The sequence below is a fragment of the Aromatoleum sp. genome (genome assembly GCF_032027225.1).
Lineage (GTDB): Bacteria > Pseudomonadota > Gammaproteobacteria > Burkholderiales > Rhodocyclaceae > Aromatoleum.
Window position 1 is genome coordinate 623,882 of record NZ_JAVSMM010000001.1, and the last position, 56,256, is coordinate 680,137.

Below are 56,256 nucleotides of genomic sequence, written 5' to 3' on the forward strand. Positions count from 1 at the left end.
CGATCAAACGGAATGCGCCGATAACTCTGTGTGTTTCGTCATCGGGCGCCGCCTGCGGCACGGGCTCATGGGAGCAAGGGTGGGTCGTGATTAGCGGCACGGATGTGCTGCACCGGCAGGAAGCCCTGCCGTCGGGGCTGAAGGTGATCGAAGGAACGGCAACGGCTCAGGTCGTCTTTCGGCCAACTGGCGTGGGTGCAACGTCCGCAAGCTTCAAGGTCTGCCGCGCCACACCAAGCGTCGGAAGCCAGGAACGGGTCGTGACGATCAACGCCAACGGGCGCACGGACATCGACAAGACAACGACCGGCGTCTGCTCCTGATGCTCGCCTCGCTCGATGACGGAGGGACCGGTCAGCACGTTGCTTGACGCACAACCCTCGGACGCCCCGTGGCGGCGATTACGACGCGCTTCGCCGCCCCACCCTCACACGCAGTGACGACCCCCATTTGCAACGCACCGGAACGCGTTCTCGTCTCGCCGGTTGGAACGTAGGAAACATAGTCCCGCACCGAGGTGCTCCCCGACATCCTTGACGCAGGTCCCTGACGCGCTGCAACGCTCAGAATCTGTTCGGAGTTGGTGCGCCGCCCGTCGCCATCTCGATCTTCAAAAACGATCCATCCGAACTGCCAGCCGATATTTTCCGCGCATCGGTCCTGGGTGACGCTGGAGCAAAGCGTCACGCGCCGGTTCCGTTTGATGGCCTCCGAGCGTGCGAAATGGAGCGTGCTCAGCAGCTCGTTCGTCATTGAGGTCAACCTCGTTTCGCGCATCCATCCTGCGAAACTCGGTACAGCGATGCCGGCAAGCATAGCAGCCACTGCCATCACCACGAGCGTTTCGGTCAAGGAAAATCCAGACGACCGGCACATGCCACCCCTGCGCACGCTCCGCGCCCCGCTGGCATCTGTATCCCACAACGCGTCAACTTGAAACCGCCGCATTTCTGCCATCCCCGAGAAGACGTCGCATAAATTCTATCGGAATATTTTAATTATTCCGACTTCATTTTTTAGCCGGCTCATGAGTACCCAGAAAAACATCGACGCGCAAACGGAATGATGTTGCCGTTGCCGTTGCACAGGATCGAATCAGTACAAGGGGGTCACGGAGCAGGCGCATCGGGTCGTGCGACTCCCCCACACTCCTTCCGCGCATCCGTAGCGTTCGCCGATCGTGGGCGCGGCCGCTGTGGATGGCCGGCCGATATCGAGTGACCGCATTAGCTGATGCGCAGAGCACTCGGTTCACGTCGGACCGCCCGCGGCATGGCGGGGATCATCCGAACGACCGGCGAATGCTAAAGCGAAGCTCCTGATCGTATGGCACGACGTCGCACAGGAATGGGTCGTGCCGGATGGGGTCGTGCCGGATGGGGTCGTGGCGGCGGGAGGAGCGCCTGTAGCAGCTTCGCAGCCAACTACGGACCACCCTTAGACTTCTTCAACGATAAGAAGCGAAAACGACGTCTACAGAAGCGTCGGGTTATCTTGGAGCCGCTCAAGCGATGATCGAAATATCAGCGGGGTGTGCTGCGGCCAAAAAATTCAGTCTCGAAAGTTGCCGAACTGCAGCGGAAAATCCGTCACTTCCGTCTTCACCAGAGCGATCGCGTCCTGCAGCACGTCCCGTTTCGCCCCGGAAACACGCACCGCATCGCCCTGGATTGACGCCTGGACCTTCAGTTTGCTGTCTTTCAGCAGCTTGACGATCTTCTTTGAAACGTCCTGCTCGACGCCGACGCGGACCTTCAGCTCCTGTTTGAGCTTGTTGCCGCCGATCTTTTGCGGGTCGCCGTGTTCCAGGCAGCGGACGTCGATCTTCTTCGCGGTCATTTCGGGCAGGAGGATCTGCCGCATCTGATCGAGCTGGAAGTCGCTATCGCCGAAGAGAGTGAGAAGTTTCTCGCTCTGTTCGACTCGGGCCTCGGTGCCCTTGAAGTCGTAGCGGCCGGTAATCTTTCGGTTCGCCACGTCCACCGCGTTCTTCAGCGATGGCATGTCGACTTCGGACATGATGTCGAAAGATGGCATGGCCACCCTCCTTCAGCCGAAATGGCAGATGTAGTGGTAGGGCTCGCCGGCGACCTCGATGTCGAAGCTGGAGTTGCCCGGTACGTTGAATGATTGGCCGGCGCCGTAGACCTTCCATTCGCTCTCGCCTTTCAGACGAACGCGGCAACTGCCGGCGACTCCTTCCATAATTTCGGGGGCGCCGGTGTTGAACGTCAGGGACGCCGGCAGAATCACGCCGACCGACTTCTTCGTGCCGTCGGCGAGCACGATACCGTGGCTCACGCACTTGCCGTCGAAGTAGACATTAGCCTTGGTCGTCACGGAGACGCCGTCGTATTTGTCGGTCAAGCTCATGCTCACGTAACCCTTATTCGATGCCCAGAAACTTCTGGATGAAGCTCTTCGAGATGAAGCCGACGAATCCGAGCCCGAGCGCGATGAACAGCCACACGGTGCCGTATCTGCCGGCTTTCGATTCCTTCGCGAGGTTGCCTATGATGAACAGCATGTAGAGGATCAGCGCGGTCAGCAGGATCTTGAGCGAGTAATCCTCGAACTCCGCGATCGTCAGCCCGAAGATGATCGGGTCGCTGTCCATCGATGGGTCTCCTTAGCCGCGTCTCGTCTTCGCGTTCGCCGCAATGCGCATGCGCAGCGCATTGAGGCGGATGAAGCCGTGTGCGTCCTTCTGGTTGTACGCGCCCTGGTCGTCCTCGAAGGTGGCGATCGTCGGATCGAACAGCGAGTCGGTCTTCGAGTCGCGGCCGGTGACGATGACGTTGCCCTTGTAGAGTTTCACGCGCACCCAGCCATTGACGGTCTGCTGCGTGTGGTCGATCAGTGCCTGCAGCGCGCGCCGCTCGGGGCTCCACCAGTAGCCGTTGTAAATCAGGCTCGCGTAGCGTGGCATCAGGTCGTCCTTGAGATGGGCGACTTCGCGGTCGAGCGTGACGGACTCGATCGCACGATGCGCGCGCAGCAGGATCGTGCCTCCGGGCGTTTCGTAGCAGCCACGGCTCTTCATGCCGACGTAGCGGTTCTCGACCAGATCGAGCCGGCCAATGCCGTGCTTGCCGCCGAGCGCGTTGAGCTTTGCGAGCAGTTCGTGCGCCTTCATGCGCGTACCGTTGATCGCGACGAGGTCGCCGCGCTCGAACTCGAGGTCGATGTATTCGGCTTCGTCAGGCGCCGCTTCCGGTGACACCGTCCAGCGCCACATGTCTTCCTCGGCCTCGGCCGCGGGATTCTCGAGGTGGCGCCCTTCGAACGAGATGTGCAGCAGGTTCGCGTCCATCGAATACGGCGAGCCGCCCTGCTTGTGCTTCATCTCGATCGGGATGCCGGCCTTCTCGGCGTACGCGAGGAGCTTTTCGCGCGACAGCAGGTCCCATTCGCGCCACGGGGCGATGACTTTCACGCCCGGCATCAGCGCGTAGTAGCCGAGTTCAAAGCGGACCTGGTCGTTGCCCTTGCCGGTGGCACCGTGGGAGACGGCGTCGGCGCCGGTGGCCTGCGCAATCTCGATCTGGCGCTTAGCGATCAGCGGGCGGGCGATCGACGTGCCGAGGAGGTATTCGCCTTCGTAAACGGTGTTGCAGCGGAACATCGGGAACACGAAGTCGCGGACGAACTCCTCGCGCAGATCGTCGATGAAGATGTTCTCGGGCTTGATGCCGAACTTCAGTGCCTTCTGCCGCGCGGGTTCGAGTTCCTCCCCCTGGCCGAGGTCGGCGGTGAAGGTCACCACCTCGCACTGATAGGTGTCCTGCAGCCACTTCAGGATCACCGAGGTGTCCAGGCCGCCCGAATAGGCGAGCACCGCTTTCTTCACGTCACTCATGATTTCCGCTCTTCCGATTTCCGCTCAACAGGCTGGCCGCAACGCGACCGGGTTCTCAACGTGCAGGCGTCAGTCTTCGACCTTGCCCAGCACGAGGTATTCCATCAGCGCTTTCTGCGCATGCAGGCGGTTCTCCGCCTCGTCCCAGACCACTGATTGCGGTCCGTCGATGACTTCCGCCGTGACTTCCTCGCCGCGATGTGCGGGCAGGCAGTGCATGAATACCGCATCGGCGCGCGCATTCGCCATCATTTCGGCATCGACGCACCAATCGGCGAAGTCCTTCATCCGCTCGTCGTTCTCGGCCTCGAAGCCCATCGAGGTCCACACGTCCGTCGTGACGAGATCGGCACCCTCGCACGCCTCCATCGGGTCCGCGAACTGCTCGAAGTTCCCGGTGCCGTAAAGGCCCGCACGCTCGGGTTCGACCTCGTAACCCGGGGGCGTCGACACGTGAACGTTGAAGTCGAGCAACTCCGCGGCCTGAAGCCAGGTGTTGCACATGTTGTTCGAGTCGCCGATCCAGGCGACCGTCTTGCCCTGGATCGAACCGCGATGCTCGATGAAGGTGTAGATGTCGGCCAGGATCTGGCACGGGTGGTATTCGTTCGTCAGGCCGTTGATGACCGGGACGCGAGAATGTGCGGCAAAACGCTCAATGATGTCCTGCTCGAAGGTGCGGATCATCACGAGGTCGCTCATGCGCGAGATCACTTGCGCCGCGTCCTCGACCGGCTCCCCGCGACCGAGCTGCGAATCGCGCGTATTCAGGTAGATCGCCGAGCCGCCGAGCTGCTGCATCCCCGCCTCGAACGACAAACGGGTGCGCGTGCTGGCCTTCTCGAAGATCATCACGAGCGAACGGTCGAACAGCGGGTGATACGGTTCGTAGCGCTTGAACTTGTCCTTGATCCAGCGCGTGCGGGCGAACACGTGCTCGTAGTCCTCCCGCGTGAAGTCCTTGAATTGCAGGTAATGGCGCGGTTGCGTCATCGGGCCGCCCTCACTGTTCGAGATGCCGTCGCACGAGCGGCGCGAGGCGCTCGACGAGCGTCTGCGCATCCTGCTCGGTGAAGACGAGCGCCGGCAACAGACGGATGACTCGCTCCGCGGTGACGTTGATCAGCAGGCCCGCCTCGAGCGCCTGCGAGACGAGCGCGCCGCACGGGCGGTCGAGTTCGATACCGATCATCAAACCCTGTCCGCGGATGTCCACGACACCGGAAACTCCGGAGAGCGCTTCGGCGATGCCGGTCCGGATCGCTTCGCCGACCCGCACGGCATTCGCCATCAGGCCGTTGTCCTCGATCGTCGAGAGCGTTTCGAGTCCGGCGGCGCATGCAAGCGGGTTGCCGCCGAAAGTCGAACCGTGGTTGCCGGGTCCGAACAGTCCGGCCGCGAGGCCGGTCGTGACGCATGCACCGATCGGGACACCCGAGCCGAGCCCTTTTGCCAGCGTCATCACGTCCGGCTTGGCGCCGGCATGCTGCCAGCCGAACCATTTGCCGGTACGACCCATGCCACATTGCACTTCGTCGCAGATCATCATCCAGCCGCGTTCGTCGCACACCTGCCGCAGTTCGCGCTGGAACGCCGCATCGGCGATGTTGATGCCGCCCTCGCCCTGCACCATCTCCAGCATCACGGCGACGACACTGTGATTGTGTTCGCCGACGGCGCGGATCGCATCGATGTTCTTGTACGGCACGCGCACGAAGCCGGAGACCAGCGGTTCGAAACCGGCCTGGGTCTTGCGGTTGCCTGTCGCCGAGAGCGTCGCCAGCGTGCGGCCATGGAATGCGTTTTCCATGACGATGATCGTCGGCTGCTCGATGCCCTTCTTGTGCCCGTAGAAGCGCGCGAGCTTGATCGCCGCTTCGTTGGCCTCGCAGCCGGAGTTGCAGAAAAACACTTCGTCCATGCCCGACAGGGCGGCGAGCCGATCGGACAGCTCTTCCTGGAGCGGGATGCGATAGAGGTTCGACGTATGCAGGACGCGCCCCGCCTGAGCGGCGATAGTGCGGACGAGACGCGGATGATTGTGCCCCAGCGTCGACACGGCGATGCCCGAGAGCGCGTCCAGATAACGATTCCCCGCCTCATCGAAGAGCCAGACGCCCTCGCCATGCGTGAACGCGACCGGCAACCTGGCGTAGGTGTTCATGAGATGCGGCATGGATGACCCCGATCAGGAGAACAGAAATGCACACGGCGGCAGGGCGCCGCCGTGTGAAGTCGAAGCGGGGATGTTAAGCGAAAGAGCCCGGATTGTATAGGCCGCGCGCCGCCGGGAAGCCGTCGCACGCGGCCGCACGAGCGCCTCGCGCCGTGACACCCCGACCGCACCGCAACTCAGTCTCGGGTTTCTTTCTGATAGAATCCGCCCCGTTTTCGCGGCGCAGCAGAATCGGGTAAAGCCGGAGCGCCGACTCCCCCAGCTGCCATGGCGTGACATATGAATCAAGCAAACAACAGCTTCGTCATCATCGGGGTCACAAAAGAAGGCAAGAAATTCCGCCCTAGCGACTGGGCCGATCGCTTGTGCGGCATCATGTCGGCGTTCGGGGCCGACAATCGCATGACGTACTCGCCTTACGTGCGCCCCGGCTGCACGCTCACAGGCGACAAAACGGTTCTGGTCGACGCCCACCTCTACGAGATCGAACCCCTCGCGTACAAATTCCTGATCAACTTCGCGAACGACAACAACCTGCAGATGGAGCCGATCGAGAGCGTATAACGCCGCCGCCAGCCTCCTTCCGAGCCGCACGCAGAAGCAAAAACGGCGACCCGAAGTCGCCGTTTTCGTATTGCTGCACGGATCGCGGAATCAGGCGGCCATCGCCTTGATCGCAGCCGACAGACGGCTCTTGTGACGCGCTGCCTTGTTCTTGTGGATGATCTTCTTGTCGGCGATGCTGTCGATCGTGCTCATCGAGCTGCGGAACACGGCTTGCGCAGCGGCCTTGTCGCCACCCACGACGGCCTTTTGCACAGCCTTGATCGCGGTACGCAGACGTGAACGCAGGCTGCCATTGTGAGCGCGGGCCACGACCGCCTGACGGGCGCGCTTGCGGGCTTGTGCCGAATTGGCCATAAATGTGTTCTTCCGTTGGTTGGTTCGTGAAAGCGCGCGAGTTTACCGCCCAACGACCTGAGGCGCAAGCCCGCAGAGCGGCGGATCTCGTCGTCGCCGGAAAATACATCGTCGTTTCAATCGAATGCCCTGCGTGTTCGGGCAGCCGCTATCATCTCGGCTTTTTCCGGACTTCCGCATGAATCTGTTGCGCGCGCTCGCGACCGTGAGCGGCATGACGCTGCTGTCACGCATTCTCGGCTTCGTCCGCGACTTCGTGATCGCCCGCGCGTTCGGCGCCGGCATCGCAACCGACGCTTTCTTCGTCGCGTTCCGGCTGCCGAACCTGCTGCGGCGGATGTTCGCCGAAGGCGCATTCTCGCAGGCCTTCGTGCCGATTCTCGCCGAATACAAGAACCGCCTGGGACCGGAGGATACGCACCGGCTCGTGAATCGGGTAGCCACCGCACTCGGGCTCGTGGTGACGGCAGTCACCGCGCTCGGGATTCTCGCCGCACCGCTCATCATCGCGGTCTCGGCGCCGGGCTTCGCTGCCGAGCCGGACAAGTTCGCACTGACGGTCGAGCTTACCCGCATCACCTTTCCGTACATCCTGTTCATGTCGCTGGTAGCGCTCGCCGGCGGCGTACTGAACACGTGGAGCCGTTTCGCGATTCCCGCCTTCACGCCGGTGCTGCTGAACCTCTCGTTCATCGCGATGGCGCTGTTCGCCGCACCCTATTTCGATCCGCCGGTGCTCGCGCTCGCCTGGGCGGTGTTCATCGGGGGCGTGCTGCAGCTTGCGTTTCAGCTGCGTCCGCTGTCGCGCATCGGCTTGCTGCCGCGATTCGATCTGAACCTGTCCGACTCCGGCGTGCGCCGTGTCGCGAAGCTGATGGCCCCTGCGATTCTCGGCGTGTCGGTCAGCCAGATCTCGCTGCTGATCAATACGATCTTCGCGTCCTTCCTCGAGAGCGGCAGCGTGTCGTGGCTGTACTACGCGGACCGGCTGATGGAGTTTCCTGCGGGGCTGCTCGGCGCGGCGCTCGGTACCATCCTGCTGCCGAGTCTGTCGAAGCTCCACGCGGACGAACAGCCGCAGGCGTTCTCGTCGCTGCTCGACTGGGGTCTGCGCCTGACGCTGTTGCTGACGCTTCCCGCCGCGCTCGCGCTCGCGCTGCTCGCAGTGCCGCTGATCTCGACGCTGTTCCAGCACGGGGCATTTACTGCGTCAGACGTGATGCAGACGCGGCTCGCGCTGATGGCGTACAGCGTCGGACTGACCGGGCTGATCCTCGTCAAGATCCTCGCGCCGGGTTTCTATGCGCGCCAGGACATCCGCACGCCGGTGAAGATCGCGATCCTTACGCTCGTCGCGACGCAACTGATGAATCTCGCATTCATCGTACCGCTGAAGCATGCCGGCCTCGCGCTGTCGATCGGACTCGCATCGCTGCTCAATGCCGGCCTGCTGTTCCGCGGCCTTCGTCGTCGCGGGGTTTATCAGCCGCAACCGGGATGGAGCCGATTCTCGCTGCGGGTCGCCGCGGCGCTGGTCGTTCTCGGTGTGGTGCTGTGGTTCGGGGCGGGCGCGGAAGCTTCATGGCTCGCACAGGAGGGCGCCGCGCGCGTACTGCGACTCGCCGTTCTCGTGAGCGCCGGGGGCGCCGCCTATCTTGCAACGCTGTTCGCGCTCGGTTTTAGGCTGCGCGACTTCAGGCGACGCGGTGCGGCATGAGAGCCCGCATGCAGTCCGGCCCGCCGCACGAATCGCGCACTACAATGGACCGAAGCTGTTCCGGCGTACCGTCCCGATGAGCCAAAGGAGTCCAACGGCATGAAACTCAACAGCCAGAGCTTCACCGACGGCGGACGCATCCCCGCCGAGTTCGCGTTCTGCGTTCCCGCTGCGGAAGGGCACGTCCGCTTCGGCAACAACCTGAATCCACAGCTCGAGTGGAGCAGCGTGCCGGCGGGGACACGCTCGTTCGCGCTGATCTGCCATGATCCCGACGTACCAAACAGCGGCGACGACGTGAATCAGGAAGGGAAAATCGTCCCGGCCACACTTGCCCGCGTCGATTTCTTCCACTGGGTGCTGACAGACCTGCCGGCCGATCTGCGCGAAATTCCCGCCGGAAGCTTTTCGAATGAAGTGATCCCGCGCGGGAAGCCGGGACCCGATGCGCCCCACGGAATGCACGGAATCAACGACTACACCGGATGGTTCGCGAGTGACGATGCGATGCGCGGCGACTATTACGGCTACGACGGACCATGCCCGCCGTGGAACGACGAACTGGTGCACCGCTATATCTTCACGCTCTACGCGCTCGACGTGGAGGGCTGCGTGCCGGAGGGTCGATTCGGCGGCACGGAGCTGCGCAACGCGATCGCAGGCCATATCCTCGCCGAAGCGAAGCTCGCCGGAACCTATACGCTGAACCCGGCCGCCACCGACTAGTCGTTTGGCGCTGCGCCTGCGGGGAGATTCAAGGCCGATAAGGCGGCAGCACGCGCGCCACCGCAGGAAGGACAAACCTGGGATAGTCGGGCAGGCCGCCCGAGAATGGCGGGGACAGCTCGCCTTCGATCAGGGGGCGGAGGTAGCGCCGCGCAGCTTCCGTGACGTGCAGCCCATCCGCGCGGATGAAGGACGCGGGCACCCGGCGTTCGAAGTTAGCGATCGCCGACGCATCGACCGGCTCGACTGTCCAGCGGTAAGGGACGTCGACGACCCGGCGGATCCCCGGCATTACCCGGTCCCGGCCGGCAATCGCGTACTCGACCGCCGCGTGGCCGACCGCCCGTGCCTGCGCGTAGTCGGTCGCCGAGACGAGATGACCGGCAGCACGCTGCAGATAGTCGGGAATCGCCCAGTGGTGCTTGTAGCCGAGCCGGCGACTGACCAGGCGCGCGACGCACTGACCCGCGCCGCCGAGCTGGATGTGCCCTTTCGCGTCCTTGCTCTGCTCCATCAGCAGCGTTCCGTCGGCACGACGGATCCCCTCGGAAACCGTGATCGCGCAATAACCGAGCCGCGCGACGGTCGCCTCGACCGCAGCGAGGAAGGGCGCCTCGTCGAACGGCACTTCGGGCATCAGGATGATGTGCGGCGGCTCGTCGTCTCCCCGGGATGCCAGCGCCGTGGCAGCCGCGATCCAGCCCGCGTTGCGCCCCATCACTTCGAGCACGAACGCGCGCCCGACCCGACTGGCCATCGACACGAGGTCGAGTCCGGCTTCGAGCATGGCAGCGGCGGCGTATTTCGCCGCCGAGCCGAAGCCCGGCGAGCAATCCGTACCCTCCAGGTCGTTGTCGACCGTCTTCGGCACGCCGATGCACACGAGCGGATAACCGCGCCTCCGCGCAGCGAGCGAGACTTTCACGACGGCATCCATCGACCCGTTGCCGCCGTTGTAGAGGAAATAGCCGATGCCATGCGCTGCGAAAACGTCGAACAGCCGGTCGTACTGCGCCGGGTTCGTGTCCGGTGCGTCGATATCGAAGCGACATGAACCGAACGTGCCGCCGGGCGTATGCGAGAGCCTCTCCAGGTCCATCGCCGACAGTGGCGCCGTGTCGACCAGGTCCTCCCCGAGAACGCCGACAATTCCGTGCCGGGCGGCCAGGACGCGACCGACCGCATCGGGACGGCGACGGGCCGCGTCGATGACGCTTGCCGCGGTCGCATTGATGACGGCCGTCACGCCGCCAGACTGTGCGTAAAGGAGATTCGCTTTCTTCATCGGACTCGCAAATGAAAACGCGGCGAGGGGCGTCTGCCGCTCGCCGCGTTCTGCGCGAAGAACACTGCTTACTTCAGCGCTTCGAAGGCGCGCGCGGTGATCTCGTCGACGGCGCCGAGACCGGAGATCTTGCGCACTTTCGGCGCACCCGCGGCGCCGGATTCGGCCCACTTCGTGTAGTAGGCGACGAGCGGCTTGGTCTGGGAATGATAGACCTCGAGACGCTTCTGGACGGTTTCCTCGCGGTCGTCGTCACGCTGGACCAGGTCTTCACCGGTCACGTCGTCCCTGCCCGCGACCTTCGGCGGGTTGTACTTGACGTGGTAGGTGCGGCCCGACGCGAGGTGCGCACGGCGGCCGCTCATGCGTTCGACGATCTCGCTGTCCGGGACGTCGATCTCGAGCACGAAGTCGATCGGCACGCCGGCATCCTTCATCGCGTCGGCTTGCGGAATGGTGCGCGGGAAGCCGTCGAACATGTAGCCGGCCTTGCAATCGTCTTCCTGGAGACGATCCTTCACCAGCCCGATGATGATGTCGTCCGACACGAGCCCGCCGGCGTCCATGACCTTCTTGGCTTCGATCCCGAGCGGCGTCCCCGCCTTCACGGCGGCACGCAGCATGTCGCCGGTGGAAATCTGCGGAATGCCGAACTTCTCCTTGATGAAGTTCGCCTGTGTGCCCTTGCCCGCCCCCGGGGGTCCCAACAGAATCAAACGCATGCTCCCTCCCTCTCATGCGGCCGTAGCGCCGCGTCGTTATGCAAAAAAAGACTTCGCAACTTACTCGACTCGCCCCAGCCGGTCAAACACGGCCCTCACCCGCTCGAGGTCCTCGTGCGTATCGACTCCTGCGGCGGGCGCGGCCGCGATTCGCAGCACGCGGATCGGGTAGCCGTGCCAAAGCGCACGCAGCTGTTCGAGCTCCTCCCACTGTTCGAGCGGCGAGATTTCGAGGCTCGCGTAGCGGCGCAGGAACGCAGCGCGGTACGCGTAGATTCCGACATGGCGCAGCGCCGGCAAGCCCGCCGGAAGCGGGTCCTGCGCCGTCGCGAACGCATCGCGAGCCCATGGCATCGGCGCGCGGGAGAAATACAGCGCGCGCTCGCGCGCGTCGCAGACGACTTTGACCACGTTCGGATTGAAGAACTCGGCGGCATCCTGCAGCGGATGGGCTGCGGTGGCAATTGCGGCAGCGGGGTCGTCGGCAAGCGCCTGGGCGACCGCCGCGATCAGCCCCGGCTCGATCAGCGGTTCGTCGCCCTGCACGTTGACGACGATGTCGTCCGCGCCCCAGCCGAGCACATCGACGACTTCGGCCAGCCGATCCGTACCGCTCGGATGGTCTGCCCGCGTCATCAGTGCGTCGCCCCCGGCCGCATTCACGGCATCGCGGACCGCCTCGTTGTCGGTCGCGACCCACACCGAGGCCGCGCCCGCGCTGCGGACACGTTCGAGCACCCTCACGATCATCGGCTTGCCGCCGATGTCGGCGAGCGGTTTGCCTGGCAGACGGGTCGATGCGAACCGGGCGGGGATGACGACGTGGAACGCGGGCATCGTCAGCGACGCAGCGCGTCGACCTCTTCGACGTCGAGTTGACGGGCCTCTTCTTCGAGCATCACGGGGATGCCGTCGCGGATCGGAAACGCCAGCCGGTCGGCCTTGCAGACGAGTTCCTGCTTCTCCCTGACGAAATCGAGAGGGCCCTTGCAGATCGGGCATACGAGGATTTCAAGCAGTCTGGCGTCCATGCGTCAGTTTCTCCAGGATTCGTTCGGCTGCGCCTGCGGCAATCCTTGCCGTCACCGGGAATTCCCAAGTGTCCGCTGGCGCGAAGGACGCGCATTTTACCGCATCCTTGCTGGTGATTATTTTGGCTTCGCCCGGCGCGAAGTCGAGATCGCCCGGGGCAAACCGGTGATGGTCCGGGAAGGGATGACCGACGACGTCGAGTCCCATCGCCGTCAGCTGGGCGAAGAAGCGCTCGGGCCGACCGATTCCGGCGACCGCGTGCACCCGCCGCCCACGAAACATTTCCACGCCTCGGCGCTCGCCTGCGTTGCGAACGGATACGAATTCAGCACCTTCGAGCCTCATCGCGAACACCGCCTGACGCGCGAGCCGCTCGGCAATGACATCCGATAGCGCCCCGTGCGCAAGAACAAGATCCACCGCATCCAGCCTGGTGACCGACTCGCGCAGCGGACCCGCCGGAAGGAGCCAGCGGTTGCCCAGTATCCGCTCGTCGACGACGGCGATTTCGAGGTCGCGATGAAGCCGGTAGTGCTGCAGGCCGTCGTCGGACACGATCACATTGCACTCGGGATGGGCGCGCAGCAGAGCGCGCGCCGCTTCGGGCCGATCGGCGCCGATCGCGACCGGGCAGCGCGCGAGCCGCGCGAGCAGCACCGGCTCGTCTCCGAACGATGCTGGATCGCCGTCTTCGGGCACGACTGCGACATCCTCGACGCTACCGCCATAACCCCGGCTGATGATTCCAGGCCGGAAGCCCGCTTCGCGGAGAATGCGGACCAGCCATTCGACCGCCGGCGTCTTGCCGCTTCCGCCAACGGCGATGTTGCCGACGACTATGACGGGAACGGGAACGCGCACCACCTGCAGCACTCCGGCACGGAACAGCCACCGGCGCAGGCCGGACAGCAGGGCGAACAAGCCGGCCAGCGGCAGCAGCGCGAACGCGACGGTCGACCGCGTCTGCCAGAACGCCGGGGCTTTCCGCGGCATCGTTCAGTGTGATTCGGGAATCGGCCCCCGCGCTGCGGCCGAGGTCATTGCTGCGGGGCCTGGACGGCGAAGGTAACGCGCGGCAGCCCCGCCCGCTGCGCAGCCTGCATCGTGTTGATGACGCTCTGGTGCTCGGCCTTCGCGTCTGCATTGATAACGACGACCGGGTCAGCCCCGGCGGCTGTCGCGCGGCCCAGCGCTTCCGCGATCGCCGCAACGTCCTTTCCACCAACCGGCTGGCGATTGACCAGAATGTCGCCGCTGGCGCTCACCGCGACGACGATTTCATTCGGCGCGGCGTCCGACGGCGCAGACTCCCCTGTCGGCAGGTTGATCTCGAGGCCGGAAACCTTGGAGAACGTCGTTGTCAGGACGAGGAAGATGATCAGGACCAACAGCACGTCGATCAACGGAATGAGGTTGATTTCCGGCTCTTCCTGGCGCCGACCACGCTGAAAATTCATCACTTCCTCAGCTGCGGCGATCGCCGTGGACGACTTCGACGAGCCTGATCGCCTGCTGCTCCATCTCGATGACGAAGCCATCGATCAGCGCACGGTAGTGACGCCAGAAGATCGTTGCCGGGATCGCGATGACGAGGCCCATTCCCGTCGTGTTCAACGCGATCGAAATACCCTGCGCGAGCTGCTGCGGATTGGTGCCGCTGGCGCTTTGCGACGCGAAGATGTCGATCATGCCGACGATCGTGCCGAATAGCCCCATCAGCGGGCTGATCGAAGCGATCGTGCCGAGGGTCGTCAGGAAGCGCTCGAGCTCGTGCGCGACCGCGCGGCCCGCCTCCTCGATCGCTTCCTTCATCACCTCGCGGGAGCTGTTGACGTTCCGCAAGCCGGCGCCGAGCACCTGACCAAGGGCGGAATGTGCCGAGACCCGGTTGATCATTTCCGGCGAGACACCCTTCTGGCGCAGGTCGGCCAGCACCTTTTCCAGCAATCCCGGCGGCACGATCTTCGCGCGACGCAGGCTTACCGAACGTTCGATGATCAACGCGACGGCGATCACCGAGGCCGCCAGCAGGGGCCAGATCGGCCAGCCTGTAGCCTGAATGAGGGCGAACACGCGAGAAAGCTCCCGGAGGAAAAGGCGGAACTCTAGCGTCCGGCGGGACGCAGGGCAAGTTCATGTTCCAGCTGGGTGCGCCGAAGAGCATGAATCCACAAAACCTGTGGATAACTGTGTGGATTCTTATCGCACAGCACCGGAAATCGCTGTCGGCTCAAGCCCTTCGACACTTCGCTGAAAAATTGTGCAACACAATAGTCATTTAAAAACAATGGATTAAAAATAGGTGCTTGAATCGAAAGGGATTTGAAACGGTCGCTTGACAACCAGGATTGCTTGTGGATTCCGCTACAATCCTGCCATGCAAACGATGCTCCCGCCCGGGTCCGACGGTTCGGGCTCATTCCACTTCGCTGACCGGATCCTCGGCGTCGGCGAACTCAACCGCCTCGCACGCGAAGCGCTCGAAGCACGCTTTCCACTGCTGTGGGTCGGCGGTGAGATCTCGAACCTGACCCGAGCGCCGTCCGGCCATCTGTACTTCACGCTAAAGGACGCGCAGGCGCAGGTACGCTGCACGATGTGGCGCAATCGCGCCCAACTGCTGCCATTCAGGCCCGAAAACGGCATGCGGGTGGAGGCGCGGGCGCTCGTCACACTGTACGAAGCGCGCGGCGATTTCCAGCTGGGGGTCGAAGCCTTACGTCAGGCCGGCGTCGGCAACCTGTTCGAGGCCTTCGTCCGGCTCAAGGACAGGCTCGCGGCCGAGGGGTTGTTCGCGCCCGCCGCAAAGCGCGCCCTTCCCCACTACCCGCACCGCATCGGCGTCGTGACGTCCCCGGCTGCGGCCGCATGGCACGACGTTCTCGCGGCGCTGCGGCGACGAGCGCCGCGGCTGGAAGTCGTGCTCTATCCCGCGCCGGTGCAGGGAAGCGGCGCCGGAAGCCGACTCGCCGACACCATTCGACTGGCGTCGACGCGCGCTAAGGGCGACGGCATCGAAGCGCTGCTGCTCGTGCGCGGAGGAGGAAGCATCGAAGACCTGTGGGCGTTCAACGACGAGTCGCTCGCCCGCGCACTGCGATCGTGCGCGATTCCGGTCGTCAGCGGGGTCGGCCACGAGACCGACTTCACGATCGCCGATTTTGCGGCCGATGTCCGCGCTGCGACGCCCACCGGCGCCGCTGAACTCGTCACCGCCGACCTGTACGAAGCGGCGCATCGTCTCGCGAAGCTGGAACGTGCGCTCGCAGGCGCGCTGCAGCACCGCCTTAACACCCTCGCACAACGACTGGACCGCGCCGCACTACGCCTCATTCACCCACGCGCCCGGATCGCAGCCGCGCACGAGCGGGCCGAGCGCTTGGGACAGCGCCTCACGGCAGCCGTCGAGCGACATGTCGAACGTATGCATAGCGCGATCCGCCTGCTCCAGTTCCAGCTCGACCGCCGTCGCCCGGACGTCGCACGCGAACGGGAGCGGTGCATGCGCGCGAGCAGCCGGCTCGCGCTCGCCGGTGAAACCCTCATCCGTGCCCGCGCGGACCGGCTTTCCTCCCTCGCAGCCCATCTCCAGCATCTTGCGCCGCAGGCCGTCCTTGCACGCGGTTACAGCATCACTCGCGACGCCGAAGGGCGTGTCCTGCGTTCGGCCACCGCAGTCGGGGCGGGCGCCGACATTTCCGTCGAACTCGCGATCGGTCAGCTACGTGCTACGGTGAACAGCGCCGATCACCGCGTCGAGACCTCGACACCTCGATGCGTTTCAGCTGAACCCGACAATCATCCGGGATTGCCACCCTGCGCAAAGCCCGACTAGAATCGTCGGGCTTTAATCCCAACAAACCTGATGACAGGAGAGACAAATGGAACATACCCTGCCCCAACTTCCCTACGCGAAGGACGCGCTGGCCCCGCACATTTCGGCTGAAACGCTGGAGTTCCACCATGGCAAGCATCATCAGGCCTATGTGACCAACCTGAACAACCTGATCAAGGGTACGGAGTTCGAGAACCTCGATCTCGAAGCCATCGTCAAGAAGGCGCCGGCCGGCGGCATCTACAACAACTCGGCCCAGGTCTGGAACCACACTTTCTTCTGGAACTGTCTGACGCCCAACGGCGGCGGCGAACCAACCGGCGCGCTCGCCGACGCGATCAAGTCGAAGTGGGGCTCGTTCGAGGACTTCAAGAAGGCATTCACGACGTCGGCCGTCGGCAACTTCGGTTCCGGCTGGACCTGGCTTGTGAAGAAGGCCGACGGCAGCGTCGATATCGTCAATATGGGTGCTGCCGGCACGCCGCTGACGACCGCCGACAAGGCGCTCCTCTGCATCGACGTGTGGGAGCACGCGTACTACATCGACTACCGCAACCGCCGTCCCGACTTCGTTGCCGCCTTCCTGAACAGCCTTGCCAACTGGGAGTTCGCCGCGCGCAATTACGCGTGATCGACCCTGCCCGCTGAACCAGCGACCTGCTGGCGAGCGGGCGCACCCCGTCGTGATGTTTTGCGGCCGGCCGTGCTCCGAACCCTGTCGGGCTTCGGAGCACGGCCGTTCCGTTTTGCGCCGCTGCCCGTCAATATGAAAAGCGGCCTTCGCTGAACAACTTTACGCACGCGTCGACTGCCCGCGGTTCGAAGTTGCAGCCACTGCCCCGCCTGATCTCGTCGAGCGCGACGTGGGCGCCCAGCGCCGCGCGGTGCGGATTTCCGCGCGTGCAGGACGCCCACCACCTGCTCGTCCGGCACCCTTAATTCGCTTGCGATCGCCCCGTCGAGACGACGGATAGGACGAGGCTGCGTTTGCGTCCGTTACGGCTTGAAACGCATCCACGCTCCGATTAATCATTCGTTCAGCTACCGCAGGCCAGAATCTCATCCGTGCCGATCGGGCATGACAAAAAATTCTGGAGTGCAGCCATGAAAATGCGTTATCCGCTGTTGGTCGTGTCGATTCTTTCGCTCAGCGCCTCCGCGTTCGCGGGGCCGGAGTGTACGAAAGCGCCGAAATCGGAATGGATGTCCGAGAGCGCGATGAAGCAGAGGATCGCGGACGAGGGCTATGTCGTCGAGAAGTTCAAGACGACGGACGGAAACTGCTACGAGATCTACGGCAAGGACAAGGACGGCAAGAAAGTCGAGATCTATTTCAACCCGATCGACGGCACCATCGTGAAGGAAAAGCGGGGCTGACCCCCCCGGGCAAGGAGGACATCGCCATGACGGCAGGCAAGGTAAGGGTATGGGATTTTCCGGTCAGGCTCTTCCACTGGAGTCTCGTGACGATGTTCGCCACTGCCTATCTCACCTCGGACGACGCGGAGGCGTTGCATCAGTGGGCGGGCTACATCGCACTCGGGCTTGTAGCCTTTCGCATCGTCTGGGGTTTCATCGGCACCCCGCACGCTCGTTTCGCGGATTTCGTGCCGCGGCCCGCGAGGCTCGCGAATTATCTCGGTCTGCTTGCGCGCGGCCGCGAACCGCGACACCTCGGGCACAACCCCGCAGCTGCCGTGATGATCGTGTTCCTGCTCGCGATGGTCGCGGTGATCGGCTCGACGGGCTGGCTGATGACCACGGACTGGGGTTGGGGAAATGAAACGATCGAAGCGCTGCATGCCGGGGCGGTGAAGCTGACGCTTGCCGCGATCGCGTTCCACGTGGTCGCCGCGGTGTTCGAAAGCATGCGCCATCGTGAGAATCTCGTCCTGTCGATGTTGACCGGGTACAAGCGGAGGTAGTAGACGTGCTCCACCGGCTGATATCCTCTCAGCCATCTCTCGGGGAGCTCGATCATGTCAAACTGGTTTTCGGATAACGCTTTGTCCATCGGCCGCACGCCGCTCGTCCGGCTCAATCGCGTCACCCAGGGCGCAGGAGCGACCGTCCTGGCGAAAATCGAGGGCCGCAATCCGGCGTACTCGGTGAAGTGCCGGATCGGCGCGGCAATGATCTGGGACGCCGAGAAGCGCGGCCTCCTCGGGCCGGGCAAGGAAATCGTCGAGCCGACGAGCGGCAACACCGGCATCGCGCTCGCGTTCGTCGCGGCGGCGCGCGGCATCCCGATCACGCTGACGATGCCCGAGACGATGAGCGTCGAGCGGCGCAAGCTGCTGGTCGCTTACGGCGCGAAGCTGGTATTGACCGAAGGTGCGAAGGGCATGAACGGCGCGATCGCGAAAGCCGAGGAGATCGCCGCGTCCGACCCGGGTCGTTATGTTCTGCTGCAGCAGTTCAAGAACCCGGCAAACCCGGCGATCCACGAATCGACGACCGGCCCCGAGATCTGGAACGACACCGACGGCAACGTCGACATTCTCGTGTCCGGCGTCGGCACCGGCGGCACCATTACCGGCGTTTCGCGCTACTTCAAGAAGACCCGCGGCAAACCGCTGCTGTCGGTCGCGGTCGAGCCCACCGCGAGCCCCGTGATGACCCAGACCCGCGCCGGCGAGCCGCTCAAGCCGGGCCCGCACAAAATCCAGGGGCTCGGCGCGGGTTTCATCCCGGAGGTGCTCGACATGTCGCTCGTCGACGCCGTCGAGACGGTCAGCAACGAGGACGCGATCGAGTACGCACGCCGCCTCTCGCGCGAAGAAGGCATTCTGTCGGGCATCTCGTCCGGCGCCGCTGTTGCCGCGGCGGTGCGGATCGCGCAACGCCCTGAAAACACGGGGAAGACGATCGTCGTGATCCTGCCCGACTCGGGCGAGCGCTACCTGAGCACGGTGCTGTTCGAAGGCATTTTCGACGCGTCGGGCGTCGCGATCTGACCGCTCCGCGTGCCGCCGGCTTCCCGGACGATCGTCACGACCGTGATCCGGCGCGCTCGGAATCATTGGCGCTCCGACCGGGCGCCCCCCGCTTGCCGAGCCGCGACTCGCGCGGCCAGCAGTGGGGGGCCCCGTCGGTACGTTCGACGACTCGACCATGCTTCCGATCCTCTACCGCGACGACACTCTGGTCGCGATCCACAAGCCGTCCGGGCTGCTCGTGCACCGTTCGATCATCGACGCGCACGAGGAGCGTTTTGCGGTGCAGATGCTTCGCGACCAGATCGGGCAGCAGGTGCACCCCGTGCACCGGCTCGACAAAGGCACTTCGGGCGTGCTGCTGTTCGCGCTCGATCGCGAGACCGCAGCCCTCGTAGGCCGGACATTCGAAAGGCAGGACGTGACGAAAACCTACGTCGCTGTCGTGCGCGGTCATCCCGCCGAGACGGGGGTGATCGATCACCCGCTGGTCAGGCAATTCGACAACCTGGAGCATCGTCCCGCACATGCGGAAACCGCGGCGCAATCCGCACTGACTCGCTTTCGTCGCCTCGCGGTCGCTGAACTGCCGCGTCGACCGCTATCCGACGAGCCGTTACGCGCTGCTCGAACTCGAACCCGAAACCGGACGACGGCACCAGTTGCGCCGGCACCTCAAACACGTGTCGCATCCGATCATCGGCGACGCGACCTACGGCAAGGGACGGCACAATCGCCTCTTCGCAAGACTCTTCGGTACACCTCGTCTGCTGCTCGCCTGCACCAGGCTGCGGCTCGCGCATCCGCACACCGGGAAAACGCTCGATCTGCGCGCGCCGCTCGCCGAGGACTTCGCCGCGGTCATCGAAGGCCTCGGCTGGTCCGCCGTCGCGTGCGGATGAGACCTCGCGTCTTTCGACCGCTTTCGATTGCGGGCACAATGAAAAGCCCAATCAACGACCGGTTCCGCCGATGAATCCCCTGCTTCAAGTCCGCGACCAGGGCCAGCAGATCTGGCTCGACAACCTTTCCCGAACGCTGCTGAACGAGGGCCACCTCGAACGCATGATCGCCGAGGACGGCGTGGCCGGTGTGACGACCAACCCGGCGATCTTCCACAAGGCAATCGCCGGCGGCCGCTATTACGAAGACGATCTGGCAGCGCTGAAGGCCCAACCGCTCGATGCCGAGACGCGTTACGAGAAGCTCGTCATCCCCGACGTCCAACGCGCCTGCGACCTGCTGCGGCCGACGCACGAACGCACGGCGGGCAAGGCCGGCTACGTCAGTCTCGAGGTCTCGCCCGCGCTCGCGCACGATGCCGCCGGCACCGTCGCAGCAGGACAACGGCTATCCGCCGCCGTCGCCCGCGACAACCTGCTGATCAAGGTCCCGGCCACCCCGGCCGGAATCGAGGCGATCGAAGCACTGATCGCGAACGGCGTCAGCGTCAACGTCACGCTGATGTTCTCGCTGGCGCATGTAGACGCCGTCGCGGAGGCCTACCTCCGCGGCCTCGCACGACTGCGGCACAACGGCGGCAATCCGGCGAGCGTGAAGTCGGTCGCGAGCCTCTTCCTCAGCCGCGTCGATACGCTGATCGACAAGCAGCTCGATGAGCGAGGAGGAGATGCGCTTGCGCTGCGCGGAAAATCCGCGGTCGCGATGGCGAAGCTCGCCTATCGGCGGTACGTCGAGCGCTTTCACGGCGCGGCCTTCGAGCCGCTCGCGGCGGCAGGAGCCCGACCGCAGCAGATGCTGTGGGCGAGCACCGGAACGAAGAACCCCGCCTACAGCGATCTGCTCTACGTCGAGCCGCTGATCGGGCCCGAAACCGTCAATACGCTCCCCGACGCGACGTTGGCGGCACTTCTCGATCACGGCAAAGTGAGCCGCACGCTCGATCGCGATGTCGATGCAGCCCGGGCGCAGTTCGACGCACTGGCCGCCCTCGGGATCGACATGGACGCTGCGGGCCGGCGCCTGCAGGAAGAAGGGCTCAAGCAGTTCGAGGACGCGTTCGCGGCCCTGCTGAAGCTCACCGCTTGATCGGTATCAGCCGACCCGTTCCGTCGGTCCGGTCCCGCTCGCGCACAGACCGGATCGACGGCGTCATGCCGCGGCGGGTTCCTTCGGAATCAGCGCAAGGCGCGGCATCCCCCGGTGATCGCCGGCACCGCCGAGCAGTTCCTTCATGTCGAGGATCAGGACAATCTGGCCGTTCGACAGCGTCGTCACTCCCGCGACGCCCCTCGGTCGGAAATCGTCGAGCGACTTGATCACCGCATCCTCGCGGCCGGCGAAGGTGTCCACCGCGAGGATGAACGACAGCTCGGCCACCTGCATCAGCACCCCGTATTGCGGCACGCGCTCGAGCGGCCAGCCGAGGAGCCCGACGAGCGGCAGGATCGGCAATACCTCGCCACGCACCACCATCGTCGCCCGACCTCCGACTTCCTGAACTTCGCGGATATCGATCGGCAGTATCTCCCGAACCATCGACAGCGGAACCGCGAACGGCTGGTCGCCGATGCGCACGAGCAGGACCGGCAGGATCGCGAGCGTCAGCGGCAGGCTGATCACGAACGTCGTGCCCTTGCCCATCTGCGACTGGATCTCGATACTGCCGTTGAGCTTCTGGATGTTCGTGCGTACGACGTCCATCCCCACGCCGCGCCCCGAGACGTCCGAGACCTGCGCCGCCAACGAAAAACCGGGCAGGAACACGAGATTGAAGCTCTGACGCTCGTCCATCGCATTGGACTCCTCGTCGGTGATGAGCCCCTTTTCGATCGCCTTCGCGCGCAGCCGCTCCGGGTTCATCCCCCGCCCGTCGTCGGCGACGAGGATGACGATGTGGTCGCCTTCCTGACGAGCCTCGAGCCGCACGACCGACTTTTCCGACTTGCCGGCCGCGATGCGGTCAGCGGCGTCCTCGACGCCGTGATCGACCGCATTGCGGATCAGGTGGATGATCGGATCGCCGAGGTCCTCGATCATCGTCTTGTCGATCTCGGTCTCCTCGCCCGCGAGCACGAGCTCGACGTCCTTTCCAAGGTTGCGCGCGAGGTCGCGGGCGATACGCGGGTACTTCTGGAACAGCCGGCCGATCGGCTGCATCCGCGTCTTCATCACGGCATTCTGCAGGTCCGAGACGAGCAGATCGAGCTGGCTCACCGCGAGGTCGAGCGAATGCAGTGTTTCGGTGTCGTTGCGCCCGCTGAGAATTTCACTGCGCAGCGCATTGAGGCGGTTCTTCGTCAGGCCGATTTCGCCCGACAGGTTCAGGACCTGATCGAGGCGGGTCGTGTCGACGCGGATCGAGTTGTCGCGCTGACGCTCGGATTCGCGGCGCCCGGTCGGAGCATTGACGCCGGGCTTGTCGCCGGCCCGGCGGCCCACCGCGGCCTTGATGACCTCCTCTGCCGCACGAGCCGGGGCGGCCACCGGCGCGCTGGGCGCCGGTTTCGCGACGACTTCGGTCACCGCGCTGTGCAGCAGCTCCCAATTCGGTCCGAGCGAGGTCGCCGCCGGCGCCGCCGTTGCGGCGCCGGGAGACGCGGGCGCTGCGGCAAACGGGACCACTTCCTGCGCATGGCCGGCACAGAGCTCTCCCGCAATCGCCTGCTTCAAGCGGGCGATCAGCGTGGCATCGGCGCCCGCCGGCTGGGTGGCGCGCTCGAGCACCGAAAACATCTCCCGCACGGTACCTGTCGCCTCGAGAATCACGTCCATGACGTCGGGCGTGACGTTGAGCTGGCCGTTTCGCAGGTTGTCGAAGAGGTTCTCGGTCAGGTGGCAAAGCGTGACCAGTTCGGTCGCATTGAGGAAGCCCGCGCCACCCTTGATCGTGTGAAAGCCGCGGAAGATCTCGTTCAGCAGGCCCCTGTCGTCGGGTGCGCGCTCGAGATCCACCAGCTTGTTGTCGACCCCCGACAGCAGATCTCCCGCTTCGATCAGGAAATCCTGAAGGAGGTCTTCCATTCCGGCGAAATCACTCATGACGTACTCGCTTTATTGTTCCTGATTGCCGGGCGCCCACGCCGCAGCTGCCGAGGCGCGGATGTTCAGAATCCGAGGCTTCCGAGCAGATCGTCGACCTGCTCCTGGGTGGTCACGACATCGTCTCGGCCCTCCGAGCTGATGACCGGGCCGTTCATCAGTCCGGTATGCCTGTCGCCGCGCATCTCCGGCGGGGTGACTTCGAGCAGGACTTCGAGCAGTTCTGTCTCCAACCTTTGCGCAAGGTCCACGACCTTCTTGATGACCTGGCCGGTGAGATCCTGGAAATCCTGCGCCATCATGATTTCCATCAACTGCGCGTTGGTCGCACGACTTCCCTGCACCACCTCGTCGAGGAATCCGTGCGTCTCGTTCGACAGCGCCTTGAACTCCTCGACGGAAAGCTGGTTCGCGTAGAGCTTGTCCCACCGCGCCTGCAACCCTTGCGCGTCGGACTGGATGCGGTTCTGAATCGGCTGCGCGATGTCGGTCGCGTTCAACACCCGGCTCGCGGCCTGTTCGGTCATCTGCGCGATATACGTCAGCCGCTGGCGCGCGTCCGGAATCGCCTGCACCGCGTCCTGCAGCAAATCGTCCGACCCGAGCGCGCGCAAGGTGTTGTGAACCTGGCGAGTCATCTGGCCGATTCGCGTGAAGACGGCTTCGCAACTATGTTCCGGCTGAGGGCTCTCTCCGTCGCCTTCCCGACTCGGGCGCGCCTCGACGTCGCGGGCAGTCTCGGCGCCGAAACCGGCGTCGAACTCCGCCGCAACGGCGTCGAACAGGGATTGCAGTTCATCGTCGTCGTCGCCCGCGCTTTCGGGCTTCGCGACGACTTTGGGTTCCGATTTCGCCGGACTGGCTGCGATGCTGTCGAACAGGGCCTGGAGTTCGTCCGAATCCCCTACCTCGTCGAGTTTCAGCTTTTTAGCCATCATCGGCCTCCCTCTACGTTTTCCATTGCCGCCACGTCAGGCAGCCGCCTTCTTGCCGATTTTTTCAAAGATCTTCTCGAGCTTTTCCGACATCGTCGCCGCGGTGAAGGGCTTGACGATGTAGCCGCTCGCGCCCGCCTGCGCCGCGGCGATGATGTTTTCCTTCTTCGCCTCGGCGGTGACCATCAGCACCGGAAGGTGGCGCAGGTGCGGCGTCTGCCGAATCGTCTGCAGCAGTGTCAGCCCGTCCATGTTCGGCATGTTCCAGTCGGTGACGACGAAGTCGAACTGCGCGCTGTTGAGCTTCTGCAGCGCGACCGCGCCGTCCTCTGCCTCGTCGACGTTCGTGAACCCGAGTTCCTTCAGCAGGTTGCGCACGATCCGGCGCATCGTCGAAAAATCGTCGACGACGAGAAATTTCATTTTGGGGTCGGACATGTCGTTCTCCGTATTCGTCTTGCGGTCCGGTCCGCGCCTAGTGACCCTTGTTCAGCAAGGGGCGCAAGGTCTCGGCCAGGGCGTCGGCGTCGAATTTTGCCACGTACGCATCGACGCCGACGCGCTTGCCCATCGCGCGGTTGGCCTCCGACGACAGCGAGGAATGCATCACCACCGGGATGCCGTCGAAGCGCGGGTCCGCCTTGATGTTGCGCGTCAGCACGTAGCCGTCCATCTCGGGCATCTCGGCGTCGACGAGGATCACGTCCACCTCGTCCGACACCGGGTTGCCGCACTGCCGGGCGTGGTTCGCGATCCCCTGCAGGCGCGTCCACGCCTCGAGGCCGTTCACCGCGTGCTTGTGCTTGACGCCGAGTTTCTCCAGCACTTCGGCGATCTTGCGCCGTGCGACCGCCGAGTCGTCGACGTAGAAGACGTCGTAGTTCTGCCCGTCGGGAACCGGGGCGATATTGCCGACGACCGCATCGCCGAAGGTCGTCGCGAGCACGCTCTCGACGTCGACGATCGAGACCAGCTTGCCGTCGGGTAGCTCGGTGATCGCGGAGATGTAGCTATTGCCGGACGCCGAAACGTTGTCCGGCGCGCGCACCTTGTCCCATTCGACACGGATGATGCGATCGACGGCCTCGACGAGGAATCCCAGGGTCCGCTTGCTGTATTCGGTGACCATCATCGAGCCGCCGAGCGGCTGCCCGGGACGCGAAAGACCGAGGATCTTCGCCAGCGAGAGCACCGGAATGACGTTGCCCCGCAGCGAGATGAGACCTTCGACGCCGACGGGCATGTTGGGCGCCCGCGTGATGAACGGCGCGGTCGACACTTCGCGGACCTTGAACACGTTGATGCCGAAGGTCTCGCTCGTCCCGAGCGAGAACAGCAGGATCTCCATGCAGTTGGAACCGGCGAGGCTGGTGCGGCCGTCCACGACGTTGAACAGCGCGTCTTCTTCGTGAATCAGGTTCGACATGCCGTACTCCATCACTGAGCTTCGGCCGGCGAAACCTGGCGGTCCAGCAGGCGGCGCAGCGTCGCGGCCAGACGCTGAGGTTCGAATTTCGGAACGTATTCATCGACGCCGACAGACTGTCCGAGCTGCTGGTTCGACATCCCCGACAGCGACGAATGCATGATCACGGGGATTCCGGCGAAGCGCGGATCGGACTTGACCGCGCGCGTCAGCATGTAGCCGTCCATTTCCGGCATTTCGACGTCGGTCAGCACGAGGCTCACCAAGTCGCTGACCTTGCGCCCGGTCGCCTGCGCGTGGTGCGCGGCCTTCTGCAACTCTTCCCACGCCATCCGGCCGTTAAGCGAACCGACGTAAGGCACGCCGAGCACATCGAGCGTGCGCTCGATCTGTTTGCGCGCGACCGACGAGTCGTCTGCGAAGTAGACGGTGTGCTGCGCGCCTTCGAGGGGCTCGATGCCCTTGAACAGGTGCTGGTCGTCCTGCGTCGTGGTCTCCGACAGCACCCTCTCGACGTCGAGCATCATCACGAGCTTCTTGTCGGCCAGTTCGGTCACCGCGGTGACGAGGCCGCCGAGATTCGCCGTCAGCATGTCCGGCGGCACCCGCATCTGCGCCCAGTCGAGCCGCAGGATCGTATCGACCGCCTCGACGAGAAAGCCCTGCGTGTGGCCGTTGTATTCGGTCACGATCATGATGTCGCGCCGACTGTCGAGGCCGACACCGACGTAACGCGCGAGATCGACGACCGGCACGAGCACGCCGCGCAGGCTCACCATCCCCTGGACGGAACCGGGCATTTCCGGGGCGGCGGTGATCTCGGGCGTACGCATGACTTCGCGCACCTTGAACACGTTGATGCCGAAGGTTTCGCGCCGCCCGGTGCGGGGGTCCACGCCCAGCGTGAACAGCAGGATTTCCAGCTTGTTTGTGCCGGCGAGCCGTGTTCGGGCGTCGATGCTCTTGAACAGTTCGGACATTTCAATCTCCGCGCGATGCGGGCTAGATGGAGGCACTCCGCCCCGGTTTGTCTTGGGATAACGTCAGCGGCGCCGATTTCTTGAGGCTTTCTGCTGCGCCTTTCTCCGTTCCCGCCAGGACCCATTTTCCCATCGCAGCACGTCGCGGGCCGCGGGTCGGGCGGACGCAATGCGACTGGATCGCGCACACCGTGGAGTGCGTCACGCCAGGAGCGAGCGGAAACGAAAGGGGCTTACGCAGGATGGACGGTGAGCTGGTGCAGAATCCGCGGCGCGATGTCCTTCAACGGCAGCACTTCCCTCACCGCACCGATTGCCGCGGCCTCCCTCGGCATGCCGTAGACCACGCACGAATCGTGGTCCTGCGCGATGGTCCACGCCCCCGCCTCGCGCATCGCGAGCAGGCCCTTTGCACCGTCCTTGCCCATACCGGTGAGCAGCACGCCGATCGCCGACGGCCCGACCTGAAGCGCCGCGGAGTGGAACAGCACGTCGACCGAAGGGCGGTGGCGATTGACCGGTTCCGCGCGCGACAGGCTGCAATGGAAGCCGCCGGCGCGCCGAACCGTGAGGTGGGAATGACCCGGTGCGAGATACACGTAACCCGACGACACGGGCTCGCCGTCCTCGGCCTCCTTGACCTTCAGCAGGCAGAGTCCGTCCAGCCGACGGGCGAACGAGCCAGTGAAAACCTCGGGCATATGCTGCACGACGAGAACCGGCGGCGCGGTCGGCGGCAGCGCGAGCAACACCTCCTTGATCGCCTCGGTCCCGCCGGTCGACGCGCCGATGAAGATCATGCGGGGCGCGAGCGCGCTACGAGACATCAAAGGCCCACTACGCAACATCGGCGTCGAGACGCTGATAGACGGTGCGGCCTACCGAGCGCAGCAAGTCGGCCGCGTGCAGGAAGCTCTCCGAATGTCCGGCGAAAAGCGCGCCGTCCTTGCGCAATAACGGGACGAAGCGCTTCAGGATCGCGTACTGCGTGGGTTTGTCGAAATAGATCATCACGTTACGGCAGAAAATCGCATCCAGCCCGCCTTGCACCGACCACACCGGATCCAGCAGGTTGATGCGTCGGAAGCTCAGCAGCCGCTGCAGTTCCGGACGCACCCGAAGTTCGCCGCGTTCCGCCCCAGGGACGAAATAGCGGCGCACGCGCTCGGGCGACATCCGCTCGAGCCGCTCCTCGCGATAGTGCCCGTGCTCTGCATGGGCAAGCACGTTCGTATCGATGTCGCTTGCAAGGATCTGCACCGGCGGAGTCAGTGAGTCGAACGCCTCGCACGCGGTGATGGCCAGCGAATACGGCTCCTCCCCGGTCGAAGCGGCGTTGCACCAGATCCGGATCGTGCGCTTTTCGGCGATGCGGCGGAGGCGGTCGGCGAGGATGTCGAAGTGATGGGCTTCGCGAAAAAAGGACGTGAGGTTCGTCGTCAACGAGTTGACGAAAGTTTCCCATTCGCCACGGTCGCGGTCGAGCCGATGGAGATACTCCGCGAAGGTCCGATCCCCGCACGCGCGCAGCCGCCGTGCAAGCCGGCTGTACACCATGTCCTGTTTCGCCGGCGACAGCACGATGCCGGCGTGGGCATGGATCAGCTTGCGGATGCGCTCGAAATCCGCGAGGGTGAATTCGAATTCGCGATCGCGCGACGAAACGCCCGAGAGCAGCGGGCGCACGGCATCGACGAGCGACGTCGGCGCCGGTCGGGCGGGCGACGAAGGCGGCTTTCCGAAGCGCGCGCGATCACCGATCGTCATGCCAGGTAACTCCTCGGGAGCGGCCGCCGGGGCGCGTCGAATTGCGGCCTTTCGGCCGCAGGCACGGGCTTCGACGGCGTCATGGCGGGAACTGCCCTTGCACCGCTGCCCCTTTCCCCGCCGCCGCGGCACCCGGCACCGGCTGCGCTTCGATGTTCATCCGCAGCGCTTCGTCATCCACCGGCACGCCTGCGCTGATGTCGACCGTCCCACCCTCGGCGCGCACGGCTTCCTCCTTGCGTCGATTCATCACGATGATGCTGATCCGGCGGTTCGTCGGGTCGAACAGGTTGTCAGTCTTGAACGGGACCGTCTCGGCGAGCCCGACGACGCGTACGACCTTTACCGGCGCGAGTCCCCCTGCGATGAGCTCCCGTCGCGACGCGTTCGCCCGGTTCGCCGACAGCTCCCAGTTCGAGAATCCGCGCTCGCCGCCGGCGTACTGCGCGGCGTCCGTGTGGCCGGAAAGAATCAGACGGTTCGGCACGTCGTTGAGCGCGCGCCCGATTGCCTGCAGCAGATCGCGGGTGTAGGGCAACAGGTTATCGCTCGCCGTGTTGAACATCGGGCGATTCTGCTCGTCGACGATCTGGATCCGCAGCCCTTCGAACGTGACGTCCATCAGGATCTGGTTTCTGAAGCTGCGCAGCTTCGGATCCGCCTCGATCAGCGCCTCGATCCGCCCTTTCAGTTCGACGAGGCGCGCCCGTTCGCGGATCGCTGCCATTCCGTCGTCTTCGCCGTCGACGCGATACTCCTCGCGCCCTTTCGCCGCGTCGAGGTTGATCGACCGGCGCGCATTCACGTCGCCGCGCTTCTTCTGCCCGAGCGAGCGCGACAGGTCCTCGCCGCCCCCCTTGATCACGCTCGAGCTGTCACCCGAGCCCGACCCGCCTTGAAGCGACACTTTGAGAGGGTTCAGGAATTGATCGGCAATGCCTTCGAGGTCGCCTTGCGCCGTCGACCCGAGCAGCCACATCAGCAGGAAAAATGCCATCATCGCCGTTATGAAGTCCGCATAGGCGATTTTCCAGGCGCCGCCGTGGCCGGCCGCGGCGACCTTGCGGATCCGCTTGACGACGATCGGCTGCTGCGTATCGTCGCTCATCGCTCAACGCTCGCAGCAAGGATCGGAATGTTCGAAGGCCCGCTCGTCACGGCGCGCTCAACCTTTCCGGCTCTTGATGTCCTGCTCAAGCTCCGCGAACGTGGGCCGCTCGGTCGAATACAGCGCCTTGCGGCCGAACTCGACCGCCACCTGCGGCGCATAGCCGTTCATGCTCGCGAGCAGCACGAGCTTGATGCATTCGAAGACCTTGCCGCTCTCGTCGGCACGCTGCTCGAGCTGGCTCGCGATCGGCTGGATGAATCCGTACGAAAGCAGGATCCCGAGGAAGGTGCCGACGAGCGCGCCGCCGATCATCTTGCCGAGCACAGCCGGCGGCTGACCGACCGAGCCCATGACGTTCACGACGCCCATGACCGCGACGACGATACCGAAGGCCGGCAGCGCGTCACCGAGCTTCGCGACGACGTGCGACGTCGAGTGCGCCTCCTCGTGATGCGTTTCGATCTCCTTGTCCATCAGACCTTCGATCTCGAAGGCGTTGAGGTTTCCGCCGACCATCATCCGCAGGTAGTCGGTGAGGAACTCGACCGCATGGCGATCCGCGGCGATCGCGGGATATTTCGTGAATATGGGGCTGGAGTCGGGGTTATCGACGTCGTTCTCGATCGACATCAAACCTTCCTTGCGCACCTTCGCGAGGATCTCGTACAAGAGCGCGAGAAGCTCCATGTACATCGTCTTCGTGTAGGGAGAACCCTTCAGGATCGAAGGGATTGCGCGCAAGGTCGCCTTGACGGCCTTCGGCCCATTGCTTGCCACCAATGCGCCGATCGCGAGGCCGATGATCGCGAGATATTCGAACGGCATCCACAGCGCCATCAGACTGCCGTGGACGGAATAAGTCCCGACCGAGGCCAGGAGAATGACTACGTAACCGATAAGCAGAAACACCGGGAGGCCCCTGTCGATTCATCCGCGCAGATACCGGCGCATCCCGCGAGGTTCAGGCATTTAACGTCCGCGGGCGGTGTAACTTGAGCCCGAAAAACGAAAGGGCCGCCTGCAGTCGCGGCGGCCCTTGAAGATCGCGATGGACGGCTCAGCCGGCGTCGGCCAGTGCCGCCTTCGTGGCGCGGCGGGTCTTTCCGGCGCGCGAAGGCATGTTGCACAGTCCGCAGACGAAATCGTGGGTCGGGTCGTACGCGTGGGCGACGAAATGGCCGCCGCAGCTCTTGCACGGCGCCAGCTGCAACAGGTCGGCGTCGAAGAAGCGGACCAGCGTCCAGGCGCGCGTCAGACTCAACACCGGCTCCATCGCCTCGGCTTCGATCTGGTCGAGGTAAAGATGGTAGGCCTTGAGGATCGCGTCGAGGCCCTTCAAGCCGGCACTGCTGCGGAAGAACTCGAAGAAACCCATGAACAGCGACGAGTGCACGTTCGGCTGCCAGGTGATGAACCAGTCGGTCGAAAACGGCAGCATCCCCTTCGGTGGCGACACCCCGCGGACTTCCTTGTAGATCTTCAGCAAACGTTCCCGGCTGAGCTTCGTCTCGGCTTCGAGCATCTGCATGCGGGCGCCGAGGCGAACCATTTCCGCTGCACGTTGAATGTCCTCGGCTTCCTCGATAACGCTTTTGTTCTTCACGTTCTTCTCCTCGGCTCGCGTCACTGGCGCGAAATTCGCGGGTTAGCGATCCAGTTCCTGAACCGGCTTTCCGGTCGCGAGAATTGCGGCATGCAAGCTCGATGACGTGGCGTCCCGCCCCTTTCCCGCAAGCAGGCCGGTGAGGAGCACGTCGTCGAAGCGGAACCTCGGCAGCAGCACCTGGCTGCTCGCCATCTTGACGAGCTTGGCGCTGGACAACCCGATGATCAGATCGGCAATGTCGTTACCGATCCCGAGGCGGAACATCGCGGTTTCGCGATCGTTGCGGAGCATCTGCTGCGCGAGCATCAGATAAGCCAGGTTCAATTCCTGGATTTCCGACTGAAAGTCCTGACGTTGCATTCTTACCCCGCTCGGGTGCCCCACGGGACAGTAGGGCTTAATTGTGACAAATTGCGACAAGCTTGCCAAGGCAGAGGGCCACTTGACGCATCGAAACCTGCGCCTCGTTCGTGTCAGGAACCGTCACGGCCGATCCTGACGTCGCGTGTCCAACGTTTCCATTCCCGGGAACCACACCCACTCCCGGGAACGTTCTTGTTCCACTTACGGGAAACAGCGTCATGCCGCGAAAGAAGGCTTGCTACCTGGCTTCCCCGTCGATTCGGAGCTGGCAGCTACCCGATCGACGACCCGCTCTACCATCCCCTACGCAACATCCGTGCCTCCATCGGCGAAACGCCTGCCGCGAGGTCTCCGGCGGTTTCCCCTCATGCCGCCGCCAAGCAGCTCGGGCTAGAATCAAGGGTCCCCCCAAAGCCTGCGACTCCGCCATGAAGTTTTGCTCGAATTGCGGCTCGACCGTCGAATTGCGCGTCCCCTCCGGCGACACGCTGCTCCGCCACACCTGCATCAACTGCGGGAGCATCCACTACCAGAACCCCAAGATCGTCGTAGGCGCGCTCCCGGAATGGGAAGACCGGATCCTGCTGTGCCGCCGCGCGATCGAACCGCGCCTCGGGTACTGGACCTTGCCTGCGGGCTTCATGGAGAACGCCGAAACAACCGCACAGGCGGCGGCGCGGGAGACGCTCGAGGAAGCCTGCGCGCGCATCGAGGTCGGGGAGATGTTCACGCTGATCAACGTCCCGCAGATCAGCCAGGTGCATATCGTCTATCGCGCGCGCCTGCTCGATCTGGATTTCCGGCCCGGCGAGGAGTCGCTCGACGTGGCGCTGTTTTCCGAGAATGACATCCCCTGGGACGACATCGCGTTCCGCACGATCAGCTTGTCATTGCGGCGTTTTTTTGAAGACCGCCGCCGCGGCGCGTTCCGCTTCCACGCCGAGGACCTCGGCTCCCCGCCTCCGGGTGCCGTCTGAACCACGGGCGAGATTGCCGATCAAAATCTTGTGCGCCGTCGGTAGGACAAGCGCCGCCGACCCGTTTTTCATTGAGGCGGGGCGAAGGCGCGGAAAGGGGCGGAACGACAGACAGGAGGTGACCGTGCTGATCGCTGGCGATGACATTGCAGTCGAACCGGAAAGACGACGAACGTCGCTGCACGTCAAAGCCGCAGCCGTCCATCACCCCTGGATCCTCACGTTGGACGTGCGCGGCCTGCCGCACCGCTGGATCAACTGGCAAGCCGCGTGTCATTACTACGCGCTCGACATGGTCGCGTGGTCGGTCGGCCGCAGCGACTTCCATTTCGTCGGCGGCATCTCGCGCGCGACCGGCGAGCGCTCCGAGATCACCGCGAACAGCATCATCGCGATCAAGGGACGCAACTACCGTCCAGACAGCCACAGCATCGTGCCGCCGCTGAACAACCGCGAACTGTTTCACCGCGATAAGTACATCTGCGCATACTGCGGCTACGGTTTTTCGGGTAACGTGCTGACCCGCGAACACATCGTGCCGGTCTCCCAGGGCGGCCGGGACGTGTGGATGAACGTCGTGACGGCATGCCGGCCGTGCAACCAGCGCAAGAGCGGGCGCACACCCGAGCAGGCGCGAATGCCGTTGCTGTATGCCCCGTACGTGCCGAACAAGGCCGAATACCTGATCCTTTGCAACCGCAACATCCTCGCTGACCAGATGGATTTTCTCGCGCGCCACCTGCCGCGCCAGAGCCGCCTCCACCTTCCCTGACCGCTCGTGACGACCACGCAACCGAATCCGGGCTCCGGCGCCCCGAGGCTCGCGCTGACGAACATCCGCAAGATCTACCCGACCACCGTCGCAAACGACGGCATCGACATGACCGTCGAGGCGGGGGAGATCCACGCGGTGCTCGGCGAGAACGGAGCCGGCAAGTCGACGCTGATGAAGATCATCTACGGCGCGACCCGCCCCACCGAAGGCGAAATGCGTTGGGAAGGCCGGCCGGTCGTCGTTGCGAACCCTGCTCATGCGCGCAGCCTCGGCATCGGCATGGTGTACCAGCATTTCTCGCTGTTCGAGACCCTGACCGTCGCCGAGAACATCGCGCTCGCGCTGCCCGGGCGCGTCGGGCTTGAGGAACTCGCTCAGCGCATCGAGGAGGTGTCCGAACGCTACGGCCTGCCCATCGAGGCGCGTCGCTACGTGCATGCGCTTTCGGTCGGCGAGCGCCAGCGTGTCGAGATCGTCCGCTGTCTGCTGCAGCAGCCGAAGCTCCTGATCATGGACGAGCCGACCTCGGTGCTCACGCCGCCGGCGGTCCGCAAGCTCTTCGAGACGCTGCGCCGACTGGCAGCGGAAGGCTGCTCGATCCTCTATATCAGCCACAAGCTCGACGAGATCCAGGAGCTGTGCCACACCGCGACCGTCCTGCGCGACGGCCGCGTCACCGGTCATTGCCGCCCCGCCGAGGAGACTCCGCAGTCGATGGCGCGGCTGATGATCGGCAAGGATCTGCCGGTCTGCGAACACGTGTCGGCGGGTGCGGACGGCAAGCTCCGTCTGCGCCTCGCGGGACTGTCGCACGAATCGTCGGACCCGTTCGGCATCGACCTGCGCGACGTCCACCTCGACGTGCATGCCGGCGAGATCGTCGGCATCGCTGGCGTGTCGGGCAACGGCCAGCAGGAACTGCTTCACGCGATCTCCGGCGAGGAGACGGTTGCGGAAAAGCATCCGGTGCAGATTTGCGGCATCGAGGCCGGGCGCCTGGACGCCGGACAGCGGCGCCGGTTGGGGCTCGCCTTTGTTCCGGAAAAGCGCCTCGGTCGCGGCGCGGTCCCGACGCTGCCGCTGTACGACAACGCGCTGCTGACCGCGGCCGCATCGCAGAAGCTCGTGCGCGCCCGCTTCGTCGACCGCGGCGCGGCGCGCCGGTTCGCCGCGCGCTGCATCGAGCAGTTCAAGGTCAGGTGCCGCGGAAGCGACGCACCGGCAAAATCGCTCTCCGGCGGCAATCTGCAGAAATTCATCGTCGGACGCGAGATCCTGCAAGAACCGCCGCTGCTCGCCTGCGCGCAGCCGACCTGGGGCGTGGACGTCGGCGCCGCGGCGCTGATTCGCCAGGCGATCATCGACCTGCGCAATCGCGGCAGCGCCGTCCTCGTGATCTCCGAGGAGCTCGACGAACTGTTCGAGATCTGCGACCGCATCGCGGTGATCGCGAAGGGGCGCTTGTCCCCCGCGAAGCCGGCGAGCGAGACCAGCGTCGAAGAGATCGGCGTGTGGATGAGCGGACTGTGGCCCGGCTCGGCGCTCGCGGAGGAACAGGCGGCGTCGTTGCGCGAAACCGAGGCGGCGCATGCGTGAGTTTCCGATTCGACTCGAGGCGCGCGCGGCCCCGTCGCGCGCGATGCTGCTGATGTCGCCGCTGCTCGCCCTCGTGCTGACGCTCGGCGCGGGCCTGGTGCTGTTTTCCGTGCTCGGCCGGGACCCGTTCGAAGCCTTCCGGCTGTTTTTCGTGAAGCCGGTGCAGGACCTCTACGGCGTCTCCGAGCTGCTGCTGAAGGCGACGCCGTTGATGCTGTGCGCGATCGGGCTCGCGGTCGGATTCCGCGCGAACGTCTGGAACATCGGCGCGGAAGGCCAGTTCATGCTCGGCGCCGTCGGCGCAACCGGCGTCGCACTGCATTTCCAGGATTCGGCCAGCGCGGCCGTGCTGCCGCTGATGGTCGTGTTCGGCGCTCTCGCCGGGGCGCTATGGGCGGCGATCCCGGCGTTCCTGAAGACACGTTTCAACGCGAACGAAATTCTGGTGTCGCTGATGCTGGTCTACGTCGCGCACCTCACGGTCTCGTGGCTCGTGTTCGGTCCGTGGCGCGACCCCGAAGGCTTCAACTTCCCGCAGACCGCGATGTTCGGCGAGGCCGCGCTGTTGCCGGTGCTCGTCGAGGGCATGCGGCTCAATACCGCGCTGCTGATCGCGCTCTCGGCCCTCGTCGCCGGATACCTCTTCATGCAGCGCAGTCACGCGGGCTTCAAGATGCGCGTCGCCGGGGAAGCGCCTGCGGCGGCGCGTTACGCCGGTTATTCGACGAGACGCGCGATCTGGATCGGACTGCTCGCCGGCGGCGCCGCCGCGGGCATCGCGGGAATGACCGAAGTCGCGGGGCCTATGGGACAGCTCACCGACAAGATAAATCTCGGCTACGGCTTCGCCGCGATCATCGTCGCCTTCGTCGGCCGGCTCGACCCGCTCGGCATTCTGTTCGCGAGCCTGCTGATGGCGCTGCTGTTCCTCGGCGGCGAGCAGGCGCAGCAATACCTCAACCTGCCGGGCTCGATCTCGATGGTGTTCCAGGGGATGCTGCTGTTCTTCCTGCTGGGGTCGGACGTGTTGATCCACTACCGGTTCCGTATCCGGCGTGCCGCGGCAGGGGGGGCTCACTGATGGACGGCGCGCTCGTCACTTCGATGCTGTTCGCGACGGTCGTCGCCGGCACGCCGCTGATCCTCGTTGCGCTCGGGCTGCTCATCAATGAGCGCGCCGGCGTGCTGAACCTCGGCGCCGAAGGGATGATGGCGATCGGCGCGGTCGCCGCCTTCGCGGTCACGCACCACAGCGGCAGCCCGTGGCTCGGCGTCGCGGCCGGCATCACCGCGGGGATCGCCGTTTCGCTGATCTTCGCCGTCCTCACGCTGACGCTCCAGGCGAATCAGGTTGCGTCGGGGCTCGCACTCGCGATCTTCGGCGTCGGCCTGTCGGCCTTCATCGGCAAACCCTACGAGTCGATCGCGCTGCAGGCAGTGCCGCCGATCCGCCTGCCGTTCATCGCCGACATCCCGGTGATCGGCGAGGCGCTCTACAACCAGCAAGTCCTCGTCTACGTGTCGTGGGCGCTGTTCTGGGCGGTCCTGTGGTTTCTCGCGAAGAGCCGGGCCGGCCTCGTGCTGCGCGCGGTCGGCGAGTCGCCGGCATCCGCCCGTGCGATCGGCTACCCGGTCGTCGCGATCCGCTATCTCGCGGTGCTGTTCGGTGGTGCGATGGCCGGGCTCGGCGGCGCGTTCGTCGCGGTGTTCTACACGCCGATGTGGGTCGAAGGGATGATCGCCGGACGTGGCTGGATCGCACTCGCGCTCGTCGTCTTCGCGACCTGGCGCCCGCTGCGCGTGATGGCCGGCGCCTATCTCTTCGGCGGCGTGATGATCCTACAGCTTTTCATCCAGGGCTCCGGCCTGCAGCTCGATCTCCCGTCGCAGCTCCTGTCCGCGCTGCCTTACCTCGCGACGATCGCGGTGCTGGTCGTGATTTCGCGCGACCCGAACGCGATCCGCCTCAATTCCCCGATGTCGCTCGGCAAGCCGTTCCGCCCCGACGCGTAACCTTTCCCCCGCTTCCAGAATCCGCAGCAAGGAGATACCGATGATCCATCGCCGCCAATTCATGCTTTCGACCGGCGCGCTCGCGCTCGGCGCCGCACTGCCGCTGGGCGCTTTCGCGCAGGAGGCGGCGAAGATCGGCTTCGTCTATGTCAGCCCGATCGGCGACGCCGGCTGGACCTACCAGCACGACCTCGGCCGCAGGGAGATGGAAAAGGCGCTCGGCAACAAGGTGCAGACGAAGTTCGTCGAGAGCGTTGCCGAAGGGCCCGACGCCGAACGCGTGATCCGCGAGTTCGCGACGAGCGGGCACAAGGTCGTGTTCGCGACGAGCTTCGGCTACATGAACTACGTCGAGCGCGTCGCTCGCCAGTTCCCGAACGTGGTCTTCCTGCATGCGACCGGCTACAAGTCGGGCAAGAACTTCGCGCCGTACAACGCGCGCTTCTATGAAGGACGCTATCTGAATGGCGTGATCGCCGGAAAGATGACGAAATCGAACGTGCTCGGCTACGTCGCGGCGTTCCCGATTCCTGAAGTGCTGCAGGGCATCAACGCGTTCGCGCTCGGCGCGCGCAGCGTGAACCCCAAGGCCGAGGTGCGCGTGATCTGGGTGAATGCGTGGTACGACCCGGGCAAGGAGCGCGAGGCGGCGATGACGCTGATCTCGCAGGGCGCGGACATGGTCACGCACCACACCGATTCGACCGCGACGATGCAGGCCGCCGAGGAGCGCGGCGTGCACGCCTTCGGTTACCACTCGGACATGTCGAAGTACGGCCCGAAGGCACAACTGACCGCGACGACGCACCACTGGGGCGACTTCTACACGAAGACGGTGCAGGAGGTGCTCGCCGGCACGTGGAAACCGACGCGGGTGTGGGGCGGTTTTGCTGAAGACATGGTGCGCCTTGCACCCTTGAGTTCGGCCGTACCCGCCGACGTGAAGGCGCTCGTTGGCAAGCTCGAAGGGCAGCTGAAGGCGCGCACCTTCCACCCCTTCACCGGGCCGATCGTCGATCAGTCCGGCAAGGAGCGCGTCGCGGCGGGCGTCACGATGGACGACGCGGCGCTCGGCAAGATGGATTTCTTCGTGCAGGGCGTCGCGTCGAAGCTGCCGAACGCGAAGTGATGTCACCGGGCCGCGGACCATCTGCCGCCGTGCCCCCGGCTGGAAGTGCAATACAGCGCAGCCCGTTCACACGGCTCGATGACCCCGTTGCGTCATGCGATCGCGGGTTGCGCGCGCTATCGCTGCGGCGTCTTGGCTACAATCCCCATCGTTTCCCTCGCGGACGACCCAGGGCTACGCAATGACCGTTTCTCCCGGCCCGCGCGTCGTGCGCGGCGCGCTCGTGCATTTTCTCGACGACCCGGCCGACGTCGGCGTCGCCGCTTGCGAGCACGTCGACGATGGCGTGCTGATCGTGCAGGACGGCCGGGTCGCCGAATACGGGCCGGCCGACGACTTGCTCGCGAAAGTGCCGGCCGGTACCGTCGTCGACGACCACCGCGGCAAGCTCGTGCTCCCCGGCTTCATCGACACGCACATCCATTACGCGCAGACCGACGTCATCGCGAGCTACGGGGAGCAGCTGCTCACGTGGCTCGAGAAATACACGTTTCCGGTCGAACGCCGGTTCGAGGACCCGGAGCACGCGAACGCGGTCGCCGAGTTCTTCTGCGACGAATTGCTGAAGAACGGCACGACGACCGCGCTCGCGTTCGCGACGGTGCATCCGGCATCGGTCGACGCGCTGTTCACGGCGGCCGCAAAACGCCGGATGCGGATGATTGCCGGCAAGGTGCTGATGGACCGCAATTGCCCGGACTTCCTCCGCGACACGGCAGCGACCGGCTATCGGGAGTCGAAGGCGCTGATCGAGCGCTGGCACGGTCGCGACCGCCTGCAGTACGCGATCACGCCGCGCTTCGCGCCGACCTCGACGCCCGAGCAGTTGCGGCTCGCCGGACGGTTGTTCGCCGAATATCCGGGGGTCTATTTGCAATCGCACGTCGCCGAAAATCCCGGCGAAGTCGCCTGGGTGAAGGCGCTGTTTCCCGGCGCCCGCAGCTATCTCGACGTCTACGAGCGCTACGGGCAGCTTGGCGAGCGCAGCGTCTACGCCCACTGCATCTGGCTCGATGACGAGGACCGGGCGCGGATGGCGGCAACCGGGGCGGCGATCAGCTTCTGCCCGACGTCGAACCTCTTCCTCGGCTCGGGCCTCTTCGACCTCGACCGCGCGCACGCGGCCGGGGTGCGTGTCGGTCTCGGCACCGACGTCGGCGGGGGCACGAGCTTTTCGATGCTCCAGACCCTCAACGAGGCATACAAGGTGCTGCAGCTCCAGGGCCAGCGTCTGTCGCCCGAGCGGGCGTTCTATCTCGCCACGCTGGGCGGCGCGCGCAGCCTCTACCTCGACGACCGCATCGGCAACTTCCGGGCCGGAAACGAGGCCGATTTCGTCGTCCTCGACCCGGGCGCAACCCCTCTCCTCGCGCGCCGCAGCGCTGCCGCCGCGACGATTGCCGAGCGATTGTTCGTGCTGATGCTGCTCGGTGACGACCGCGCGGTTGCCGCGACCTACGTGCTCGGGGAGCTTGCCTCGCAGCGCGACTGAGGCGACGCGACGCCGCCCTGTCGCACCCTGTGACAATTCACTTCCTCGCCCTGCGGAAACGCTGCGGCGAGATCGGGAACCGCCTGTCTATACTTTGATTCCCACGCGCGCGACGAGTCTTTATGGCGGACCAGTCCCAACTGTCTCTGGGTGATATCGTCGCCATCCTGCGTCGCCGCGCACTGCTGCTTGCGTGCGTCTTCGGGCTACTAGCCGTATCGTCCGTCGTCTTCGTCCTGCTCCTTCCCCGCATGTACGAGGCGTCGGGGACGATTCTCGTCGAGTCGCAGCGCGTTCCCGCCCAACTCGTCGAAGGCACCGCTACCCAGTTTGCCGACGAGCGGATCGCGATCATTCAGCAGCGCACCATGACCCGGGAATCGCTGCTGCGCATTGCGCAGAAACACGGATTGCACGACGGCCCCGCCGATTCATCAACGGAATTCGTCGACGGCATGCGAGGGCGAATCGGCGTCGAATTGATTGGAGCCGACCTGCACGGACCACGGCAGGGCACCGGAGCGCTCGCCTTCAAGCTCTCGTTCGAGGACCGGGACCCCCAAGTGGCCTACGACGTCGCGAAAGAGCTCGTGACGCTGTTTCTCGACGAGAACCTCAAGGCCCGCACCGAGCGTGCGAACGAAACGACGAAGTTTTTCGCTGTCGAGGCAGAGCGGCTCAAGGCGGAACTCGACGTGCTCGAAGACCGGGTCGCCGTTTACAAGCAGGAGCACGGCGACGCGCTTCCCGAGCACCTCGGCTTGCGGATGGGCCTGGTGCAACGCCTCGAAGCCGATCTGAAGGAAACCGAGCGCGAATACAAGACGAAACAGGACGAGCTGGCACTGCTCGGCATCGAGCTCGGCGCCGCAAGGACAGGGGTCAGCGTCCCGCAGGATGTCTCGCAACTCACGCCCGCGCAGGAGTTGCAGACGCTGCGCACCGAGCTGGAAGGCATGTCGCAGCGCTTTACGGACAATCATCCCGACGTACGCGACCTCAAGCGACGGATCGAAGCGCTCGAATCGCTGGTGGGCGTCGGCGACAAAAACGGGCGAAAGACGTCGAAGCCGGTGCCGAATTCGCCGGCGGATCTCGTTGCGGTGCGAATCGAAGCAAGGATCGCATCGGTGCAGGCGCGGCTCACTGCGCTGTCGAATGAGCGGGAGGCATTGCAGGAACGGCTGCACGAGGTCGAAGACCAGATTCTGCAGGGCCCACAAGTCGAGCGTGCGCTCGCGACCTTGATGCGCGATCACGGCAATGCGCGCGCGCGGTACGAAGAAGTGCGGGCAAGGCAGATGCAGGCGCAGATGGCCGAGAACCTTGAGGAGGGCAACAAGGCCGAGCGCTTCATTTTGCTGGAACCCCCGCTCCTCCCCGAAAGACCGACCAAGCCGAACCGCAAGAAGATTCTCGCGCAGGCCCTCTTCATCGCGCTCGCGTGCTCCGGCGGGCTCGTGATGCTGCTCGAGGCATTCGATGACCGCGTCCGCGGCCGCAAGGCGCTCACCGCGGTGCTGCACGAGCCTCCGCTGGTCGTCATTCCGTATCTCGCCACGAGCGCGGACATCGCTCGCCGCAGCCAGGCCATCAGAACCGGGGGCCTCGTGGCGATTGCGTTGATGCTCGGCGTACTGGTGGCCGCCCACTTTCTGTACAAACCGTTGAATCTGCTCGCCGCGGACGTCCTGACGAATATCCTTTAGGAGGAAGAGATGGGCCATGGACGGGATCCGATCGAGATCGTCAGCGCGGACAGCATCGCTGCCGGCGCCGCCCGCCATGCACAAGATAGGCGCCCGGCACGGCATTCGGACACCCCAGCCCTCGACCCCGAATCGGTCGCTGGCTGCGCCGAACCGGCGATGCTCGCGCAGCCGCGCGCAATCCGACTTGATCGGGAACATCTTCGGAAGCACCGCATCGTCGCCTTCGACAAGAACGACGCATCGACGGGCGTTTTCGATGTCCTCAGAACAAAAGTGTTGCGGCTGATGGAGGCCCGCGGGTGGCGTTCACTTGCGATCACCTCGCCGATACCGGGCGCAGGTAAAACCGTCGTCAGTATCAATCTGGCGATCAGCATCGCGCAGCGGGCGGAAAAATCGGTGCTGCTCGTCGACTTCGACTTCCGTCGGCCGAAGGTCGCTCCGATTCTGGGCATACCCGCCGGCATCTCACTCAACGAGCTGGTCGAGGGGAAAGCGAAAACGGCCGAAGCGCTCGTGAGCCCCGAGCTGCCCCGACTGCTCGTATTGCCTACGAACAGCCCCGTGCCGAATTCGTCGGAAGTACTTTGCTCACAGCGGATCACGCAGCTGGTCGAGAATCTGCACGAGTGTTATGCCGATCACTTGCTCGTTTTTGACCTGCCGCCGTTGCTCAACGTCGACGACGCCTTCGGCATCCTGCCGCAAATCGACTGCGTGCTGCTCGTCGTCGGGGATGGCATGTCGAGCCGCGCGGAAATCGAGGACTGCGCCCGACTGATTCCCGAGGCGAAACTGCTCGGCGTGGTGCTGAACAAGGCGGATGTTCCGATCACGGCGTATTACTGAGATCCCCGCGCTCAGGTGCTTCGCTTGGGCGCTGCTCGAAAAGCGTGGATGCCCGCCGCACGAGCCGCTATTTCAGTCCGCGTCTCGCGCAGCGGGCGTGCCCCGTTACTTGCAGTACGACTACCTCACCGGTTCCCATCGGACCGCAATATCCTCCCGCCCCGCGATCTCCGCAAGGATGTCCGCGACGTCTCCCGCCCTTCGCACAGCGGTCCTCTTGCGGGCAAGCCACGATGCCGGCGGCGCTTCATGTAATTTTCTCCTCAGAAGCTCCGCGTCGAAACGCGAAATCGTGATGCACGACGTGCAAATCGGCAGGTATCGCGCCCATTTGCGCTTGATGTACCGATAGCATTCGTAGAACTCGGGGGGAAGTGTCAGCAGCTGGTCGGTGTTATGGACACAGAAAGCCGGGATCGCAAAACTCGGCAACCCACGCGCTCTCGCGGCCAAACAGAGATCTGTCCCATATAGATGGAAATTCGGAAGGGAGGGATCGAATCGCAGGCCCGACGACTTTCGAACGATCAGAACGATTTCGTCCAGACTTTCGACGATCTCTGGGCAATCGATCGAGGTGCCGTGAATGTCGAGGCCATGCGTATATACCCGGCCCCGCCCGTCGGTATCCCCCTTCCTCGAGCCGTAGCAGCCGAGCACTCCCCAGTCGACGCCGTCCCGCCGCAGGTGGGCCAGGGCGCGGTCGAGTGCGCTGAACCAGCCCTGCGGCAGATAGACGTCTTGATGCACGAAGATCACGACGTCGTTCGAAGCCTCATCCAACGCGCTGTTGTGGGCGAGCGACGCAGATGCGAAGCCCCGCCTGGTCAGGATTTGCAGCTCAGGCCGGACCAAAATGTCGGGTGACCGGTAAAGGTTGTTTCGCAGGACCTCGTCGTTGTTGACCGCCACTGCGATCGTGAAACCGCAATCGCTCATTGCTCATACCCTCCGACCGACAGCGTTCGCCCCGACGCTCACCCCGCGGCTGCTTTCGTCCAGGCAGCGCTGGATGTTCGCGAGGATCTGCGGTCCTTGAACATCGACGACGTGATGAGCACGCACCGACTCCGCAGCGACTTCCGCCATCCGCTTGCGTCGCTCCGCGTCGTCGCGCAAAGCCTCGAGCTCGGCGGCGAAACGATGCACGTCCGCATACGGCACAGTCGCTCCGGCACCGTCCGCGACAAACTCGGGCCCACCGCCCGATTCCGCAAAACAAACCGTGGGCACGCCCAGCGCACCTGCCTCCAGCATCACGAGCGGAAAGGGATCCTCGCGAGAGGTCAGCGCGAACAGATCCATCGCGCAGTAGTAATCGACGACGTCTGCCGCGGTCGGGACGCGGCGGCATCTGCCTTCGAGATCGAGGCGATCGAGGTCGTGATCGAATTCGAGGGTTTCGCCCGCCGCCTCGTCTCCTCCCACCCAGAGAAATCGAATATTCGCGTGTCGCTCGGTGTCGATCATGCGCCGAGCGATCTGCAGAAAAAGATCGCTCCCCTTGCGCCATCCAAGGCTCCCGCACCCCCCCACCACGAACGCATCGTCGGGCCAGCCCAGCGCGAGCCGCACACGCTGTCGTCGGCGCTGCCATTCGGCAGGCGCCATCTCCATCGACGGGACGAAACCGTGGACGACGTCGATCTTCGTGATGGGCACCCGGAAGTCGCGCACGAGTGATTCCTTTACCGACCGCGAGACGGCAATGAGGCGTTCGGGAAGGCTCTGCAGCGCCCGGTCGTGCTGATCGCCGAGCGTGAGCCGCAACGCGTAGCGCAGTTCGTGGATATGCCACAGGACCGGAGCTCGATTCCGAAGGGCCGAAACGAGGGGCCACACCGCGCTCGTATTTGCGTAGATCAGGTCAAATCGCCGCGTGCCGAGTAAAGCAGCACAGTAAGCGGCAACGACGGAGCGGCTCGTACGCGCTCTATATTGCTGCGGCAGGGCCGAAACGAAAGCCGGGAAACTTCTGACGACGCGCGTGGGGGCGACGCTTCGGAATTCGCCGAGGAGCGGCCCGCGTCCGCACACCAGCACCTCGATCTCCCAATCGACGCGCGGCCTCAACCACCTGAGGAAACGAAGCAGGAGAATGGTCGCCCCATTGCGGGAAGCGGAGTGGCTCAGAAACAGAACGCGACGTTGACTCCTGGTCATTGCCACCCCTCCGATTAGGCGAGCACGACGGGTGCGATCGAGCGCGGTTCTACCGCAGAAAGAACCCGATCGATTGTCCGATCGACTTCGGCCTTCCGTCAGATTGACGAGGCCGGAAGCGGCGAACGAAAATCGACCTAACGCATGACCTCAGGTTTGCAGGACCGGCCGGGAAAGCCTTGGCCCGCTGCCCCTCCAGCGCCGCTCCACTCATGCGCCCCAATGTCCCACCCGGCGCCGTAACCTCGTGCGACGACGCCTGAAATGTCCTTGTCGATGCCCGGGCAGGCGCTGCATCTGACCGCGCGTGCCTTGTCGACCGTTGCGCTCGTACCCGTCGTCGGTCTGAAACAGTTCCCGACCTGGTATCCCGCAGCCTTTGCATCCGCATTCGACATTTGCAGGTTGTTGCGTGACGACCATCGGCGCGCCAGGCTGACATCCCACTCGCCGTGCGGGCCGATGTAATGGTTATTTCTCGTAACCAGCGTGCCGATCTGGTTCACACCATTGTGATTGGCAAGCGATCGAACCATCCCGATCTGCGAATCATCGGGCATCTGCAAGGTATTTTGATAAATAAACACCCTGCCGCACGGCCCCCCGCCGCTCTCCGGATCAACGGAAATAATTCCGCCGCCGCCGTTATAGGCGTTGAAAACGATGTTGTTGTATACAAACTGCGTTGTATACCCGTGGCTCGTATCGCCCCAGCACGGTTCCATGTAGATACCGGTGCCAGAAGCGACATCGTGTATCAGATTATTGTAGACGAATTGAAACGGCGAGATCGAGCTTTGCGCCGCAATATACATGAGATTTGTATGATGATTCGGATCGAAACTGGGTTTCGGATAGTTGATATTGTAAATATGGTTGTTATAGACCTCGCCTGCGAAGAGTATCGCGGTGGTCACGTCATGAATCGTCGAATTTCGCACGGTGCGAACATTCAGGACCGCGGTTCCGTTGTTCTTGATAGCCGAGTATTCTGAATTGGATATCGTGCATCCGTCGATCACAATACCGACGGGTATATTTCGCGTGTTTACTATTACGCCGCCATGGGCATCGTCGTTGCGAATGCTGTCATTGACCGTCCACTTATGCAGAAAGCAGTTGCGTATCATGATGTGGCGAGGAGTCCCGTAGATCGTGATGATCCCCACTCCCCATGCGCTATTGAAGACGAGATCGCGTCCTTCGATGCCGTCGAGAACGATGTGGCTACCCGTGCTGATAGCGATCATCTCACTCGCCTCGCCCTCCCCATCGAAGACTGGGCGCGACCAGGCCTCGCCATTGTGCCAAGCTTTGTCAATGCCGTAGTAATCCGGATTCCCATCCACCCCTCCAACCGGAATGGTCAGCGGGAACGCGTCGGCAGACCACACGACTCCGCCCTTGAAAATGAATCGATCACCCGGCGAATGAACATATTTCGATCCGCCGCGCCAACCGGCCATGAAGGGATGGTGCTTCCATGCGGTGACCGACGCCGCTCCGTCGTTGCTGTCGCTCCCGGCTTCGAAATCGATGTAGTACGTACGCGCGGCAGCAGCCACTTGTGTGACAAGGATCATCAGCACAACGCCGAAAATGGAGAAATACGCTCTCATCCTCTCCGCCTCCTATTTTCAGTCCCGCCGCACTCCCTTGGTCGGAGGGCCTCCGGGCCATCATGCGGCTTGCAGGGCAAGCATTGCACGCAATCTAGGGGGCACTAACGTGGCGGGCTCCCTGGCGGCTCGCGTCGACGAATATCAATGCACGCCGACATATCCGGATCGAGCCCTTTCCGACTCCCCTCAATGGTGCATCTCGCTCAGGGTCGGGCGGCGCATCTCCCACGCCGCGCTTACATTCTCCAACCGACCGACCGAGCTCACGAGACTCGATGTCGCTGCAAGCTGCATGCAAAGAATTAAATGCATCTTGTCGAAGTAAACGATGGCAAACCAGTTGACGAGATGCACGAACAGTGCGACACCGAGCCCCCACAGGATGCGCTCATCACCCAAATTTCCGGAACCTCTGGATCGCACCACCTGCATCGCGGCGCCGAGACGGCCGAATAACGTCGCCAGAAAGAATATGAACAGGATCATCGCCGGCAGGCCTGCCGCGATGCCGAACTCCAGGTAATAGTTGATGATGTCCGCGCCCCCCGTCACTACGACGTAAGGGAACCAGTCTTTCGTTTCGAGCACACTCATTCCCGCGAACCACCAGTCGCCCAGATGCTCGAAAGTCACCTGCATCAGATACGACCGGTGCCAGCCGTCACCGCCGAGCAACGCGCTGATCTTTGCCGGCAAGTACCAGATGGGGGCTTTCATGATCACCGCCAGGAACACGAGAGCGCTAACGAGCAGCCATCTTAGGAGTCGCATTTGCATGCGCAGCCTCCAGGCAAACCAACCGAGGATTGCCATCGCCGCGGCAGTTGCCGGTCCGCCGGAGTTCGACACGAAGACGATCATTGCGCAAGACGCCATACCGATCAGCACGGGAACATGGTTTCTGACGTCGAATGCGAACGCGATGTATAACGGCAACAGGATTGCCCCGAGCGTGCCGAAAATGGAAGGATGGGTAAAGCTTCCCGCTGCGCGGGGAATTCCGTCGCGCTCGAGTATTCGCCCCGGCACTCCCCCCAGGGACGCAAATACGTTACTCCCCGTCCATCGTTCAACCGCGGAAAGCGCCGCATACGGAAGGAGCAGGAGCGGCGCGCAGGTCAGAAGAAACTTCAGGTCACCGGTTTCCCGTATCAGGCCTCGAAAAGCGAAGTAAGCCAGAAACGTATCCACAAAGTAGCCGATTTCGGTCATCGGACTACCATTGGAATTCACGACGAAAACCACCGCTCGATAACCGAACACAAGGAGCAGCGTCTTGTCCAGACCATTCAGCTGCGACGAAGCGAATTCTCCGCGGGAGACGACTCGCAGGAATGTTGCCAACATGAGCAGTCTTGTGGCGTAAAGGTCTATGCCGAAAAAGTTGACGGTCTGCCCCATCGTCAAATAGAGGAGGCCGGCAAAAACTGCCACCAAGGCTCCTCGCCGGGAGGCGAAAGCGACCATCCACAAGAGCGGTGCGAGAATCGCGATACCGAGAGCGCTCATGACTCCTTACCGGTTCAACTGACGTGACTCGCTGGTTTTCTGAAATGGGCGATGAAGTCGAATGCGTCGATTTAGCCGCGGCTCCGAACCGTCGACTAAACTCCCTCCTGCTCGACGATCCTGTCGATGTGATCGAGGATCTCGCTCAGCACTCCACGATTGAGGCGTTGCGATCGCTCATTCGCTCTGTCACGTGGACGCACGACAAACCTGGTTTCAACGTCATGCATGTCTTCGATCAACACCAGCTTGCCCTCTTCATTCAAGCGTCGATCGACCGCGCCGAGTTTTCCGCGGAACACGCTGTAAACGGGGACACCCAGGGCGGCCGCTTCGCGGTTCATCGTGCCTCCACCGCTCACGGCGATGTCGGAGTACCAGAGAAGATTGAGGCCATCGACTGCTTCGGAGGGAATGACGACCTTTCCCTCGCTGAACCATTCGGGCCACTCTCGCCTGATCTGCGCCTCCTGATTTCGATTTCGCGGCAAGAGCACTGCCTTCGCTCCCGGTGTCGCGCATACCCGCTTCACGCACTCGGCAAAAAGCAGCTCCGCCTCGGGATTATGGTAGTGAGCCTCGTTCGCAGGCGGACGGACCGTGACGACGACTGACGCACCCTGGAGACCAAGTCGATCCCGGAGCGCCGCGTCCGGCGTGAATTCGGGGACGTATATGTCCTCCTTGATTCCCTGATAGCGGAGGATCCGATTTTCCCGAGTCGCATGCAGCCGAGTCCCCGACAATGCGGCGGGAACAATCTCCCAACGCGGTCGCACAAAAATCGGCATTTGCACATGCTCATAATCCGCCATCATTACCGACGGAATACGTAGTGCGTTGCAGAGCAGAATCTGCGACCGCGATCCGTGTGAAAGTCCGATGCCAGGTCTCTCCCGCCTGACGAACGGAAATAATTCGACGCTCCGCCACCCCAAGCCCCAAACCTTCATCACCGAATTCTTTCCGTAATGTTTTCCGATCTGGGTGTACTTCATGCCTGAACGGGTCGCCAGTTCGCACACCTGGAATGCGTTACGCGCCGTTAAAACGACAGCATGTCCTCGCCTATCCAGCTCCCTGACCAACGGCTTGAATAACGGGACGTGGGGTGTATTGTCGAGGTCGATCCAGATCTTTGCCATGTCGACACCATGAAATTGAGGCTATCTGCGCGAACACGCTCCGTGCACTTCCGGTCCACTGAGCGCTCCCCTTGAGGACCGATGCGGCAGCGTTTCAACAAGGGGCACGTCCGGCATCGAGATAACCGACAGGGTCATTCTGTCCATAACATCGTTATCATTCATGGCCGAGAGACTCCGGGCTCTACATCAGCGACTGCCTGTTCGACCTGTTGCCAGTATTGGGCCACCGCCGCAAGATCGATATCACGGAACCGGCTGAATTGATATCGTTCCGGTCGTCTGGCAATGAATTCCAGAAGGCTCTGAATGCTCCACTCGTTGAAACGCGAGAACAGCTTCGAGTGTCCGATAAGAACGAAAGGCAGGTGCACATCTGGGCGCGTGTGAGCACCCTCCGCGCGCCCCAGCGCATTGATCAGCTGAGTCCCGGTGCATTGGTTGAAGTCTGCCTTCCAAGCGTGCTTTCGGACTCTCCACGGCTTCCGAAATATCCCGTGTTTCGTCTTGGCGGGCGCGCCCACGGACGTTGCTTCATCGTTCGATTGCGCGAAGCGGTGCCGGTGGAGTGCTCCCAAGGAGGCGCGCGCGATGCGCTGCGGGGTGAGGAAAGCGCCTATCCACCGCTGCTCGGCGTAGATCGGAAACTCCCATAGCCGCCCCGTTTCGCTTGTCGTGCAGATGTCTTCATCCCCTGCTCTCCACGGCACGAGTGCGCTTGGCGCGTTGCTGTAATCGAAGCGCACCCCCTTGTTGCGCTTTCCATATTTGAAGACCGACGAGTCGATATGGAACCCGTTCTCGGCAAGGACTCGAACGATATTGCGGGATGGCACGACCGACCAATTCGCCGCGCGAAACACGTGGCATCGATAGCTGGAGTCGATCCGTTGGAGGAGATTCTCCAGAAAGGACTTTCCGAACTTCACCAGTTCGGTCATCCGCTCGACGCCCAATCGGGCGAAATCGTACTCGGACCAATCCTGCAGCCAGCGGCCGTCTTCGGTGCGTGCGTTGACGTAGGAAGGATGCAGGTGAAGCTGAACGTCGTGTCCGCGCCTGATCGCATCTTCGAGTTGCGTGACGATTTCGCCATAGTGAAACCGGTCGGTCCCGTGCTCGCTTGCATATCGTCCGTACTGCGCGATCTCGGCGACCTCGGCCATGATCGTTAGCTTTGCGCCATACCGGTCGAATTGGTCGAGCATGCGCGCAGTAGGCTCGACCATCAGGCGATATGGGCACCCTTCCCCGTTTCCGTGGATTTCATAATCCAGCGTGAATATAGGTCTCAGCATTCTGCGTCACACCACATTAAACTTACCTCGACCGTACGGCGGGTATGCCTTCCGCAGCGCGGCGTCCCTGTTGCCATGCGCAGGCCACGCTGAGGAATCGGTTCCGCGCTCATCGTCAGCGAACGGAGGCCAGATCTCGGGCCGCCGGAGCGCGTAGCGGGGAGCTCTGGGTACCTTCCGGGCTCGGCGACTGCCCTATCCGGCAGAAGCCCGACAGGGGCGTGAACTTCCGAAGCCACATCTCGAGCACGAGCAGACTGAACACCTCCTTTGAACAACCTCGCCCCTCCTGATGCGTTTGCAGCAAGCCCCTGACCGCTGCGGGTGAAAAATAAGCCGAGGTCGCAGCGTCACTCGCGAGGAGCGTGTCGAATACGAACGCTTTCAACTCCGTTCGCATCCATTCACCGTAGGGGACGGGAAATCCGGTTTTCTTCCGTTTGATGATCGCGCTCGGAATCGACGGCGCCAACGCGGCCTTGAGAATCCGCTTCAGGTTCCAGCCAGCGACCTTGTATTGCGGGGGCAGCGAGGCTGCGAATTCGAGAATGGACACATCCAGTAGCGGCACGCGCAATTCGACCGACGCCGCCATCGTCATCTTGTCCGCCTTGACAAGCAGGTCGTCGGGAAGCCATGTCCGGGTGTCGACATAAAGCATCCGGGCGAGCCGCGATGCATCCTTCACGTGCGCGAACAATCTCTGCGTGGGCATTTCGGCCGGACCAGCGCCGAGTTCCTGCAGCAGATCAGTATTGTAGAGCGACGATTTCAGGCGATTGAACGGTGTCGTCGGGCCGGCGGTGCGGCTGTAGTAATAGTCCGAAAGGGGACGGTCGACGAGGGCGGCATAATGCGAACCTCGCGCCCATCCCGCCTTCGCCAGTCCTTCGAAGCCTCGACGCAGCAAGCCGCTTCTCTTGCCGAAGACATCCTTCAGTCGTTCGAGCAATAGAAGGTTCCGGTACTCGGAATAGCCCCCGAACGCCTCGTCGCCGCCCTCGCCCGACAAGAGCACCTTGATCGACGCATCGCGCGCGAGCGCGGAGACGAAATATAGCCCGACCGCCGGCGGTTCGCAGACCGGTTCCTCCATGTGCCACACATATCTCGGCAGGAAGTCGCGAAAGTCCTCGGCGCTCATCGAGATTTCATGATGCACCGTCGAGAACGCCTTCGACGCCAGGCGTGCGTAGGGCCGCTCGTCCGCAAAGCCCTGCCCGGCGAAGCCCATCGTGAAGGTGTGAAGCGGCCGTTGCGCGTACTGTGCGGCGTAGGCGAGGATGCCAGTCGAGTCCACGCCGCCGCTCAACAGGACACCGACGGGCACGTCGCTGACCATGTGCGCTTCGATCGAGCGCGAAAGCAGCTCGCGCAGTTCCGCCACCGCGTCATCAAAGCTCTGGCTGCGAGGCTCGCCGTCCACCCGAAGATCCCAGAATGGCTGGGTCTTGACGGCACCGTCCTCAACCGTGAGCGTGCTCCCCGGCGCCAGCTTGAATATGCCCTCGAGCAGGGTTTCCTGCCCCGGGAGGTAGTAATGACTGAGGAATCGGTCGAGGCTCCGCAAATTCACCGTGCGTGCGAGCTCGGGATCGGCAAGCAGCGACTTGATCTCGGACGCGAAAATCAGCGACTTCCCGGTGTTGGCGAAGTAAAGCGGCTTGATTCCGACGTGATCACGGGCAAGCAGCAAGCGATAGCGCCGCGCGTCCCATAACGCAAACGCGAACATTCCACGTAGCCGGTCGACGCAGCGGTCACCGATCTGCTCGTACAGATGCACGATGACTTCGGTGTCCGAACTCGAGCGGAAGATGTGCCCCTGTCCCTCCAGCTCTTTGCGCAGTTCGCGAAAGTTGTAGATTTCGCCGTTGAAGACCACCCACACGGTCCCGTCTTCGTTCGACATTGGCTGCGCGCCCGTCTCGAGATCGATGATGCTCAACCGGCGGTGTCCGAGTGCAACCGGCCCGAACAGATACTCGCCTCGGCCGTCCGGCCCGCGGTGGGCGAGCAGGTCCGTCATCTGCCGCAGTAGTGCGGGATCGACCGGCTGGTGCCGGTCGAAATTGAGTTTTCCGCTCAGTCCGCACATGAACCGCTCCCGAGGGGCCGGCCGCGCTGCTCCCGTCCAATCGAATGTTGTGCCCACCCTTCGCGGCCGAGCCCCCAACTGAGCACTGCACACCATTTGTCGAGGGACATCTTCCAGCCCGATCGGCGGCGAAGAAGCAGAGCCAAGGGAAACCCGGCGCCCAACAACAGCAACCGGCCAACCGCCGAAGCACATAGCGCGACACGGTAGCCGACGCTGTAAGCCTCGCCGCGCGTCTTGCGCAACAGCCGCCCGACGGATTCGGGAATCATCACCGCGGCGAACCGGCTGAGCTGCCGCGTGCTGCCGCCGCCGTGATGGACGATCCGGGCAGCCGGGACGTAGTAATTCACGAGACCCGCCGCCCTCGTTCGGTGGCACAGGTCAAGATCCTCGGCGTACATGAAATAGTCGGCGCTGTAGCCGCCCAGTGATTCGAACACTTCCCGCCGAATCATCATGCAGGCGCCCGATACCGCCTCCACCGGAACCGGCGAAACAGCGCCTTCGAAACGGATGGCCGATTGCCAGAGCCGGATCTTCGGAAACGCCCGCAGCAAAAGGTCGCAGTTGAACAGTTGGTTGAGGATCGTCGGCAGCGGCTGAACGCAGCTCGTCTGCAATGACCCGTCCGTGTTCGCGAGTCGCGCGCCGAGCACGCCTGGGCGCCCGAGCTTTTCGATCTCCGCGTACAGCTTTCCGATCGCACCTGCGGAAACCTCGGTATCCGGATTCAGGAACAGCAGGACCGGTGCACGTGCCTCGCGCGCGCCAAGATTGTTCGCAAGCGCAAAGCCGATGTTCCGCTGGCTCTGAATGAAGCGGACGTCGGGAAATTCCTGTTCGAGCATCTGCTCGCAGCCATCGAAGGAGCCCGAATCGACGACGATGACCTCGTAGCGGATGTCGCACGTATCCCTCGATATCGAGCCGATACAGGCGCGCAGAAACTCCCGGGAGTTCCAGTTGACGATGACGATGGAGAGGTCGACCGGCGTCATGAGCGCGCCCTTGGTGCGATGCGACAAACGTCACGCATAGATGCTGGGGCGGCCGGAGAGCCGTCTCAGTTGCTGTCGCCGGAGATAGCGAACGACGTCCGTGTCTGCGCCGCGCGGGATGCGTCGCAGGTATCCGCTGGTGAAACCCGCGAACAGCGCCGTCGATTCCATCAAGAACGGACGGCGCGAGAACGCCCGCCGCCCGCACTTCGCGAGAAGAAAGAGCGGGTGATAGCCGGTGACGTAGTTCGCCCGCCCGTTCTTGAACCAGTTCCGCCAGTTGCCGTCCGCGCTTCCGGTCGGCTTGTGCTGAATAAGCGGCAGGTCCCGGAAGGTGCGGGTGTGCCAACCATGGAAGTTCGCCTTGACCTCGTCGATCGTGTCCCACCCGGGCGCACTCGCGAGCGGCCCGATCTGTTCCCAGCACGCGCGGCGATAGATTTTCGTTGCGCCGCGAACGTGAAACGGCGGATCGGTCGCCGAATCCACTTTTAAGCTGCCGTTCTCCCGTCGGCACACCAGCCCTCCGGCGATTCCGAGTTGCGGCTCGGCGTCGAAATTGGCCAATGCTTTCTCGAAATAGTCGGCGGCGAACGACACGTCGCCATCGAGCTTGACGACGAAGTCCCAGTCGTCTTCCAGGAAGGCGTACCCGGCATAGAACGCGTCGATGACACCCCCGCCGGCGGATCGAAACCCGCGGTCGGCGCGGTGTACTACGCGCAGCCAGTCGATCTTTCGTGCGTAGCGATCGAGAATCTCGCCCGTCCCGTCGCGCGATCCGTCGTCGACGACGATCCACTGCCGCGGCGGCAAGGATTGGTGCTGCATCGATTCGACCGTGTTTCGAATGTGGCCGCCCTCATCCCGAGCGGGCGTCACGACCACGTATTTCTGGCCGCACCCTCGTTGCGATCCTGACTCAAGAGGCATATCGGATCTCCGTTCTCCCCTACCGAACTCCGCCGCAGTTCTTCATCCTCGTCGCCTCAATCAGCGCACGCTCAGGGTCAGCCGCTTCTCGAATCGCCCCTGCGGAATGCGGCGACCGCTGGTTGAAGCGCCGACGAGACGCGGAGCCCCAGCCGCCGCTTCAGGGCCAGCCTGCACCACGCCCCCGTCCTGCGCACTGATGGATCGATCTGGCATGCAAACTCGCTCAGTCGCATGGAAAGCTCGGGACGGTTGTTATTGAAGGCGGTACTTGCGATCCCGACCGCGTCGCGGGCGAGGGACTGGAACAATCCCGAACGAAGCCGACGGGGGTCCGCAAGCACATCGCTGCAGGCGGACAGGAATGCTTCGAAGGCCGCCAGGCGCTGCTCCAGGTCGCGCATCACATTGAGGTCCGAATAATCTTTCGACATGTTCTGGGCGTGCAGCCGGTACACCGCCTGATTCGCGCGGACATATCCGACGGGGCCGTGGGCGGACAGCCGAAGCCAGAGCTCAAGATCCGCGCTGTGCGGCAATTCGGGCCGATAGCCGCCCAGCCGTTTGAGCAATTGCGTTCGCACGACAGCGGTTGGAGTCGGAACGAGATTCCTTGCACGATGCCCGACACATAGCTCTATGAACTGTGCCCCCGTGAAGATCTGGCACGGACCTGCACGACGGTTCACTTCGAACCTGTCAGGTAACGACGCCGAGTTGCCTTCGCTCATGACCGTCGCGTCGCCGAAACAAAAGCTCATCGCCGGATGGCCCTCCAACAGCGCTGTGGCGCGCAGCAACGCGCCTGGCAACAGGTAGTCGTCGGCCGAAAGCAGGAGCAGGTACTCCGCCTCCGCCCATTCGATCCCTTCGTTGTACGTACGGATATGCCCCAGGTTCTCCTCGTGACGGCGATAGATGACCCGTGGATCTTCGTCGGCGAGCGCGGCGCCGACTGCCGGCGTATCGTCCGGCGAACAGTCGTCGAGAACCAGAATGCGGACCGATTGGATCCCTTGCGTCAACACGCTGTTCACGCATTGGCGGAGGTAACGGCCGTATCGGTAACAGGGAACGATCACGTCGACAGAGTTCATCGTGCTGTCCGTGCGTCAGGGTTTGAAGGCCGCGGGGCGGATTCTCGTCAGCAACCGAAGAATCCGCGGCGGTATGCGATCGACAGGAGCGAGGGCCAGCAACTGGTGCAGCGAGTACGCGGCGCTCGCGACGACAGCACAGGCGCCGGCCGCCATTCCCTCGATCGGCGGCAAGAGATGCAAGCTCGAAAAGACCAGCGCGGTCATGCACAGAAGCACGAGCACACCCTGCCCCGCCGCTGGCTGCCAGCGGAATCCAGTCAAGCGGCGACAAATGAAATAAACGAGTAAACCGTGCACGAAGTAGGCCGCGAAGAAGGCGGCGCCTGCGCCGACAGCGCCGTATTCCTGGACAAAGATCCATGCCAGCCCGAGATAGACGACGGTCCATGCCCACTCGGTCAAAAAAAACAGGCCCTGCGCCCCTTTCGCAAGGAGGATGAACCCGATCGGCCAGATGACGACGCGCAGCGTCATGCCGAGACAGATCCAGCGGAGGATGTCGACCGCCCCCTCGAACTGGGCGCTATAGAAGACGGTGACGACCAGTGGGGATAGCGCCAGAGTGGCAAGCACGCCCGGCCCCGCCAGCAGCATGCTCACCTGCGCCTGCTCATTCACCATCCGGTTACAGGCCGCGTCTTCGTGCGCGACGCCGGTCAGCCGCGGATAGAAATCGGTGCCCATCGCCTGGAGGATGAACGCGACGTAAAGGCCGCCTAGCGTCCACGCGGCCTGGTACAGCCCCGCGGCCTCGGTCCCGGAGTGCTGCACCACGATCAGGCGGACGACATAGGCCGCGCCGGTCATCATCAGAGCGCTGGCCATGAAAGCGGACCCGAGCTTGAGCAGGGCAGACGCCTCCGCGCCGAACTGCGGTGCGCTCATCGAAGCGCGGCCGACCGGCGCCTTGCGGCTGTACCACCATGCAGCCAGCGCCCCCACCGCGGACATGCCTACGAGCGCTGGAGCAACCCCGCGCTCGCCCAACGCGTAGACGGTGCCAACTGCGACGACGGAGCCGAGCAGCGCGCCTGCGACGCTGCTCTTCACGAGATCGGGGATGCGCCGCACGCCCTGGATCAGTGCCGAGCGGCCTCCGCCGACGCAGGCGCAGAACACGACGAGCGAAAGCAGCGCGACGGCGTCGGTCTGCGCCGGACTACCGAAGGTGAGGACCGACAGGGGCTCGGCCAGCACGAGCAGCATCGCCGCGCCGAGCAAGCCGAGCATCACCGACAGCCGCCGCAACGCGGTGGCGGTGCGGGCGACTTTGTCGGCGTCACCCGCCGCGGCGCGCTCCGCGATCTGTCGCACGCCGCTGCTGTTCGTGCCCATCGTCGCGATGCTCGTCGCCAGGTCCGAGATCGCGGTGAATAGCCCCATCAAGCCGAAACCGGATGGGCCGAGCATCAGGGCCATGGCCTTGGTGCGCAAGATCCCGACGC

At 63.8% G+C, this 56,256-nt stretch carries 56 protein-coding genes and 1 pseudogene (2 of these 57 only partly in view); 20 read left to right on the top strand and 37 right to left on the bottom strand.

Annotation, left to right across the window (positions count from 1 at the left end; genetic code table 11):
- On the top strand, positions 1-323 hold the 3' portion of the coding sequence (locus ROZ37_RS02985; protein ID WP_312657367.1) for a GspH/FimT family pseudopilin. It extends 214 nt beyond the left edge of the window; 323 of the gene's 537 nt are visible here — the last part of the coding sequence; its start codon lies beyond the left edge, outside the window; it ends in the stop codon at positions 321-323.
- Between the two features lie 31 nt (positions 324-354).
- Here the strand turns inward: ROZ37_RS02985 and ROZ37_RS02990 are convergent, their stop codons facing one another.
- From ROZ37_RS02990 to ROZ37_RS03020, 7 genes are all read right to left on the bottom strand, one after another.
- Entirely contained in the window at positions 355-957 is a 603-nt protein-coding gene (locus ROZ37_RS02990; protein ID WP_312657369.1) for a GspH/FimT family pseudopilin, read from the bottom strand.
- A 594-nt stretch (positions 958-1,551) separates the two neighbouring features.
- Positions 1,552-2,037 carry a YajQ family cyclic di-GMP-binding protein gene (locus ROZ37_RS02995; protein WP_312657370.1) on the bottom strand — a complete coding sequence of 162 codons (486 nt, stop codon included), beginning with the start codon at positions 2,035-2,037 and terminating at the stop codon, positions 1,552-1,554.
- Between the two features lie 12 nt (positions 2,038-2,049).
- Positions 2,050-2,373: a pyrimidine/purine nucleoside phosphorylase gene (locus tag ROZ37_RS03000; RefSeq protein WP_312657372.1), complete on the bottom strand. Its 324-nt coding sequence runs from the start codon at positions 2,371-2,373 to the stop codon at positions 2,050-2,052.
- Between the two features lie 13 nt (positions 2,374-2,386).
- Positions 2,387-2,617, bottom strand: a complete 231-nt coding sequence (locus ROZ37_RS03005; RefSeq protein WP_312657374.1) for a DUF2788 domain-containing protein — start codon at positions 2,615-2,617, stop codon at positions 2,387-2,389.
- A 12-nt stretch (positions 2,618-2,629) separates the two neighbouring features.
- The gene (locus tag ROZ37_RS03010) at positions 2,630-3,859 is read right to left on the bottom strand and encodes an argininosuccinate synthase (protein WP_312657375.1); all 1,230 of its coding nucleotides are present in this window, start codon (positions 3,857-3,859) and stop codon (positions 2,630-2,632) included.
- A gap of 69 nt (positions 3,860-3,928) precedes the next feature.
- The gene (gene argF, locus ROZ37_RS03015) at positions 3,929-4,852 is read right to left on the bottom strand and encodes an ornithine carbamoyltransferase (RefSeq protein ID WP_312657376.1); all 924 of its coding nucleotides are present in this window, start codon (positions 4,850-4,852) and stop codon (positions 3,929-3,931) included.
- Between the two features lie 10 nt (positions 4,853-4,862).
- Positions 4,863-6,035 (bottom strand): aspartate aminotransferase family protein, encoded by a 1,173-nt coding sequence (locus ROZ37_RS03020; protein ID WP_312657378.1) that lies wholly within the window; start codon positions 6,033-6,035, stop codon positions 4,863-4,865.
- A 279-nt stretch (positions 6,036-6,314) separates the two neighbouring features.
- Here ROZ37_RS03020 and ROZ37_RS03025 point away from each other — a divergent pair, with 279 nt between their 5' ends.
- Positions 6,315-6,599: a DUF3579 domain-containing protein gene (locus ROZ37_RS03025; RefSeq protein ID WP_312657380.1), complete on the top strand. Its 285-nt coding sequence runs from the start codon at positions 6,315-6,317 to the stop codon at positions 6,597-6,599.
- Positions 6,600-6,689: 90 nt separating this feature from the next.
- Here ROZ37_RS03025 and rpsT read toward each other — a convergent pair whose 3' ends face one another.
- Positions 6,690-6,956: a 30S ribosomal protein S20 gene (gene rpsT / locus ROZ37_RS03030; protein ID WP_312657382.1), complete on the bottom strand. Its 267-nt coding sequence runs from the start codon at positions 6,954-6,956 to the stop codon at positions 6,690-6,692.
- 178 nt (positions 6,957-7,134) lie between these two features.
- Between rpsT and murJ the strand changes: the two genes are divergently transcribed.
- Entirely contained in the window at positions 7,135-8,673 is a 1,539-nt protein-coding gene (gene murJ / locus ROZ37_RS03035) for a murein biosynthesis integral membrane protein MurJ (RefSeq protein WP_312657383.1), read from the top strand.
- Between the two features lie 99 nt (positions 8,674-8,772).
- Positions 8,773-9,399, top strand: a complete 627-nt coding sequence (locus ROZ37_RS03040; RefSeq protein ID WP_312657384.1) for a YbhB/YbcL family Raf kinase inhibitor-like protein — start codon at positions 8,773-8,775, stop codon at positions 9,397-9,399.
- 28 nt (positions 9,400-9,427) lie between these two features.
- Here ROZ37_RS03040 and ROZ37_RS03045 read toward each other — a convergent pair whose 3' ends face one another.
- The 7 genes from ROZ37_RS03045 to ROZ37_RS03075 all read right to left on the bottom strand — a co-directional run bounded on the left by ROZ37_RS03045 (position 9,428) and on the right by ROZ37_RS03075 (position 14,511).
- A complete protein-coding gene (locus ROZ37_RS03045) occupies positions 9,428-10,684 on the bottom strand; it encodes a 6-phosphofructokinase (RefSeq protein ID WP_312657385.1) in 1,257 nt (418 codons plus the stop codon).
- 68 nt (positions 10,685-10,752) lie between these two features.
- Entirely contained in the window at positions 10,753-11,406 is a 654-nt protein-coding gene (gene adk, locus ROZ37_RS03050; protein WP_312657387.1) for an adenylate kinase, read from the bottom strand.
- Positions 11,407-11,466: 60 nt separating this feature from the next.
- Entirely contained in the window at positions 11,467-12,243 is a 777-nt protein-coding gene (kdsB, locus tag ROZ37_RS03055) for a 3-deoxy-manno-octulosonate cytidylyltransferase (protein WP_312657389.1), read from the bottom strand.
- Between the two features lie 2 nt (positions 12,244-12,245).
- Positions 12,246-12,437 (bottom strand): Trm112 family protein, encoded by a 192-nt coding sequence (locus ROZ37_RS03060; protein ID WP_312657391.1) that lies wholly within the window; start codon positions 12,435-12,437, stop codon positions 12,246-12,248.
- Positions 12,418-13,431 carry a tetraacyldisaccharide 4'-kinase gene (lpxK, locus tag ROZ37_RS03065; protein WP_312657392.1) on the bottom strand — a complete coding sequence of 338 codons (1,014 nt, stop codon included), beginning with the start codon at positions 13,429-13,431 and terminating at the stop codon, positions 12,418-12,420. The genes ROZ37_RS03060 and lpxK overlap by 20 nt, the downstream gene beginning before the upstream one ends.
- A 44-nt stretch (positions 13,432-13,475) precedes the next feature.
- Positions 13,476-13,895 carry a biopolymer transporter ExbD gene (locus ROZ37_RS03070; RefSeq protein WP_312657393.1) on the bottom strand — a complete coding sequence of 140 codons (420 nt, stop codon included), beginning with the start codon at positions 13,893-13,895 and terminating at the stop codon, positions 13,476-13,478.
- A gap of 7 nt (positions 13,896-13,902) precedes the next feature.
- On the bottom strand, positions 13,903-14,511 hold the full coding sequence (locus tag ROZ37_RS03075; RefSeq protein WP_312657394.1) for a MotA/TolQ/ExbB proton channel family protein: 609 nt from the start codon (positions 14,509-14,511) through the stop codon (positions 13,903-13,905).
- Positions 14,512-14,815: 304 nt separating this feature from the next.
- Between ROZ37_RS03075 and xseA the strand changes: the two genes are divergently transcribed.
- The 7 genes and pseudogenes from xseA (at position 14,816) to tal (ending at position 21,258) form a co-directional block, all read left to right on the top strand.
- Entirely contained in the window at positions 14,816-16,273 is a 1,458-nt protein-coding gene (gene xseA, locus ROZ37_RS03080; protein ID WP_312657396.1) for an exodeoxyribonuclease VII large subunit, read from the top strand.
- 46 nt (positions 16,274-16,319) lie between these two features.
- Positions 16,320-16,904 (top strand): Fe-Mn family superoxide dismutase, encoded by a 585-nt coding sequence (locus ROZ37_RS03085; RefSeq protein ID WP_312657398.1) that lies wholly within the window; start codon positions 16,320-16,322, stop codon positions 16,902-16,904.
- Between the two features lie 473 nt (positions 16,905-17,377).
- Positions 17,378-17,650 (top strand): PepSY domain-containing protein, encoded by a 273-nt coding sequence (locus ROZ37_RS03090; protein ID WP_312657400.1) that lies wholly within the window; start codon positions 17,378-17,380, stop codon positions 17,648-17,650.
- A 26-nt stretch (positions 17,651-17,676) separates the two neighbouring features.
- Entirely contained in the window at positions 17,677-18,198 is a 522-nt protein-coding gene (locus tag ROZ37_RS03095; RefSeq protein ID WP_312657402.1) for a cytochrome b/b6 domain-containing protein, read from the top strand.
- A 54-nt stretch (positions 18,199-18,252) separates the two neighbouring features.
- The gene (cysK, locus tag ROZ37_RS03100; RefSeq protein WP_312657404.1) at positions 18,253-19,230 is read left to right on the top strand and encodes a cysteine synthase A; all 978 of its coding nucleotides are present in this window, start codon (positions 18,253-18,255) and stop codon (positions 19,228-19,230) included.
- Between the two features lie 157 nt (positions 19,231-19,387).
- A pseudogene (locus tag ROZ37_RS03105) lies at positions 19,388-20,111 on the top strand (pseudouridine synthase).
- Positions 20,112-20,181: 70 nt separating this feature from the next.
- Positions 20,182-21,258 (top strand): transaldolase, encoded by a 1,077-nt coding sequence (gene tal, locus ROZ37_RS03110; protein ID WP_312657407.1) that lies wholly within the window; start codon positions 20,182-20,184, stop codon positions 21,256-21,258.
- A gap of 63 nt (positions 21,259-21,321) precedes the next feature.
- Here tal and ROZ37_RS03115 read toward each other — a convergent pair whose 3' ends face one another.
- The 11 genes from ROZ37_RS03115 to flhD all read right to left on the bottom strand — a co-directional run bounded on the left by ROZ37_RS03115 (position 21,322) and on the right by flhD (position 31,396).
- Complete coding sequence (locus tag ROZ37_RS03115; RefSeq protein ID WP_312657409.1) at positions 21,322-23,211, bottom strand: chemotaxis protein CheA; 1,890 nt, start codon at positions 23,209-23,211, stop codon at positions 21,322-21,324.
- Positions 23,212-23,276: 65 nt separating this feature from the next.
- Positions 23,277-24,146: a protein phosphatase CheZ gene (gene cheZ / locus ROZ37_RS03120; RefSeq protein ID WP_312657502.1), complete on the bottom strand. Its 870-nt coding sequence runs from the start codon at positions 24,144-24,146 to the stop codon at positions 23,277-23,279.
- A 36-nt stretch (positions 24,147-24,182) separates the two neighbouring features.
- On the bottom strand, positions 24,183-24,584 hold the full coding sequence (gene cheY / locus ROZ37_RS03125) for a chemotaxis response regulator CheY (protein ID WP_312657411.1): 402 nt from the start codon (positions 24,582-24,584) through the stop codon (positions 24,183-24,185).
- Between the two features lie 37 nt (positions 24,585-24,621).
- On the bottom strand, positions 24,622-25,572 hold the full coding sequence (locus tag ROZ37_RS03130) for a chemotaxis protein (RefSeq protein ID WP_312657413.1): 951 nt from the start codon (positions 25,570-25,572) through the stop codon (positions 24,622-24,624).
- An 11-nt stretch (positions 25,573-25,583) separates the two neighbouring features.
- Positions 25,584-26,552 carry a chemotaxis protein gene (locus tag ROZ37_RS03135; protein WP_312657415.1) on the bottom strand — a complete coding sequence of 323 codons (969 nt, stop codon included), beginning with the start codon at positions 26,550-26,552 and terminating at the stop codon, positions 25,584-25,586.
- A gap of 233 nt (positions 26,553-26,785) precedes the next feature.
- Positions 26,786-27,352: a CheB methylesterase domain-containing protein gene (locus ROZ37_RS03140; protein ID WP_312657417.1), complete on the bottom strand. Its 567-nt coding sequence runs from the start codon at positions 27,350-27,352 to the stop codon at positions 26,786-26,788.
- Positions 27,353-27,389: 37 nt separating this feature from the next.
- Complete coding sequence (locus ROZ37_RS03145; RefSeq protein WP_312657418.1) at positions 27,390-28,319, bottom strand: CheR family methyltransferase; 930 nt, start codon at positions 28,317-28,319, stop codon at positions 27,390-27,392.
- 79 nt (positions 28,320-28,398) lie between these two features.
- Positions 28,399-29,427: a flagellar motor protein MotB gene (motB, locus tag ROZ37_RS03150; RefSeq protein ID WP_312657419.1), complete on the bottom strand. Its 1,029-nt coding sequence runs from the start codon at positions 29,425-29,427 to the stop codon at positions 28,399-28,401.
- A 57-nt stretch (positions 29,428-29,484) separates the two neighbouring features.
- Positions 29,485-30,339 (bottom strand): flagellar motor stator protein MotA, encoded by an 855-nt coding sequence (gene motA / locus ROZ37_RS03155; RefSeq protein WP_312657421.1) that lies wholly within the window; start codon positions 30,337-30,339, stop codon positions 29,485-29,487.
- Between the two features lie 148 nt (positions 30,340-30,487).
- Entirely contained in the window at positions 30,488-31,033 is a 546-nt protein-coding gene (flhC, locus tag ROZ37_RS03160; RefSeq protein WP_312657424.1) for a flagellar transcriptional regulator FlhC, read from the bottom strand.
- A gap of 42 nt (positions 31,034-31,075) precedes the next feature.
- Positions 31,076-31,396 (bottom strand): flagellar transcriptional regulator FlhD, encoded by a 321-nt coding sequence (gene flhD / locus ROZ37_RS03165; protein WP_312657426.1) that lies wholly within the window; start codon positions 31,394-31,396, stop codon positions 31,076-31,078.
- 431 nt (positions 31,397-31,827) lie between these two features.
- Between flhD and ROZ37_RS03170 the strand changes: the two genes are divergently transcribed.
- The 9 genes from ROZ37_RS03170 (at position 31,828) to ROZ37_RS03210 (ending at position 41,942) form a co-directional block, all read left to right on the top strand.
- A complete protein-coding gene (locus ROZ37_RS03170) occupies positions 31,828-32,376 on the top strand; it encodes an NUDIX hydrolase (RefSeq protein ID WP_312657428.1) in 549 nt (182 codons plus the stop codon).
- Positions 32,377-32,500: 124 nt separating this feature from the next.
- Entirely contained in the window at positions 32,501-33,148 is a 648-nt protein-coding gene (locus tag ROZ37_RS03175; RefSeq protein ID WP_312657431.1) for an HNH endonuclease, read from the top strand.
- 6 nt (positions 33,149-33,154) lie between these two features.
- A complete protein-coding gene (locus ROZ37_RS03180) occupies positions 33,155-34,747 on the top strand; it encodes an ABC transporter ATP-binding protein (protein ID WP_312657433.1) in 1,593 nt (530 codons plus the stop codon).
- Positions 34,740-35,828, top strand: a complete 1,089-nt coding sequence (locus tag ROZ37_RS03185; protein ID WP_312657435.1) for an ABC transporter permease — start codon at positions 34,740-34,742, stop codon at positions 35,826-35,828. Before ROZ37_RS03180 ends, ROZ37_RS03185 begins: the two co-directional genes overlap by 8 nt.
- Positions 35,828-36,760, top strand: a complete 933-nt coding sequence (locus ROZ37_RS03190) for an ABC transporter permease (RefSeq protein WP_312657437.1) — start codon at positions 35,828-35,830, stop codon at positions 36,758-36,760. The genes ROZ37_RS03185 and ROZ37_RS03190 overlap by 1 nt, the downstream gene beginning before the upstream one ends.
- Before the next feature lie 40 nt (positions 36,761-36,800).
- The gene (locus tag ROZ37_RS03195; protein WP_312657438.1) at positions 36,801-37,889 is read left to right on the top strand and encodes a BMP family ABC transporter substrate-binding protein; all 1,089 of its coding nucleotides are present in this window, start codon (positions 36,801-36,803) and stop codon (positions 37,887-37,889) included.
- 181 nt (positions 37,890-38,070) lie between these two features.
- Positions 38,071-39,381 (top strand): guanine deaminase, encoded by a 1,311-nt coding sequence (guaD, locus tag ROZ37_RS03200; RefSeq protein WP_312657439.1) that lies wholly within the window; start codon positions 38,071-38,073, stop codon positions 39,379-39,381.
- Positions 39,382-39,503: 122 nt separating this feature from the next.
- Positions 39,504-41,090: a Wzz/FepE/Etk N-terminal domain-containing protein gene (locus ROZ37_RS03205; protein WP_312657440.1), complete on the top strand. Its 1,587-nt coding sequence runs from the start codon at positions 39,504-39,506 to the stop codon at positions 41,088-41,090.
- Positions 41,091-41,249: 159 nt separating this feature from the next.
- Positions 41,250-41,942: a CpsD/CapB family tyrosine-protein kinase gene (locus ROZ37_RS03210; RefSeq protein WP_312657442.1), complete on the top strand. Its 693-nt coding sequence runs from the start codon at positions 41,250-41,252 to the stop codon at positions 41,940-41,942.
- Positions 41,943-42,062: 120 nt separating this feature from the next.
- Here ROZ37_RS03210 and ROZ37_RS03215 read toward each other — a convergent pair whose 3' ends face one another.
- From ROZ37_RS03215 to ROZ37_RS03265, 11 genes are all read right to left on the bottom strand, one after another.
- Positions 42,063-42,881 carry a hypothetical protein gene (locus ROZ37_RS03215; RefSeq protein ID WP_312657444.1) on the bottom strand — a complete coding sequence of 273 codons (819 nt, stop codon included), beginning with the start codon at positions 42,879-42,881 and terminating at the stop codon, positions 42,063-42,065.
- 3 nt (positions 42,882-42,884) lie between these two features.
- The gene (locus ROZ37_RS03220) at positions 42,885-44,105 is read right to left on the bottom strand and encodes a glycosyltransferase family 4 protein (RefSeq protein WP_312657503.1); all 1,221 of its coding nucleotides are present in this window, start codon (positions 44,103-44,105) and stop codon (positions 42,885-42,887) included.
- A gap of 137 nt (positions 44,106-44,242) precedes the next feature.
- The gene (locus ROZ37_RS03225; RefSeq protein ID WP_312657446.1) at positions 44,243-45,724 is read right to left on the bottom strand and encodes a hypothetical protein; all 1,482 of its coding nucleotides are present in this window, start codon (positions 45,722-45,724) and stop codon (positions 44,243-44,245) included.
- 189 nt (positions 45,725-45,913) lie between these two features.
- A complete protein-coding gene (locus tag ROZ37_RS03230; RefSeq protein WP_312657447.1) occupies positions 45,914-47,236 on the bottom strand; it encodes a hypothetical protein in 1,323 nt (440 codons plus the stop codon).
- Positions 47,237-47,331: 95 nt separating this feature from the next.
- Positions 47,332-48,381, bottom strand: coding sequence for a DUF354 domain-containing protein (locus ROZ37_RS03235; RefSeq protein WP_312657448.1), 1,050 nt, complete (start codon positions 48,379-48,381; stop codon positions 47,332-47,334).
- 161 nt (positions 48,382-48,542) lie between these two features.
- Positions 48,543-49,589 (bottom strand): hypothetical protein, encoded by a 1,047-nt coding sequence (locus tag ROZ37_RS03240; RefSeq protein ID WP_312657450.1) that lies wholly within the window; start codon positions 49,587-49,589, stop codon positions 48,543-48,545.
- Positions 49,590-49,794: 205 nt separating this feature from the next.
- Positions 49,795-51,777 carry an asparagine synthase (glutamine-hydrolyzing) gene (gene asnB, locus ROZ37_RS03245; RefSeq protein ID WP_312657451.1) on the bottom strand — a complete coding sequence of 661 codons (1,983 nt, stop codon included), beginning with the start codon at positions 51,775-51,777 and terminating at the stop codon, positions 49,795-49,797.
- Positions 51,765-52,778: a glycosyltransferase family 2 protein gene (locus ROZ37_RS03250; RefSeq protein WP_312657452.1), complete on the bottom strand. Its 1,014-nt coding sequence runs from the start codon at positions 52,776-52,778 to the stop codon at positions 51,765-51,767. The genes asnB and ROZ37_RS03250 overlap by 13 nt, the downstream gene beginning before the upstream one ends.
- 30 nt (positions 52,779-52,808) lie before the next feature.
- Positions 52,809-53,711, bottom strand: coding sequence for a glycosyltransferase family A protein (locus ROZ37_RS03255; protein WP_312657453.1), 903 nt, complete (start codon positions 53,709-53,711; stop codon positions 52,809-52,811).
- 77 nt (positions 53,712-53,788) lie between these two features.
- Positions 53,789-54,808, bottom strand: coding sequence for a glycosyltransferase family 2 protein (locus ROZ37_RS03260; protein WP_312657455.1), 1,020 nt, complete (start codon positions 54,806-54,808; stop codon positions 53,789-53,791).
- A 15-nt stretch (positions 54,809-54,823) separates the two neighbouring features.
- Positions 54,824-56,256, bottom strand: the 3' portion of a protein-coding gene (locus ROZ37_RS03265; RefSeq protein WP_312657456.1) for an O-antigen translocase. Its footprint extends 166 nt past the window's final position; only the last 1,433 of its 1,599 coding nucleotides appear in the window; its start codon lies beyond the right edge, outside the window; it ends in the stop codon at positions 54,824-54,826.

What these genes read in the sequence shown, in the direction of transcription:
- ROZ37_RS02990 (WP_312657369.1), bottom strand. Translation starts at nt 957, where the DNA reads ATGGCAGAAATGCGGCGGTTTCAAGTTGACGCGTTGTGGGATACAGAT.
- ROZ37_RS02995 (WP_312657370.1), bottom strand. Translation starts at nt 2,037, where the DNA reads ATGCCATCTTTCGACATCATGTCCGAAGTCGACATGCCATCGCTGAAG.
- ROZ37_RS03000 (WP_312657372.1), bottom strand. Translation starts at nt 2,373, where the DNA reads ATGAGCTTGACCGACAAATACGACGGCGTCTCCGTGACGACCAAGGCT.
- ROZ37_RS03005 (WP_312657374.1), bottom strand. Translation starts at nt 2,617, where the DNA reads ATGGACAGCGACCCGATCATCTTCGGGCTGACGATCGCGGAGTTCGAG.
- ROZ37_RS03010 (WP_312657375.1), bottom strand. Translation starts at nt 3,859, where the DNA reads ATGAGTGACGTGAAGAAAGCGGTGCTCGCCTATTCGGGCGGCCTGGAC.
- argF (WP_312657376.1), bottom strand. Translation starts at nt 4,852, where the DNA reads ATGACGCAACCGCGCCATTACCTGCAATTCAAGGACTTCACGCGGGAG.
- ROZ37_RS03020 (WP_312657378.1), bottom strand. Translation starts at nt 6,035, where the DNA reads ATGCCGCATCTCATGAACACCTACGCCAGGTTGCCGGTCGCGTTCACG.
- ROZ37_RS03025 (WP_312657380.1), top strand. Translation starts at nt 6,315, where the DNA reads ATGAATCAAGCAAACAACAGCTTCGTCATCATCGGGGTCACAAAAGAA.
- rpsT (WP_312657382.1), bottom strand. Translation starts at nt 6,956, where the DNA reads ATGGCCAATTCGGCACAAGCCCGCAAGCGCGCCCGTCAGGCGGTCGTG.
- murJ (WP_312657383.1), top strand. Translation starts at nt 7,135, where the DNA reads ATGAATCTGTTGCGCGCGCTCGCGACCGTGAGCGGCATGACGCTGCTG.
- ROZ37_RS03040 (WP_312657384.1), top strand. Translation starts at nt 8,773, where the DNA reads ATGAAACTCAACAGCCAGAGCTTCACCGACGGCGGACGCATCCCCGCC.
- ROZ37_RS03045 (WP_312657385.1), bottom strand. Translation starts at nt 10,684, where the DNA reads ATGAAGAAAGCGAATCTCCTTTACGCACAGTCTGGCGGCGTGACGGCC.
- adk (WP_312657387.1), bottom strand. Translation starts at nt 11,406, where the DNA reads ATGCGTTTGATTCTGTTGGGACCCCCGGGGGCGGGCAAGGGCACACAG.
- kdsB (WP_312657389.1), bottom strand. Translation starts at nt 12,243, where the DNA reads ATGCCCGCGTTCCACGTCGTCATCCCCGCCCGGTTCGCATCGACCCGT.
- ROZ37_RS03060 (WP_312657391.1), bottom strand. Translation starts at nt 12,437, where the DNA reads ATGGACGCCAGACTGCTTGAAATCCTCGTATGCCCGATCTGCAAGGGC.
- lpxK (WP_312657392.1), bottom strand. Translation starts at nt 13,431, where the DNA reads ATGCCGCGGAAAGCCCCGGCGTTCTGGCAGACGCGGTCGACCGTCGCG.
- ROZ37_RS03070 (WP_312657393.1), bottom strand. Translation starts at nt 13,895, where the DNA reads ATGAATTTTCAGCGTGGTCGGCGCCAGGAAGAGCCGGAAATCAACCTC.
- xseA (WP_312657396.1), top strand. Translation starts at nt 14,816, where the DNA reads ATGCAAACGATGCTCCCGCCCGGGTCCGACGGTTCGGGCTCATTCCAC.
- ROZ37_RS03085 (WP_312657398.1), top strand. Translation starts at nt 16,320, where the DNA reads ATGGAACATACCCTGCCCCAACTTCCCTACGCGAAGGACGCGCTGGCC.
- ROZ37_RS03090 (WP_312657400.1), top strand. Translation starts at nt 17,378, where the DNA reads ATGAAAATGCGTTATCCGCTGTTGGTCGTGTCGATTCTTTCGCTCAGC.
- ROZ37_RS03095 (WP_312657402.1), top strand. Translation starts at nt 17,677, where the DNA reads ATGACGGCAGGCAAGGTAAGGGTATGGGATTTTCCGGTCAGGCTCTTC.
- cysK (WP_312657404.1), top strand. Translation starts at nt 18,253, where the DNA reads ATGTCAAACTGGTTTTCGGATAACGCTTTGTCCATCGGCCGCACGCCG.
- tal (WP_312657407.1), top strand. Translation starts at nt 20,182, where the DNA reads ATGAATCCCCTGCTTCAAGTCCGCGACCAGGGCCAGCAGATCTGGCTC.
- ROZ37_RS03115 (WP_312657409.1), bottom strand. Translation starts at nt 23,211, where the DNA reads ATGAGTGATTTCGCCGGAATGGAAGACCTCCTTCAGGATTTCCTGATC.
- cheZ (WP_312657502.1), bottom strand. Translation starts at nt 24,146, where the DNA reads ATGGCTAAAAAGCTGAAACTCGACGAGGTAGGGGATTCGGACGAACTC.
- cheY (WP_312657411.1), bottom strand. Translation starts at nt 24,584, where the DNA reads ATGTCCGACCCCAAAATGAAATTTCTCGTCGTCGACGATTTTTCGACG.
- ROZ37_RS03130 (WP_312657413.1), bottom strand. Translation starts at nt 25,572, where the DNA reads ATGTCGAACCTGATTCACGAAGAAGACGCGCTGTTCAACGTCGTGGAC.
- ROZ37_RS03135 (WP_312657415.1), bottom strand. Translation starts at nt 26,552, where the DNA reads ATGTCCGAACTGTTCAAGAGCATCGACGCCCGAACACGGCTCGCCGGC.
- ROZ37_RS03140 (WP_312657417.1), bottom strand. Translation starts at nt 27,352, where the DNA reads ATGATCTTCATCGGCGCGTCGACCGGCGGGACCGAGGCGATCAAGGAG.
- ROZ37_RS03145 (WP_312657418.1), bottom strand. Translation starts at nt 28,319, where the DNA reads ATGACGATCGGTGATCGCGCGCGCTTCGGAAAGCCGCCTTCGTCGCCC.
- motB (WP_312657419.1), bottom strand. Translation starts at nt 29,427, where the DNA reads ATGAGCGACGATACGCAGCAGCCGATCGTCGTCAAGCGGATCCGCAAG.
- flhD (WP_312657426.1), bottom strand. Translation starts at nt 31,396, where the DNA reads ATGCAACGTCAGGACTTTCAGTCGGAAATCCAGGAATTGAACCTGGCT.
- ROZ37_RS03170 (WP_312657428.1), top strand. Translation starts at nt 31,828, where the DNA reads ATGAAGTTTTGCTCGAATTGCGGCTCGACCGTCGAATTGCGCGTCCCC.
- ROZ37_RS03185 (WP_312657435.1), top strand. Translation starts at nt 34,740, where the DNA reads ATGCGTGAGTTTCCGATTCGACTCGAGGCGCGCGCGGCCCCGTCGCGC.
- ROZ37_RS03190 (WP_312657437.1), top strand. Translation starts at nt 35,828, where the DNA reads ATGGACGGCGCGCTCGTCACTTCGATGCTGTTCGCGACGGTCGTCGCC.
- ROZ37_RS03195 (WP_312657438.1), top strand. Translation starts at nt 36,801, where the DNA reads ATGATCCATCGCCGCCAATTCATGCTTTCGACCGGCGCGCTCGCGCTC.
- guaD (WP_312657439.1), top strand. Translation starts at nt 38,071, where the DNA reads ATGACCGTTTCTCCCGGCCCGCGCGTCGTGCGCGGCGCGCTCGTGCAT.
- ROZ37_RS03205 (WP_312657440.1), top strand. Translation starts at nt 39,504, where the DNA reads ATGGCGGACCAGTCCCAACTGTCTCTGGGTGATATCGTCGCCATCCTG.
- ROZ37_RS03210 (WP_312657442.1), top strand. Translation starts at nt 41,250, where the DNA reads ATGCTCGCGCAGCCGCGCGCAATCCGACTTGATCGGGAACATCTTCGG.
- ROZ37_RS03215 (WP_312657444.1), bottom strand. Translation starts at nt 42,881, where the DNA reads ATGAGCGATTGCGGTTTCACGATCGCAGTGGCGGTCAACAACGACGAG.
- ROZ37_RS03220 (WP_312657503.1), bottom strand. Translation starts at nt 44,105, where the DNA reads ATGACCAGGAGTCAACGTCGCGTTCTGTTTCTGAGCCACTCCGCTTCC.
- ROZ37_RS03225 (WP_312657446.1), bottom strand. Translation starts at nt 45,724, where the DNA reads ATGAGAGCGTATTTCTCCATTTTCGGCGTTGTGCTGATGATCCTTGTC.
- ROZ37_RS03230 (WP_312657447.1), bottom strand. Translation starts at nt 47,236, where the DNA reads ATGAGCGCTCTCGGTATCGCGATTCTCGCACCGCTCTTGTGGATGGTC.
- ROZ37_RS03235 (WP_312657448.1), bottom strand. Translation starts at nt 48,381, where the DNA reads ATGGCAAAGATCTGGATCGACCTCGACAATACACCCCACGTCCCGTTA.
- ROZ37_RS03240 (WP_312657450.1), bottom strand. Translation starts at nt 49,589, where the DNA reads ATGCTCGACCAATTCGACCGGTATGGCGCAAAGCTAACGATCATGGCC.
- asnB (WP_312657451.1), bottom strand. Translation starts at nt 51,777, where the DNA reads ATGTGCGGACTGAGCGGAAAACTCAATTTCGACCGGCACCAGCCGGTC.
- ROZ37_RS03250 (WP_312657452.1), bottom strand. Translation starts at nt 52,778, where the DNA reads ATGACGCCGGTCGACCTCTCCATCGTCATCGTCAACTGGAACTCCCGG.
- ROZ37_RS03255 (WP_312657453.1), bottom strand. Translation starts at nt 53,711, where the DNA reads ATGCCTCTTGAGTCAGGATCGCAACGAGGGTGCGGCCAGAAATACGTG.
- ROZ37_RS03260 (WP_312657455.1), bottom strand. Translation starts at nt 54,808, where the DNA reads ATGAACTCTGTCGACGTGATCGTTCCCTGTTACCGATACGGCCGTTAC.